The organism is Microbispora rosea, assembly GCF_044460045.1.
In the GTDB taxonomy this organism is placed as follows: domain Bacteria; phylum Actinomycetota; class Actinomycetes; order Streptosporangiales; family Streptosporangiaceae; genus Microbispora; species Microbispora rosea.
This window is the reverse complement of record NZ_JBITJO010000005.1, coordinates 337558-393802: the sequence shown is the minus strand read 5'-3', so window position 1 is coordinate 393802 and position 56245 is coordinate 337558. Positions and strand designations below refer to the sequence as shown.

51 protein-coding genes and 1 tRNA gene (2 of these 52 running past the window's edge) are annotated in these 56245 nt (G+C 71.8%); 23 read left to right on the top strand and 29 right to left on the bottom strand.

Going from position 1 to position 56245, the window contains the following annotated elements; translation table 11 throughout:
• Positions 1 to 581: the 3' portion of a class II aldolase/adducin family protein gene (locus tag ACIBK1_RS23805; protein WP_396737721.1), read on the top strand. 61 nt of this gene lie to the left of the window's left edge; 581 of the gene's 642 nt are visible here — the last part of the coding sequence; its start codon lies beyond the left edge, outside the window; the stop codon is at positions 579 to 581.
• 4 nt (positions 582 to 585) lie between these two features.
• Here ACIBK1_RS23805 and ACIBK1_RS23800 read toward each other — a convergent pair whose 3' ends face one another.
• Complete coding sequence (locus ACIBK1_RS23800; RefSeq protein WP_396737719.1) at positions 586 to 2160, bottom strand: DUF885 domain-containing protein; 1575 nt, start codon at positions 2158 to 2160, stop codon at positions 586 to 588.
• A gap of 56 nt (positions 2161 to 2216) precedes the next feature.
• On the opposite strand from ACIBK1_RS23800, the gene ACIBK1_RS23795 reads away from it, so the two are divergent.
• Complete coding sequence (locus ACIBK1_RS23795) at positions 2217 to 3443, top strand: DUF4032 domain-containing protein (protein WP_030511657.1); 1227 nt, start codon at positions 2217 to 2219, stop codon at positions 3441 to 3443.
• On the opposite strand, the gene ACIBK1_RS23790 is transcribed toward ACIBK1_RS23795, so the two are convergent.
• Positions 3418 to 3942 carry a DUF523 domain-containing protein gene (locus tag ACIBK1_RS23790; RefSeq protein WP_030511658.1) on the bottom strand — a complete coding sequence of 175 codons (525 nt, stop codon included), beginning with the start codon at positions 3940 to 3942 and terminating at the stop codon, positions 3418 to 3420. The two genes, ACIBK1_RS23795 and ACIBK1_RS23790, sit on opposite strands and share 26 nt — an antisense overlap.
• Before the next feature lie 209 nt (positions 3943 to 4151).
• On the opposite strand from ACIBK1_RS23790, the gene ACIBK1_RS23785 reads away from it, so the two are divergent.
• Genes ACIBK1_RS23785 through ACIBK1_RS23770 form a run of 4 tightly spaced genes read left to right on the top strand, consistent with a single transcriptional unit; the run spans position 4152 to position 6152 of the window.
• A complete protein-coding gene (locus tag ACIBK1_RS23785) occupies positions 4152 to 4523 on the top strand; it encodes a hypothetical protein (protein WP_030511659.1) in 372 nt (123 codons plus the stop codon).
• Between the two features lie 14 nt (positions 4524 to 4537).
• Positions 4538 to 5350, top strand: coding sequence for a DUF4388 domain-containing protein (locus ACIBK1_RS23780; protein ID WP_030511660.1), 813 nt, complete (start codon positions 4538 to 4540; stop codon positions 5348 to 5350).
• A 38-nt stretch (positions 5351 to 5388) separates the two neighbouring features.
• The gene (locus tag ACIBK1_RS23775) at positions 5389 to 5757 is read left to right on the top strand and encodes a roadblock/LC7 domain-containing protein (protein WP_030511661.1); all 369 of its coding nucleotides are present in this window, start codon (positions 5389 to 5391) and stop codon (positions 5755 to 5757) included.
• A 23-nt stretch (positions 5758 to 5780) separates the two neighbouring features.
• On the top strand, positions 5781 to 6152 hold the full coding sequence (locus tag ACIBK1_RS23770) for a hypothetical protein (protein ID WP_030511662.1): 372 nt from the start codon (positions 5781 to 5783) through the stop codon (positions 6150 to 6152).
• Between the two features lie 35 nt (positions 6153 to 6187).
• Here ACIBK1_RS23770 and ACIBK1_RS23765 read toward each other — a convergent pair whose 3' ends face one another.
• Positions 6188 to 7024: an alpha/beta fold hydrolase gene (locus ACIBK1_RS23765; protein WP_030511663.1), complete on the bottom strand. Its 837-nt coding sequence runs from the start codon at positions 7022 to 7024 to the stop codon at positions 6188 to 6190.
• Between the two features lie 81 nt (positions 7025 to 7105).
• On the opposite strand from ACIBK1_RS23765, the gene ACIBK1_RS23760 reads away from it, so the two are divergent.
• A complete protein-coding gene (locus ACIBK1_RS23760; RefSeq protein ID WP_396737714.1) occupies positions 7106 to 8491 on the top strand; it encodes an MFS transporter in 1386 nt (461 codons plus the stop codon).
• On the opposite strand, the gene modA is transcribed toward ACIBK1_RS23760, so the two are convergent.
• Positions 8472 to 9230: a molybdate ABC transporter substrate-binding protein gene (gene modA / locus ACIBK1_RS23755; protein ID WP_396737711.1), complete on the bottom strand. Its 759-nt coding sequence runs from the start codon at positions 9228 to 9230 to the stop codon at positions 8472 to 8474. The two genes, ACIBK1_RS23760 and modA, sit on opposite strands and share 20 nt — an antisense overlap.
• 116 nt (positions 9231 to 9346) lie before the next feature.
• Between modA and ACIBK1_RS23750 the strand changes: the two genes are divergently transcribed.
• Positions 9347 to 9907 (top strand): Dps family protein, encoded by a 561-nt coding sequence (locus ACIBK1_RS23750; RefSeq protein ID WP_030511666.1) that lies wholly within the window; start codon positions 9347 to 9349, stop codon positions 9905 to 9907.
• Between the two features lie 24 nt (positions 9908 to 9931).
• Here ACIBK1_RS23750 and ACIBK1_RS23745 read toward each other — a convergent pair whose 3' ends face one another.
• A complete protein-coding gene (locus ACIBK1_RS23745; protein ID WP_396737708.1) occupies positions 9932 to 11914 on the bottom strand; it encodes a phosphocholine-specific phospholipase C in 1983 nt (660 codons plus the stop codon).
• Positions 11915 to 11971: 57 nt separating this feature from the next.
• On the bottom strand, positions 11972 to 13075 hold the full coding sequence (locus tag ACIBK1_RS23740) for a helix-turn-helix domain-containing protein (RefSeq protein WP_396737705.1): 1104 nt from the start codon (positions 13073 to 13075) through the stop codon (positions 11972 to 11974).
• Positions 13076 to 13122: 47 nt separating this feature from the next.
• On the opposite strand from ACIBK1_RS23740, the gene ACIBK1_RS23735 reads away from it, so the two are divergent.
• Both ACIBK1_RS23735 and ACIBK1_RS23730 read left to right on the top strand, forming a co-directional pair.
• Positions 13123 to 14214, top strand: a complete 1092-nt coding sequence (locus ACIBK1_RS23735; protein ID WP_396737702.1) for a winged helix DNA-binding domain-containing protein — start codon at positions 13123 to 13125, stop codon at positions 14212 to 14214.
• A gap of 27 nt (positions 14215 to 14241) precedes the next feature.
• Positions 14242 to 14682 carry an SRPBCC family protein gene (locus tag ACIBK1_RS23730; RefSeq protein WP_030511670.1) on the top strand — a complete coding sequence of 147 codons (441 nt, stop codon included), beginning with the start codon at positions 14242 to 14244 and terminating at the stop codon, positions 14680 to 14682.
• Here the strand turns inward: ACIBK1_RS23730 and ACIBK1_RS23725 are convergent.
• A complete protein-coding gene (locus ACIBK1_RS23725) occupies positions 14679 to 15323 on the bottom strand; it encodes a TenA family protein (protein ID WP_030511671.1) in 645 nt (214 codons plus the stop codon). The genes ACIBK1_RS23730 and ACIBK1_RS23725 overlap by 4 nt on opposite strands.
• Positions 15324 to 15592: 269 nt before the next feature.
• Between ACIBK1_RS23725 and ACIBK1_RS23720 the strand changes: the two genes are divergently transcribed.
• On the top strand, positions 15593 to 17134 hold the full coding sequence (locus tag ACIBK1_RS23720) for a pectate lyase family protein (protein ID WP_396737699.1): 1542 nt from the start codon (positions 15593 to 15595) through the stop codon (positions 17132 to 17134).
• Positions 17135 to 17189: 55 nt separating this feature from the next.
• Here the strand turns inward: ACIBK1_RS23720 and ACIBK1_RS23715 are convergent, their stop codons facing one another.
• From ACIBK1_RS23715 to adh, 4 genes are all read right to left on the bottom strand, one after another.
• Entirely contained in the window at positions 17190 to 17561 is a 372-nt protein-coding gene (locus ACIBK1_RS23715) for a type II toxin-antitoxin system PemK/MazF family toxin (protein WP_030505873.1), read from the bottom strand.
• Positions 17558 to 18235: a hypothetical protein gene (locus ACIBK1_RS23710; protein ID WP_156080743.1), complete on the bottom strand. Its 678-nt coding sequence runs from the start codon at positions 18233 to 18235 to the stop codon at positions 17558 to 17560. The genes ACIBK1_RS23715 and ACIBK1_RS23710 overlap by 4 nt, the downstream gene beginning before the upstream one ends.
• A 90-nt stretch (positions 18236 to 18325) precedes the next feature.
• A complete protein-coding gene (locus tag ACIBK1_RS23705) occupies positions 18326 to 18706 on the bottom strand; it encodes a DUF779 domain-containing protein (protein ID WP_363418081.1) in 381 nt (126 codons plus the stop codon).
• Positions 18706 to 20229 carry an aldehyde dehydrogenase gene (adh, locus tag ACIBK1_RS23700; protein ID WP_076438820.1) on the bottom strand — a complete coding sequence of 508 codons (1524 nt, stop codon included), beginning with the start codon at positions 20227 to 20229 and terminating at the stop codon, positions 18706 to 18708. The genes ACIBK1_RS23705 and adh overlap by 1 nt, the downstream gene beginning before the upstream one ends.
• A 154-nt stretch (positions 20230 to 20383) precedes the next feature.
• On the opposite strand from adh, the gene ACIBK1_RS23695 reads away from it, so the two are divergent.
• Together ACIBK1_RS23695 and ACIBK1_RS23690 are read left to right on the top strand one after the other, a co-directional pair.
• The gene (locus ACIBK1_RS23695; RefSeq protein WP_396737695.1) at positions 20384 to 21649 is read left to right on the top strand and encodes a serine hydrolase domain-containing protein; all 1266 of its coding nucleotides are present in this window, start codon (positions 20384 to 20386) and stop codon (positions 21647 to 21649) included.
• A gap of 2 nt (positions 21650 to 21651) precedes the next feature.
• Entirely contained in the window at positions 21652 to 22806 is a 1155-nt protein-coding gene (locus ACIBK1_RS23690; protein WP_036405061.1) for an NAD(P)/FAD-dependent oxidoreductase, read from the top strand.
• Positions 22807 to 22812: 6 nt separating this feature from the next.
• On the opposite strand, the gene ACIBK1_RS23685 is transcribed toward ACIBK1_RS23690, so the two are convergent.
• The 5 genes from ACIBK1_RS23685 to ACIBK1_RS23665 all read right to left on the bottom strand — a co-directional run bounded on the left by ACIBK1_RS23685 (position 22813) and on the right by ACIBK1_RS23665 (position 29511).
• Positions 22813 to 24069, bottom strand: a complete 1257-nt coding sequence (locus ACIBK1_RS23685) for a helix-turn-helix domain-containing protein (protein WP_030505879.1) — start codon at positions 24067 to 24069, stop codon at positions 22813 to 22815.
• A 208-nt stretch (positions 24070 to 24277) separates the two neighbouring features.
• Positions 24278 to 25102, bottom strand: coding sequence for an SDR family oxidoreductase (locus ACIBK1_RS23680; RefSeq protein ID WP_051761275.1), 825 nt, complete (start codon positions 25100 to 25102; stop codon positions 24278 to 24280).
• 28 nt (positions 25103 to 25130) lie between these two features.
• Positions 25131 to 26420 (bottom strand): glycosyltransferase, encoded by a 1290-nt coding sequence (locus ACIBK1_RS23675; RefSeq protein ID WP_231513750.1) that lies wholly within the window; start codon positions 26418 to 26420, stop codon positions 25131 to 25133.
• Between the two features lie 14 nt (positions 26421 to 26434).
• The gene (locus ACIBK1_RS23670; protein ID WP_030505882.1) at positions 26435 to 28546 is read right to left on the bottom strand and encodes an HAD-IIIC family phosphatase; all 2112 of its coding nucleotides are present in this window, start codon (positions 28544 to 28546) and stop codon (positions 26435 to 26437) included.
• A gap of 38 nt (positions 28547 to 28584) precedes the next feature.
• Positions 28585 to 29511: a TauD/TfdA family dioxygenase gene (locus ACIBK1_RS23665; RefSeq protein ID WP_030505883.1), complete on the bottom strand. Its 927-nt coding sequence runs from the start codon at positions 29509 to 29511 to the stop codon at positions 28585 to 28587.
• A gap of 508 nt (positions 29512 to 30019) precedes the next feature.
• On the opposite strand from ACIBK1_RS23665, the gene ACIBK1_RS23660 reads away from it, so the two are divergent.
• Both ACIBK1_RS23660 and ACIBK1_RS23655 read left to right on the top strand, forming a co-directional pair.
• The gene (locus ACIBK1_RS23660) at positions 30020 to 35533 is read left to right on the top strand and encodes an amino acid adenylation domain-containing protein (RefSeq protein ID WP_396737690.1); all 5514 of its coding nucleotides are present in this window, start codon (positions 30020 to 30022) and stop codon (positions 35531 to 35533) included.
• 41 nt (positions 35534 to 35574) lie between these two features.
• On the top strand, positions 35575 to 35829 hold the full coding sequence (locus ACIBK1_RS23655; RefSeq protein ID WP_396737687.1) for a hypothetical protein: 255 nt from the start codon (positions 35575 to 35577) through the stop codon (positions 35827 to 35829).
• Positions 35830 to 35832: 3 nt separating this feature from the next.
• Here ACIBK1_RS23655 and ACIBK1_RS23650 read toward each other — a convergent pair whose 3' ends face one another.
• The 6 genes from ACIBK1_RS23650 to ACIBK1_RS23625 form a co-directional block, all read right to left on the bottom strand.
• Positions 35833 to 36108, bottom strand: coding sequence for a HesB/IscA family protein (locus ACIBK1_RS23650; protein ID WP_030505886.1), 276 nt, complete (start codon positions 36106 to 36108; stop codon positions 35833 to 35835).
• Between the two features lie 20 nt (positions 36109 to 36128).
• Entirely contained in the window at positions 36129 to 36713 is a 585-nt protein-coding gene (locus ACIBK1_RS23645) for an Rv1733c family protein (RefSeq protein WP_143734530.1), read from the bottom strand.
• A gap of 60 nt (positions 36714 to 36773) precedes the next feature.
• On the bottom strand, positions 36774 to 37157 hold the full coding sequence (locus ACIBK1_RS23640) for a hypothetical protein (protein WP_396737684.1): 384 nt from the start codon (positions 37155 to 37157) through the stop codon (positions 36774 to 36776).
• A 79-nt stretch (positions 37158 to 37236) separates the two neighbouring features.
• Positions 37237 to 37977: a class I SAM-dependent methyltransferase gene (locus tag ACIBK1_RS23635; RefSeq protein WP_396737680.1), complete on the bottom strand. Its 741-nt coding sequence runs from the start codon at positions 37975 to 37977 to the stop codon at positions 37237 to 37239.
• A 34-nt stretch (positions 37978 to 38011) separates the two neighbouring features.
• The gene (locus tag ACIBK1_RS23630; protein WP_396737677.1) at positions 38012 to 38983 is read right to left on the bottom strand and encodes a DUF2332 domain-containing protein; all 972 of its coding nucleotides are present in this window, start codon (positions 38981 to 38983) and stop codon (positions 38012 to 38014) included.
• 28 nt (positions 38984 to 39011) lie between these two features.
• Positions 39012 to 39515 carry a GNAT family N-acetyltransferase gene (locus tag ACIBK1_RS23625; RefSeq protein WP_396737674.1) on the bottom strand — a complete coding sequence of 168 codons (504 nt, stop codon included), beginning with the start codon at positions 39513 to 39515 and terminating at the stop codon, positions 39012 to 39014.
• 265 nt (positions 39516 to 39780) lie between these two features.
• On the opposite strand from ACIBK1_RS23625, the gene ACIBK1_RS23620 reads away from it, so the two are divergent.
• A complete protein-coding gene (locus ACIBK1_RS23620; protein WP_396737671.1) occupies positions 39781 to 41391 on the top strand; it encodes an SMI1/KNR4 family protein in 1611 nt (536 codons plus the stop codon).
• Between the two features lie 6 nt (positions 41392 to 41397).
• On the opposite strand, the gene ACIBK1_RS23615 is transcribed toward ACIBK1_RS23620, so the two are convergent.
• Positions 41398 to 42117 (bottom strand): TetR/AcrR family transcriptional regulator, encoded by a 720-nt coding sequence (locus tag ACIBK1_RS23615; protein WP_030505893.1) that lies wholly within the window; start codon positions 42115 to 42117, stop codon positions 41398 to 41400.
• A 63-nt stretch (positions 42118 to 42180) separates the two neighbouring features.
• On the opposite strand from ACIBK1_RS23615, the gene ACIBK1_RS23610 reads away from it, so the two are divergent.
• The 3 genes from ACIBK1_RS23610 (at position 42181) to ACIBK1_RS23600 (ending at position 47129) form a co-directional block, all read left to right on the top strand.
• On the top strand, positions 42181 to 43653 hold the full coding sequence (locus ACIBK1_RS23610) for a hypothetical protein (RefSeq protein WP_396737668.1): 1473 nt from the start codon (positions 42181 to 42183) through the stop codon (positions 43651 to 43653).
• A 152-nt stretch (positions 43654 to 43805) separates the two neighbouring features.
• Positions 43806 to 45731 carry a Xaa-Pro dipeptidyl-peptidase gene (locus ACIBK1_RS23605; RefSeq protein ID WP_396737665.1) on the top strand — a complete coding sequence of 642 codons (1926 nt, stop codon included), beginning with the start codon at positions 43806 to 43808 and terminating at the stop codon, positions 45729 to 45731.
• A gap of 150 nt (positions 45732 to 45881) precedes the next feature.
• Complete coding sequence (locus ACIBK1_RS23600; protein ID WP_396737662.1) at positions 45882 to 47129, top strand: endonuclease Q family protein; 1248 nt, start codon at positions 45882 to 45884, stop codon at positions 47127 to 47129.
• Positions 47130 to 47536: 407 nt separating this feature from the next.
• Here the strand turns inward: ACIBK1_RS23600 and ACIBK1_RS23595 are convergent, their stop codons facing one another.
• Entirely contained in the window at positions 47537 to 48457 is a 921-nt protein-coding gene (locus tag ACIBK1_RS23595) for an oxidoreductase (protein WP_030505897.1), read from the bottom strand.
• 101 nt (positions 48458 to 48558) lie between these two features.
• Between ACIBK1_RS23595 and ACIBK1_RS23590 the strand changes: the two genes are divergently transcribed.
• Positions 48559 to 49488 carry a helix-turn-helix transcriptional regulator gene (locus tag ACIBK1_RS23590; RefSeq protein WP_051761280.1) on the top strand — a complete coding sequence of 310 codons (930 nt, stop codon included), beginning with the start codon at positions 48559 to 48561 and terminating at the stop codon, positions 49486 to 49488.
• Between the two features lie 27 nt (positions 49489 to 49515).
• Here ACIBK1_RS23590 and ACIBK1_RS23585 read toward each other — a convergent pair whose 3' ends face one another.
• Positions 49516 to 50787 carry an alpha/beta hydrolase family protein gene (locus tag ACIBK1_RS23585; protein WP_081903247.1) on the bottom strand — a complete coding sequence of 424 codons (1272 nt, stop codon included), beginning with the start codon at positions 50785 to 50787 and terminating at the stop codon, positions 49516 to 49518.
• Positions 50788 to 50948: 161 nt separating this feature from the next.
• Positions 50949 to 51022, bottom strand: a tRNA-Lys gene (locus ACIBK1_RS23580).
• An 88-nt stretch (positions 51023 to 51110) separates the two neighbouring features.
• Between ACIBK1_RS23580 and ACIBK1_RS23575 the strand changes: the two genes are divergently transcribed.
• Both ACIBK1_RS23575 and ACIBK1_RS23570 read left to right on the top strand, forming a co-directional pair.
• Complete coding sequence (locus ACIBK1_RS23575; RefSeq protein ID WP_030505900.1) at positions 51111 to 51959, top strand: AAA family ATPase; 849 nt, start codon at positions 51111 to 51113, stop codon at positions 51957 to 51959.
• Positions 51956 to 53332: a vWA domain-containing protein gene (locus ACIBK1_RS23570; RefSeq protein WP_030505901.1), complete on the top strand. Its 1377-nt coding sequence runs from the start codon at positions 51956 to 51958 to the stop codon at positions 53330 to 53332. The genes ACIBK1_RS23575 and ACIBK1_RS23570 overlap by 4 nt, the downstream gene beginning before the upstream one ends.
• A 57-nt stretch (positions 53333 to 53389) precedes the next feature.
• Here ACIBK1_RS23570 and ACIBK1_RS23565 read toward each other — a convergent pair whose 3' ends face one another.
• Positions 53390 to 54157 carry a nuclease-related domain-containing protein gene (locus tag ACIBK1_RS23565; protein ID WP_030505902.1) on the bottom strand — a complete coding sequence of 256 codons (768 nt, stop codon included), beginning with the start codon at positions 54155 to 54157 and terminating at the stop codon, positions 53390 to 53392.
• A gap of 153 nt (positions 54158 to 54310) precedes the next feature.
• On the opposite strand from ACIBK1_RS23565, the gene ACIBK1_RS23560 reads away from it, so the two are divergent.
• Positions 54311 to 54940 carry a TetR/AcrR family transcriptional regulator gene (locus ACIBK1_RS23560; protein WP_081903248.1) on the top strand — a complete coding sequence of 210 codons (630 nt, stop codon included), beginning with the start codon at positions 54311 to 54313 and terminating at the stop codon, positions 54938 to 54940.
• Here the strand turns inward: ACIBK1_RS23560 and ACIBK1_RS23555 are convergent, their stop codons facing one another.
• Both ACIBK1_RS23555 and ACIBK1_RS23550 read right to left on the bottom strand, forming a co-directional pair.
• Positions 54941 to 56122, bottom strand: coding sequence for an acyl-CoA dehydrogenase family protein (locus ACIBK1_RS23555; RefSeq protein WP_030505904.1), 1182 nt, complete (start codon positions 56120 to 56122; stop codon positions 54941 to 54943).
• A protein-coding gene (locus tag ACIBK1_RS23550) for an acyl-CoA dehydrogenase family protein (RefSeq protein WP_030505905.1) crosses the window boundary here: on the bottom strand, positions 56119 to 56245 show its 3' portion. 1046 nt of this gene lie beyond the right edge of the window; 127 of the gene's 1173 nt are visible here — the last part of the coding sequence; the start codon falls outside the window, past its right edge; the stop codon is at positions 56119 to 56121. The genes ACIBK1_RS23555 and ACIBK1_RS23550 overlap by 4 nt, the downstream gene beginning before the upstream one ends.

Below are 56245 nucleotides of genomic sequence, written 5' to 3'. Positions count from 1 at the left end.
GGCGGGCGGCGGCCCTCGGCCTGGTGATCGGCACGTCGGGGAACCTGAGCGCCCGGGAGGGCGACCTGGTCGTCGTCACGCCCTCGGGCGTGGCGCTCGACCGGCTGCGCCCGGAGGACTGTCCCGTGGTCGACCTCGAAGGGCGGGTTGTACAGGGGGAGCGCAAGCCCTCCTCCGAGACGCCCATGCATCTCGCGCTGTATTCGGCGACGGGGGCCCGGGCGGTGGTGCACACCCACTCGGTCTTCGCGACCGTGGTCGCCTCGACCATGACCGAGCTGCCGCCGATCCACTACAACGCCCTGCTGCTCGGCGGCGCCGTCCGGGTCGCCCCTTACGCGACGTACGGCACTCCGGAGCTGGCCCGCAACGTCATCGCCGCGATCGAGAACAGGCAGGCCGCCCTGATGGCCAGCCACGGCGCGGTGACGATCGGCGGCGGCCTCGAGCAGGCGTTCGAGGCGACGCGCCTGCTCGAGTGGCTGTGCGAGGTCTACGTCCGCGCCCTCGGGGTGGGCCGGCCCGCGGTGCTCACCGAGGACCAGCTCACCGCCGTCATCGAACGCGCGTTCAGCGGCTGAGCTCTCAGCCGAGCACGACCTTCCGGGCGAGGCCGAGCGGGAGCCCGCCGGAGCCCGCGATCGTGTCGTGGAAGGTCCGCAGATCGCCCGTGTAGTCCGCCCGGATGCGCTCGATCTCCAGCGCTCCCGTGAGGTAGGAGGGCGCCTGCGTGGGCCAGGCGCAGTAGCGGCTGACCTCCCCTGCGGCGGTGCCTGGCGACAGCGACGCCTTCGTGGTCAGGAACTCCTCCGCCTGCTCGATCGACATGTCGTCGCAGTGCAGCGCGGTGTCCACCACGATCCGGGCGGCCCGCCAGATGCGGCAGTCGAGGTGGGCGAGCTCGGTCTCGGGCGTGTCGAAGTAGCCCTGCTCGTGCATGAGCTTCTCGACGTAGAGCCCCCAGCCCTCCACGAAGTAGGGCGTACGGAAGATTTTGCGGGCGCGGTGCGGGTTGCCGGCCATCCAGGACAGGTGCCAGTGGTGGCCGGGGTACCCCTCGTGCACGCTGATCGAGGGCATCTGGGGGCGGGAGTTGGTCCGCAGCCGCTGCCGCACCTGCTCCTCGGTGAAGCCGTCCGGCGTGTACGGCACGAAGAACACGCCGTCGCGCGAGGACGACAGCGGCGGCGGGGCGAGGTAGCTGGCCACGGCGATGATGGGCCGCTGGAACTCCGGCGACGGCTCGACCCGGCACACCTCCCCCTCGGGGAAGGTCACCAGCCCGCGCTCGCGGACGAACTCGCGCGCCCGCAGCGTCTCGGCCTCATACTCGGCGCGCATGGCCTCCAGGGTCGGCGGGTGGTCGTCCATGAGCGACTCCATCGCCTCCCGCCAGCCGGCGGAGCCGAGGCGGGCGGCGACCTCGGTCATCCGCGTGTCCAGCTCGGCCCAGGCCTGGCGGCCCTTCTCGTGCAGCTCGGCGGCGCCGTAGCCGAGCATCTCCTGCTCGCGCAGCAGCGCGGAGTAGAGCTCCTCGCCCATCCGCCAGGTGCCCCTGGCCTCGAAGCCCTCCAGGAACCGGACCAGTCCGTCGAACGCGTCGGCGGCCGGCTCGGCGGCCCGCGCCAGCCGCGCCCGCAGGTCCGTGTCGCCGACCAGCGCGGGCAGCGTCTCGGTCAGGAAGCGGCGTCCCGTACGGGCCTGGTCGAGGCCGCGCCTGACGAGCAGGTCGGCGGCGAGGTCGGGGTCCAGGTTGGCCTGGCAGGCGGCGAGGACGGCGGGCACCTCGGCCAGCCGTGCGACGGCGGCGTCGACCAGCTCGGCCTCCGGCTTGAGGCGCTGCTGGAACGGCGTGAACATCGACCCGAAGATGACCCCGAGGTAGGCGGCGGGCTCGCGTCGCCACTCCGGCCAGCGGGCCTGCGCGATCTGCCCGCGCAGGTGGGCGGCGACCAGGTCCCTGTCGATCCCGTCTTCGGGACTCTCGGGCGTCGACTCCGACAGCTTGCGCAGCCATTCCTCGGCCGCCCGCTCGCGCGCCGTGAAGGCGCTCGCGCTGAGATCGCCCAGCGTGCGGTCGTATCCGTCGGCCCCCAGGAGGGCCGCCCTGACCGGGTTCTCGGCCAGGTACCAGTCGATGAACTCGTCCACCAGCGTCATAGCGCTCGACTCTATCCGCGACACTTGGGTGGAAGCCCCCAGAAAAGGAGCGATTGGTGCCTCTGCAGATCACCGGCGCCCCCAGCGACCCCGACCTGATCCGGCTGCCGTGGGACGTCCCCCTCGAAGAGTGGCCCGTCCACCACCTGGTGACGCTGCCCCGCGGCATCTCCCGGCATGTGGTGCGCTTCGCCCGGCTCAGCGGCCGGGTGTACGCGATCAAGGAGATCAGCACCAGGTATGCCAAGCGGGAGTACCAGCTGCTGTGGGACCTGGCGCGGCACGACGCCCCCGCCGTCGAGCCGGTCGCCATCGTCACCGGCAGGACCGCCCCGGACGGCTCCGAGCTGGACTCCGCCCTGATCACGCGCCACCTGCAGTTCTCGCTGCCGTACCGCGCGGTGCTGTCGGGCTCGGTGCGGCCCGACACGCTGACCCGCCTGCTCGACGCGCTCGCGGTCCTGCTCGTACGGCTCCACCTGACCGGCTTCTACTGGGGCGACTGCTCGCTGTCGAACACGCTGTTCCGGCGGGACGCGGGGGCGTTCGCTGCCTACCTGGTGGACGCCGAGACCGGCGAGCTCCACCCGGCGATCAGCGAGGGCCAGCGGTCGCACGACATCGACGTGGCGCACGTCAACATCTACGGCGAGATGCTCGACCTGGAGGCGGGCGGCCTGCTCCACCCGACCATCGACCCGCTGGCCTTCGCCGAGCAGCTCGTCGAGCGCTACCAGCGGCTGTGGGACGAGCTGACCGAGGACGAGATCATCGAGGAGGTCGACTGGCACCGCGTGGACCAGCGGGTGCGCCGCCTCAACTCGCTCGGCTTCGACGTCGCCGAGATGATGGTGCGCCGCAAGGCCGGCACCTCCCGCCTGATCGTCCGGCCGAAGGTCGTGGACGCCGGGCACCACCAGCGCCGCCTGCTGCGCCTGACCGGCCTCGACGTGGAGGAGAACCAGGCCAGGCGGCTGCTCAACGACCTCGACTCGTTTCGCGTGTCCACTGGCCTGCGGCACGAGGACGAGGCGATCGTGGCCCATCGCTGGCTGGCCGAGGTGTTCCAGCCGGTGGTGAACGCGATCCCGGCCGACCTGCGGCGCAAGCTGGAGCCCGCCCAGCTCTTCCACGAGGTGCTCGACCACCGCTGGTACATGTCGGAGGCCGCCGGCAAGGACGTCGGCCTGGAGGCGGCGGTGCGGTCCTACGTGGACAACGTCCTCGTGCACAAGCCCGACGAGAAGGCCGTCATCGTCAGCCCGGATCCCCTCTCTCCGTGAACGCTGTCCCCGTGAGCGACTCCAGATAGCTGGCGGCGTCCGGGATCCGGTCCTCGCCGAAGACGCGTATGCCGTTCAGCTCCAGCAGCGCGGTCGTCACCCCCTGCCCGGGGGTGGTCCTCCCCCGGTGGCCGCCGTCGTAGATCCGCAGGGACCCGCACGACGGGCTGCCCTCCTTGAGGATCGCGACCCGTACGCCGAGGGACCGGGCGACGGCGAGGGCCTGCCGTGCCCCGGACAGGAACGCGGCGGTCACGTCGTCGCCCTCCGGCGTCAGGATCCGGGCCGCGCCCGCCAGGACGGCCGCGCCGCCCGCGCCGCCCTCGATCTCGGCGGGCGGCCGGGGAACGGGCAGCCCGCCCTCGACCTCGGGGCAGAACCGCACCAGCCGTCCCTCCGCGCGCCAGCGGGCGAGCAGGTCGTCGTCGCTGGTCTTGGCCCCGCCGTCGTACCGCACCCGGCTGCCGAGCAGGCAGGCGCTGACGAGAATCCGTTCCACGCCCCCCATTCTGGCCGCCGTACGAGGTGCACGCGCCCGTCCCGACGACATGAGGAAATTTCATGAAAATCGGGATTACCATTCCGAGAGGAAGAATTCTTATTCTTCTGGACTAATCCGTTTATCCGATCTGTTTTCGGCCCGCCAGGCCCGTCCACCTGCTCCTCTAGTGTTGGCCGCGCTGTACCGGCGAGGCGAGGAGTTACGGGTTGATCGGGATAGAGGACTGCCTTTCCGAGGCCATGTCGATCCCGGGCGCGCTCGGCGCCATTCTCGTGGACCACACCAGCGGCATGGCCGTCGCGGGAAAGGGGATCCCCGATCCGGGGCGGGCGGCCGCGGGGCTCAGCGAGGCGTACCGCGCCACGCTCGACGGGATCGCGATGGCGTCCCAGGAGACGGGCTTCCGGATCGAGGACGTGATCGTCACCACGGGCACGGCGTACCACCTGGTGCGGCCCATGGAGATGATGTTCGACGGTCCGCTGCTGCTGTGCGTGTGCCTGGACGTGGAACGGTCGAACCTCGCCCTGGCGCGGCGACGGCTGCGCACGATCACCGACGAGCTGGTCGCGTCCTGATGGGGGCCTGACCGGTGGCCGCCCCGACTCTCGACACCGTGCTCACCGGCCTCGCCCAGGACGAGGCCACCGGTTCGCTGCGGGTGGGCAAGGAGGGCACGGTCTTCTACGTCCGCGGCCGGGTGGCGTACGTGGAGTGCGCGGCGACGCCCGGCGTGGAGGAGTTGCTCGGCGCGTCGGGCCGGATCAGCGCGAACGGGGTCCGCCGCGCGCGGCAGGAGACCGGCGCCGGCGGCGACGGCGGCGCCCTGCTGGTGGACAGAGGGGTGCTCAGCCGGGGCGAGCTGGAGTTCAGCGTGCTGTCCGCCACGCTCGACGCGGCGTTCTTCCTGCTCACGTCGAGAACGGCGCGAACCAGGTTCAAGGAGGGCGACGCCCACTGGCTCGGCATCCACTGGTTCTTCGACGTCCAGGGGCTGCTGCGCGAGTGCGCGCGGCGCCGGGCCCGGCTGGAACGGGCCTGGCCCTCCGCCGAGCTGGACGCGCGTCCGGTGACGCCCCTGAGGCGGATCCCGGGCACGCACGCGCTGCTCACCCGGCTCCAGTGGGAGCTGCTGCTCGCCGCGGACTCCACCGCCACGCCGGTCGAGCTGGCCCGCCGCCTCGGGCGCCCGGCCTACTCCACGCTGCTTGCGGTACGGGAGCTCGCGGCGGCCGGGCTGGTGGTGACGGACGAGACGGCGGCGCTGCCCAAGCGCACGCCCAAGCCGCTCCCACCTCAACCGAGGGAGCCCGAGCGCTCCGCCCCGGGACTCCCGCAGGTGAACGGCGACGCGGCCGACGTGAACCTGCTGCTCAGACTGCGTGACGCGCTGGAGGCGCTGTAGTGATCGGATGGCTCAAGCGGGCCGGAAAGGGTGTCTCGGTGGATCTGCGCCACGACATACATGAGGAACTGGTCGTCCTGCGCGAACGCGCGCCCGAGATCACTGGAGCGCTCACCTGCACGATCGACGGCATGCTCGTGACGACGGACCTGGCCGCCGACACCGAGCAGACCGCGGCGCTCACGTCGGCGCTGCTGTCGCTGAGCCGGAAGATGACCGATCTCGCCAGGATCGGGCTGCTGGAGGAGACGCTGATCTCCGGCGCCCAGGGGCACACCGCGTGTTACGCCGCGGGCCCCACGCTCGTCCTCACCGTACTCGCGGGCCGGGGAGCCAATCTCGGCCTGCTCCGGATCGAGGGACGCAGGGCGGCGAACAAGATCGCCGCAATCGTCGAACGCGGATGACAACCCAGAACAGGAGAAGAGACATGGCGAACATCGACGTCTCCCTGAAGGAGATGCTGACCATCGACGGCGCGATCGGCGCGGCGGTGGCCGACTACGGGAGCGGGATGGCGCTGGGCACGCTCGGCGGCTCCAAGGACCTCGATCTCCAGGTGGCCGCCGCGGCCAACACCGAGGTGGTCAAGGCCAAGCTCCGCGCGATGGACGCGCTCAAGCTGAGCGACGCGATCGAGGACATCCTCATCACGCTGAGCACGCAGTATCACATCATCCGGCCGCTGGCCGGCCGCGGCGGCAAGGGCTTATTCCTTTACCTCGCCCTCGACCGCAACCGGGCCAACCTCGCGATGGCCCGGCACCAGCTCCGCGCGATCGAGGACAAGCTCGAGATCTGAGGCCCTGTCGACTCAGGCCTGTCGACTCAGGCCGGTCAGCCCCGCCCGGTCAGTTCGGCGATCGCCTCCGCGATGACCGGACAGAGCGGGCGGGGCAGGTCGTGGCCCATCCCCGGGAAGGTCAGCAGCTTCGCGCCGGGGATGGCGTCCGCGGTCGCGGTCCCGCCTTCGAGGGTGATCAGCGGGTCGTCCTCGCCGTGGATCACCAGCGCGGGCACAGAGAGCCCGCGCAGCCCCTCCGTACGGTCGCCGGACCTCCGGATGGCGATGAACTGCCGGGCGGTGCCCGCGGGGTCAAAGGCCCGGTCATAGGACTCCGCGGCCACCCGGGTGACGCGCTCGACGTCCATCTCGTAGCCGGGAGAGCCGATGACCCGCGCGGTCTCCAGGGCGCGGGCGAGCGCCTCGTCGCGGTCCTGCGGGGCGGGCGCCGTCAGCACGGTCATGGCCGCCTCGGTCGCCTGTCCCACCCGGGGCCCCGGCGTGGACATGATCGAGGTCAGCGTACGCACCCGGGCGGGGTGGCGGATGGCGAGGGCCTGGGCGATCATGCCGCCCATCGACGCGCCCACCACGTGGGCGCTCTCCCAGCCGAGCACGTCCATCAGGCCGGCCGTGTCGTCGGCCATGTCGTCCAGGGTGTACGAGGGGGCGGGCGCCTGGCCGTCCGCCGGGGTGAAGTGGGTGGACAGGCCCACGTCCCGGTTGTCGAACCGGACGACCCGGTGGCCGGACTCCACGAGCGGCCCGATGAGCTCCTCGGGCCAGCCGATCATCTGTGCTCCGAGCCCCATGATGAGGACGACCGGACGTCCCCCCGGCTCGCCGAACACCTCGTAGCAGATCTCGATGCCGTTCGCCGTCGCACGCATGCGAGGAGAATTTCATTCGGTTTGCCCTGCCGCAAGCGCTACCTGACCAGATCTGTACGGTTGTGTGATGTGGTGTCGCAAATGACCCGCCGACGGCGGCGACTCGTTCTTCTCATCTGCTGCATGAGCCTGCTGATCGTGTCTCTCGACAACACGATCGTCAACGTCGCCCTGCCGTCGCTCGGGCACGACCTGCGCGCGCCGATATCCGGCCTCCAGTGGACGGTGGACGCCTACACGCTGACGCTCGCGAGCCTGCTGATGCTGGCCGGCTCGACGGCCGACCGGATAGGCCGCCGCCGCACGTTCCAGACCGGGCTGGTGGTCTTCACGGCCGGGTCGCTGCTGTGCAGCCTCGCCCCGAGCCTGGGCTGGCTGGTGGCCGCCAGGATCGTCCAGGCCGTCGGCGGGTCGATGCTCAACCCGGTGGCCATGTCGATCATCACGAACACGTTCACCGACCGCAGGGAGCGGGCCCAGGCGATCGGCGTGTGGGGCGGCGTAACCGGCATCAGCATGGCGCTCGGACCGGTCGTCGGCGGCCTGCTCACCGACACGGTGAACTGGCGGGCCATCTTCTGGATCAACGTGCCCATCGGCCTGCTCGCCCTGTTCCTGACCTGGCGCTTCGTCCCGGAGTCGAAGGCGCCCTCGGCGCGGAGGCTCGACCCGGCCGGGCAGGTGCTGGTGATCGTCCTGCTCGGCACGCTCACGTACGGGATCATCGAGGGCCCGGCGGCGGGCCCCGGCGTGAGCGCCGCCTGCTTCTTCGTCGCGGCGGCGGCCCTGGCCGCGCTGGTGGTCTGGGAGCTGCGCAGGCCAGAGCCCCTCATCGACATGCGGTTCTTCCGCAGCGCGCCGTTCTCGGGCGCGGCCGTCATGGCGGTGTCGGGGTTCGCCGGCCTGGGGGCCTTCCTGTTCCTCAACACGCTCTACCTGCAGAGCCACCGCGGTCTTTCCGCCCTCGCCGCCGGGCTGTGCACGCTGCCGGTCGCGGCGATCACGACGATCGTGGGACCGCTGTCGGGCCGGCTCGTCGGCACCCGAGGCCCACGCGTGCCGTCGGTCGTCGCGGGCGTGTGCCTCGCGGTGGCCGGCGCGCTGCTGTCCCAGGTGACGCTCACCACGCCGCTTCCCCTGCTGCTCGGGATCTACGTGATCTTCGGCGTCGGATTCGGCATGCTCAACCCTCCGATCACCAACACCGCGGTCTCCGGAATGCCGCTCGCGCAGGCGGGGGTGGCCGCCGCGGTCGCCTCGACCAGCAGGCAGGTCGGCCAGTCCCTCGGCGTGGCCATCGCGGGGTCCATGGCCTCCAGCGCCGCGGCCTATCGCGTCAACGCCCTGTACGGGCTGATCGTGCTGGCGGTCGCCCTCCTGACGACCGGCCGCTGGGCCAGGGCCACGGCCGAGCGCACGGCGGCGCGGCTGACGGAAGGCCCACAGGTCACCCTGTCACAGGGGTGAAGCCGGCGGCCGCGAGGACCCTGCGGCCCTCGTCGGACAGGACGAGATCGACGAACTCCCTGGTCAGCGCGATACGCGTGGTCCCGGGGACGGTCGCGACGAGGTAGTCCTCGACCGCCTTCGCCGCCTCGGGGAAGTCCACGCCCTCCACCGCTCCCGCCGCCGCCCTGACGTCCGTACGGTAGACCAGCGCCGCGTCCGCCTTCCCGATCCTGACCTTGGCCAGCGCCCCCGCGGCGTTCTGATCGGGGCCGTTCTGATCGGGGCCGGCCGGCGTGACGGTCACCCCGGCGGCGGAGAGCGCGGCGCGGGCGCCCGCCCCGCACGGCGCCGGCTCGGCGCACAGGGCCACCCTGACGCCGGGAGCGGCCAGGTCCTTCAGGTTCGCGACGTGGGCGGGGTTCCCCTTCGGCACGGCGATCTGGAGGCGGTCACGCGCGAAGACCCGCGGGCTCGGCGCCCCCGACGCGCGCATGGTCGCCGCGCCGGCCGCGGCGAACAGGTCGGCCGGCGCTCCCTGCACGATCCGCCGCGCCAGCGCGCCGCTGCCCCCGAAGTCCAGCCGGACGGCGACGCCGGGGTGAGCGGCCTCGAACGTCTTGCCCAGCGAGCCGAAGGTCGCGGTGAGCGAGGTGTCGGCGAACACGGTGAGCGTCTGCCGCCCGCCGCCTCCGCAGCCGGTCACCGCGAGCAGCACCACCGTGAGCGCCACGCAGGTGGCCGGTGTGACATGGTTCACCTTGGGATATATGCCCCGAGAAGGCGTTTAGAGGTCATGCCTGGCGAAAGACTCACTATTGGGGATAAATCGACTGAGCGAGGAGAGACATCTTGAGCGTCAACCCTTCCTCCAGAATGCGTGAGAGCAGCCAGCCCTGGCTTCACCAGAGGGGCACCGAGATACAGTCGTTCGGGACCGTGCGCGACTTCCCGGTCGGGCTGCCGAGGGAGACCCGCGAATACTCCTGCCAGCGGCTCAACCAGATCCTGGCCGACACGCAGATCCTTTACAGCCTCTACAAGAAGCACCACTGGCTCATGCGGGGGCCGACCTTCTACCAGCTGCACCTGCTCCTCGACAAGCATGCGAGCGAGCAGCTGCCGATCATCGACGCGGTAGCCGAACGCATCCAGACCCTCGGCGGCGTCGCGGTCGGCGATCCCCGCCAGGTGGCGGAGATGACCGTGATCCCGCGGCCGCCGGACGGCGTGGAGGAGGTGCCCGCCATGCTCTCCCGGCTCCTGGAGGCGCACGAGACGATCCTGGTCGCCGCGCACGACGCCGCCTCCCGCGCGGCCGAGATGGGCGACGACGGCACCAACGACCTGCTCGTCTCCGAGGTCATCCGCACGGGCGAGCTGCAGGCGTGGTTCCTCGCCGAGCACCTCGTGGACACGCCGCTCGTCCGCACCTGACCTGCCGCGTTCCCGGCCCGGGCGTCACCCGGTGACGCTCGGGCGGCCGTTCTCGATGTGTCCCATCAGCCGCCGGGCGAACCCGTCGTGCCCCGCCACGCCGATCATCAGGTCGTACCACCCGGCGGGGGCGTGCCACTCGACGCGGGCGGTGGCGCCCGGCGCGACCAGGATCGTACGCGCCTCGCCCTCGTAGGCCAGCGGGGTGAGCGACACCTCGGCGGGGAGGGATACGGGGTTCGCCACCTCGATTACGACGGCGCGGGCCTCGGCGTCGATCGCGCCGGTCACCTCCACCGGGTCGGCCGTCCCGCCCCGGAACTCCCGGCGGAATCCGTTCGGCCCGACGAGCACCAGGTCGTACGACGGGCAGGGGAAGTAGACCACCTCCTCGGCCGCGCCGAGCACGTCGAAGTGCATCGGCGTCGCGACCTCGCCGAGGTAGCCGTAGAGGATGAAGTGGGCGGAGGCCGCGCCGGAGTTGCGCATCGCGATCTCCACGGACCGCCCGCGCACGACCGCTTCGGCGTCCGGCTGGTAGGGCAGCGCCCGGGCCGGCCTGACCCCCGGCTCCTGGACCGGCATCCGCTGCTCGGCGGGCGCCTGCGGATACCACCGGTTCCCGGCCGGGGACGGCCGCGGAGCGGCCACGGTCTCCACGGGAGGCGGCGCCATGGGCGCGGCGAAGTCGAAGGCGGAGGTGAGGTCGCCCGCCACCCGCCGCCGCCATTCGCCGATCGGAGCGGTGATCCCGAACCGGCGCTCCAGGAACCGTACGGTCGAGGTGTGGTCGAACGTCTCCGAGCAGACGTGGCCGCCCACGCTCCACGGCGACACGACGATCATGGGTACGCGGACGCCGAGGCCCATCGGCCGCCCGCCGACGAACTCCTCAGGGGTGCCGGCGGGCGGGACCGGCGGCGGCACGTGGTCGAAGAAGCCGTCGTTCTCGTCGTAGGTCACGAACAGGGCGGTACGCGCCCAGACCTCGGGATGGGACCCCAGCGCGTCGAGCAGCTGGTAGACGACCCGTCCGCCCTCCACCGCCGACGACCCCTCGGGGTGCTCGGAGTCGGCCAGCGGGGGCACGACGTACGACACCGCGGGCAGGCGGCCGGCGGCCACGTCGGCGGCGAACCACTCCCCCAGGCCGCCCGCGGGGGCGCGGCGCAGCGCCCGGTCGTAGAGGTCGCGGTCGGCGGGTTCCAGTGCGGCCACCCGCGCCTCCAGCTCGGCGAGCAACGGCGCCGGGTCCTCCGCCGCCCGGACCTTCTCGTAGAACGCGCGCATGCCGCCCAGCCCGAGCCGGTCCATCACGGCCACGAACGGCCGGAAGAACTCGAGGTTGTTGCACTCGTAGTTGTCCCACTCCTGGTACACCTGCCAGGTGTGCCCGGCCCGCGTCAGCAGTTCCGGCGCGGTGACCCAGTCGTAGCCCGGATGCCCCTCCGCCCCCTCGGAGGCCACGTTGTCCAGCGCGCGCTGCCGGGTGCCCGGCTCGTAGCCCGTGTGACCGGAGACGTGGTAGTTGCGGTTGGGCGTCGTCGAGGTCAGCAGCGAGCAGTGGTAGGCGTCGCAGATCGTGAACGTGTCGGCGAGCTCGTAGTGGAAGGGCAGGTCGAGCCGGTCGTAGTAGGCCATCGAGCCGGGCCCCTTGCTGGGCACCCAGGCGTCGTTCCAGCCCATGGCCCAGGCGTTCTGGGTGCCGAGCCAGGTGTGGTCGTGCGTGTCGAGCAGCATCGGGTCGGCCCCGGCCCGCTCCGCCGCCTCCCGTACGGAGAAGGGCAGCACGCCGTCCTGCTCGAAGATCGGCCGCCATGCCCGGGTGGACACCGCGTTGCGGTCGCCGAATCCCCGCACCCCGCGCATCCGCCCGAAGTAGTGGTCGAACGAGCGGTTCTCCAGCATCACGAAGACGACGTGCTCGACGTCGGCCAGGCTTCCCGGCGGAACCGGCCGGGCCAGCGCCCGGAGCAGGGAAGGCGGCAACGAGGATCCGGCCGACATGGACGCCCCTTCAGGAGAAATCTGGCGAAACGCCCACAACCTAACAGCGACGTCTCGTCATACCAGCACGCGGCCCAGCTCGCGAAGGGCCCGGGCGGCCCCCGCACGACGGGCCAGTGCGAGTGCCTGCCGGGCGAGGCAGGCCGCCTGGTCCCGCTCGTGCGCCTCGGCGTACGCGTGCGCTCTGCGGGCCAGCACGTACGCCGCCAGGTACGCGGGCGCGGACGGGGCCGGCTCGCCCTCCAGCATCTCGATGGCGCCGCCCGGCCGGCCGAGGTCGACCAGGCAGCCCGCGCACAGCTCCGTCCGCGTCTCGCCCGGCTCCTCCGGGCACTCCTCAAGGCAGCGGTGACACAGCTCCCCCTCACCGGCAAGCGCGTGCGCCCGGGCCTCGCGCCGCAGGGACAGCGTCCCGACCTCGGCCGGGACCCCCGAACGCTCGCGGGCGGTCACGGCCGCCTCGACGATCTCGCCAGGCTCGGCGGCGTCGACCAGCTCGGCCCGCTGGACCAGCGCGAAGACCTCGGCGAGAGGATCACCGGTCTCGCGCGCCTCACGGATCGCCCGGTCGGACCACGCCCGCGCCGCCGGCGCGTCGCCCGCCTCGTGCTCCATCCCGCTGATCAGCTCCGCGTCGCGGGCGGCGAGCGCGAGCAGCTGCCCCCGTACGGACGGCCGGGCGTCGCGGCGGAACGCCTCGACGCCCGCGAAGACGGGCCGCAGCGCCGCCGCGAGATCGGCGGGCCGCGCGTGCGGCGCGGCGCAGGCGTCGAGCATCCGCTCGAAGTAGCCGGCCGTGCCGGCGTCGGCGCGCCAGGGACGCTCGACGGCCCGGCCGACCCGTTCCTCCTCCTCTTCGGGGAACAGGCCCGGCATCAACGGAATCCCGGTCAGGTGGTGCCACAGGACGGTGCCCGACGACGGTCCGACGAACAGGTCCCCCTCGTTCACGCCGAACACGCGGCACAGCAGCTCCGCGTGGCCGGGGTCCGGCCGCCGCTCCCCCGCCTCCCAGGCGCGCACCGCGTCCGCGGGCAGACCGGGCTCGGTTTCCCCGGAGGCTTCGGTCAGCCGTTCTTCCAGGTCCCGGCGGCTCCACAGCCGGCCGCGGCGCAGGGCTCGCAGCCGGGCGGCCCAGAGCGGGACGTCGATAGCGATCATCAGCGGCACCCCCCGGTTCTGTCGGTGCCGGTCGTTATGTTTGCGGTGTGCTGACCCGACGCATGCTCAACCGCGCGCTGCTCGATCGCCAGATGCTGCTCCGTCGTCACGACGTCAAGGCCTTGGCCGCGATCGAGCATCTGGTGGGCATGCAGTCGCAGGCTCCTCTCTCAGCCTACGTCGGCCTGTGGACCCGCCTGCCGGACTTCCGGCACGAGGACCTGGCCGGGCTGCTCACCGACCGCACAGCCGTACGGATCGCGCTGATGCGCGGCACCATCCACCTCGTCAGCGCCGACGACTGCCTCGCCCTGCGCCCGGTCGTGCAGCCGCTCCTCGACCGCGTGCTGCGCACGTCGTACGGCAGGCGGCTGGACGGGGTGGATCTCGGCGAGGTGGTGAGCGTCGCCCGCGCCCTGATGGACGAGCGGCCGCTGAGCTTCGCGGAGCTTGAGGAACTGCTCGCCGAGCGGTGGCCGGGCCGCGAGGCGCTGGCCCAGGCCGTACGCGCGGTCGTGCCGCTGGTGCAGGTGCCGCCGCGGGGCGTGTGGGGCGCCTCGGCGCAGGCACGGCATGTCCCCGCCGAGTCGTGGCTGGGCCGTCCGCTCGGCGACGGCTCGGCCGCCGGCGACATGGTGCTGCGTTACCTGCGCGCCTTCGGGCCGGCGTCGGTCAAGGACATGCAGGTCTGGTCGGGCCTGACCGGGCTGCGCGCCGTCGTGAGAAACCTCGACCTGGTCGCGTATCGGGACGAGAACGGGGTGGAGCTGTTCGATCTGCCCGGGGCGCCGCTGCCCGGCCCGGACGCCGAGGCGCCGGCGCGGTTCCTGCCCGAGTTCGACAACCTGCTGCTCTCGCACGCCGACCGGACGCGGGTGATGGCGGAGCAGCACCGCACGCGGGTCTTCACGGTCAACGGGATCATCCGCGCGACGATCCTGGTCGACGGTTTCGTCGCCGGGTTGTGGCGGATCGAGCGGAGAGGGACCCAGCGCACCGGGGAGACCGCCGTCCTGGAGATCGAGCCGTTCGAGCCGCTGGGCGCCGCCACTCGTGACGCGCTGGCGGCCGAGGGTGAGCGCCTGCTGGAGTTCGCGGCCGGCGACGCTCCCGCGCGCGACATCCGCTTCCTGGGGTAGGTCGCTTTCCTGGGTAGGACCCTCGGCGTGGAGACCCTCTCGGTGGCGGTGGACGCGCAGGCGAGCCCGGATCGGGTGTTCGCCGTGCTCACCGACTGGCCCCGGCACCACGAGTGGATGCTGCTGACCCGCGCGTGGGTGGTGGCCGGTGACGGGCGCAGCAGGGGCAGCAGGCTCGCCGCGGCCACCGGCGTCGGCCCGCTGTCGTTCGTGGACACGATGGACGTCACCGGCTGGCGTCCGCCGCACGAGGTGGAGGTCCGCCACACCGGCCGGGTCGTGCGCGGAGTCGGGCGATTCCACGTGCTGCCCCGCCCGGACGGCGGGAGCAGGATCATCTGGGAGGAGAACCTCCACGTGCCCTTCGGCCTGGCCGGGCGGATCGGCTGGCGGATCGCCGGGCCGGTGAGCGCGGTCTTCCTGCGCGTGTCCCTGCGCCGCCTCGCCGCCCTCGCCCTGCGCGCCTAACCGAGCGCCATGTCGAAGAAGCGGCGCTCCAGCGTGGTCGCCCGCCGGAAGACGTCGAGCACCTTGGCCCGGCCGTCCTCGTCGAGCCCGGGGCCGAGCCGGTCGAGCTCGCCGCGCAGGAAGCCCACCCACGCCTCGAACTCCGGCCCGCTGTGCAGCTCGATCCACTCCCGGTGGACGAAGCCGTCCGGGAGTTCGACGATCCGGGAGGCCCAGCCGAGGTAGGCCCATTCGGCCACGCACAGCACCGCCAGGATCAGCGGATAGTCCTGGCCGCGGCGCACCTCGTCCATCAGGTCCCGGAACTCGACCGTCACCGGCTCCAGCGTGGGCGGGGCCGGCTCACCGCCGACCTCGGCGAGCGCGCGGTGGAAATAGCCCCGCTCGGTGTCGGCGACGGTCAGCCCGAGGAAGCGGCCGACGGCCACCCGCGACTCGAAGGTGTCGGCGGCGGCGACCGCGGCGCCGAGCAGCGCCGTGAAGGCGTCCACGAACTGGAAGTCCTGCTCCAGATAGCGGCGCATGCCGGCGGTGCCCCTCCCAATCGCCTCCGCGAAGGGGTGCGTGACCACCGCCGTCCAGTCGGGCTCGCTCTGCGACCGCAACCACGCGCTGAACGGCGTCCTCGATTCCTCGGTCATCCCGGCATCTCTCCCCGTGTCCCGGCGTGAACGTTTCACGATGATCTCAAAGGACTTCCGTCCGTCTCCACCTGCCCCACCGGGGTGAACGCCCGTGCGGCCTGCGGACCAGGGCGGGCGAAGTCGTTGACCGATGGTCAACAGGTCCGTAATTTGATGCGTGTTGTTCCTCCTCATGAATGCCGTTCTCATTCATGAACATCCCCTCGCGGGACCAGGAGTTCGCCCCCTCGGTCAGGGGTCCTGCACGACCTGCAAGGAGCTCGGCTTTGAGAACCAGAACAAGAACCGGAGTCGGGGTGATCGGCACCGTGATCGGCACCGTGGCCGGGGTCGCCGCCCTGGTCGGCGGTGTCTTCGTCGGCGTCTCCAGCGCGGCACCCAGCGCGGGACCCAGTGCCGGCGCCTACCGGATCGTGAACGGCGCCAGCGGCCTGTGCCTCACCGTCCCGGGCGGCAGCACCTCCGACGGCGTCCAGCTCACCGTTTCCAGCTGCAACGGCGCGAGCAACCAGACCTGGAACCTGTCGGCCCAGGGCAGCGGCTTCCGCCTGGCCGCCGCCAACAGCGGCAAATGCGCCGGCGTGAAGGACGCATCCACCTCCGCCGGCAAGGCCGTCCAGCAGGAGCCGTGCACCGGCTCCTCCTCCCAGACCTGGGAGCCGACCGCTTCCGGCTCCAGCTACCGCCTCGTCAACGCCAACAGCGACAAGTGCCTCAACACCAAGGACAACTCCACCTCCTCCGGCGCACCGGCACAGCAGAACTCCTGCGACTCGGTGTCCACCAAACAGTGGTCGCTCCAGCCGGCCGGCTCCCAGCCCTCGTCCACCCCCAGCGCCACACCGACCAGGAGCCCGTCGCCCACACCGAGCACCACGCCCACGGGCGGCCCGACCACCCCGCCCACCACCGGGCTGGTCGGCTGGGCGACCCAGGGCGGCGGCACGACAGGCGGCGCGGGCGGCGCCACGACGACGGTCACCTCCCTGACCGCACTCACCAGCGCCGTGCAGGGCGACTCGGCGAAGGTCGTCCAGGTGAACGGCAACTTCACCTGCTCGGAGGACGTGCGGGTGGGCGGCAACACCACCATCCTCGGCGTAGGCGCGAACTCCGGGCTGACCGGCTGCGGCCTGAACATCCGTGACGTCGGCAACGTCATCGTGCGCAACATGAAGATCTCGAAGGTCCAGGCCGGCAATGGCAACGGCGACGCGATCCACCTCGACAACGCCAGGCGCGTGTGGCTCGACCACAACGACCTGTCGAGCGACACCGGCCACGGCACCGACTACTACGACGGCCTGCTGGACATCACGCACGGCTCCGACTACGTCACCGTCTCCTGGAACAAGCTGCACGACCACGTCAAGTGCTCGCTCGTGGGCCACAGCGACAACAACGGCTCCGAGGACACCGGGCACCTGCGCGTGACGTACCACCACAACGCGTTCCAGACCTGCGCCCAGCGCAACCCGCGGGTGCGCTTCGGCAACCCGGTGCACGTGTTCAACAACTACTACTACAAGGACCCGTCCTACACCGACTACAGCTACGGCATCGCCTCCACCTGCGGCGCCGGGGTGCTCGTCGAGGGCAACTACTTCGAGAACATCGCCGAGCCCACCCACACCGCCGAAGGCTCCTCGCCGGGCGGGTCGATCGTGGCCCGCAACAACTACTTCGTGAACTCCGGCACGCCGCAGACCTCCGGCAGCGTCGCCTCCATCCCGTACTCGTACACGGTGGACAACCCCAGCGGCGTCAAGGCGAACGTCCTCGCCAACGCGGGCACCGGCAAGATCTGAGTCCAGGTGCAGTCCCGGAGGTCGCGGCACCCCCGCCGCGGCCTCCGCTCGCCTGTCAGTCCACCAGGCCGAGGTACGCGAACAGATTGTCCTCGATCAGGGCCACCAGCTGCGGTGGAAGTTGCCCCAGGTAGTCGCCGAGTTCTTCCTTGAGAAAGGGCTGCGCGCAGACAGTGCGCACCCAGCATTTGCTGGGCAGATTGGCCACCCCCTGCGCGAGCTTGACGCAATACTCCGTTTTGAGCGTCGTTGCGGTCGACAAGGGCGCGACGTAAAGCAAATCCCAGTCCGGCTGCTGGTTCTTCGCGTCGCCGCTCAGGACGACGACCGGTCGCCGAGGGTGAAGATTGCGCTGGTCGTTGGGCGGCATCGTCAGCGATCGGTCGGAGACGTAGTAGACGCCGCCCTTGCGAATGAACGCTTTCACCGATCGTCCAGGGCCTTCGCGTTAGCGCGCCGCAGAGCGTCTCTCGCCTGCAGAAACTCCTGCTTGAGGATCGCCCCGACACCGTCGTCGTCACGCTCGGGAGGCACGGACGCACGCCGCGCCCTCGCTCGCGTGAGCAGCGCCGCGGCCTGCCTGCGCCGCCGTGCCCGGCTGAGGTCGAGCAGAACGCCGGACTCTCCGCCCGCCTGCGCCTCGACCATAGGCACGGTGCCGTCCACCACGCTCCGAAGAGCGACTGTGTCCTTTCCGCCATGCAGAGCCACGACAGTACGGACGAAGTTCATGGCCTCAGGATCGAGAGGGTCGTCCACATCCATGGTCAAGGACAGAACGCCCGCCTCCGCGTCGGACGACTCTTCGTCGCCGCGCTCCGCGAGTTCGCTGTCCACCACATAGTCCTGGGCCCGCGTGAGGGCGGGGTCGTAGGGGCCGCGGCGCCCGAGGCGCCAGGTGGCCCCGGTGATCGCCGGGTGTCCCGCCTCGACGGCGGCGACGTCGGTGAGATAAAGGAGCCCCACCAGGTGAGTCTCGGTCACTGACAGGCTTAGCTCCCGTGCCGCCACGAGTATGGACAGCACGGACCCTGCCAGAGGATTTGGCGTATCGACGGGCATGCTGATGACCGCTCCTCCCCGGATCAGCCGCATGCTCACCGTACCCCTCCCGGTCCATCCGCCACCGCACACAACCACAGCGGAGACATTACTTACCGTTACATTTCGGCGTCAACGAGTAATGAGCGTTCAGCCGTCGAGGGCGGCGCGTTCCGCCTCGGTGAGCAGGCGGGAACGGATCAGGAAACGCACGCCCTCGGGCGCCTCCAGGGAGAAGCCGCTGCCCCGGCCGGGGACGACGTCCACGGTCAGGTGGGTGTGCCGCCAGCGCTCGAACTGGCTCGACGACATCCAGAACGTGACCGGCTCGCCGACGCCCTCGACAGTCAGCGAGGCGAGCAGCACGTCCGAGGAGCCGGTGCGGAACTCGCCCTCCAGGTAGCACATCGGGGCACTGCCGTCGCAGCAGCCGCCGGACTGGTGGAACATCAGCGGGCCGTGGGCCGCCCGCAGCCGCCGGATGAGGTCGGCGGCCGCGGGGGTGAGGTCCACGCGGGACACCTCGGGCATCAGAAGAAGCCGAGCTTCGAGGGCGAGTAGCTGACCAGCAGGTTCTTGGTCTGCTGGTAGTGGTCGAGCATCATCTTGTGCGTCTCCCTGCCGATGCCCGACTGCTTGTAGCCGCCGAAGGCGGCGTGGGCGGGATACGCGTGGTAGCAGTTCGTCCAGACCCGCCCGGCCTGGATGGCCCGGCCGGCCCGGTACGCCTTGTTGACGTCCCTGGTCCACACGCCCGCCCCGAGGCCGTACAACGTGTCGTTGGCGATCTTTATGGCGTCGTCGAAGTCGGTGAACGAGGTCACCGACACGACCGGCCCGAAGATCTCCTCCTGGAACACCCGCATGTGGTTGGCGCCCTCGAAGATCGTCGGCTCGACGTAGTAGCCGCCCGACAGCTCGCCGCCGAGGTCGGCGCGGTGCCCGCCGGTGAGCACCTTGGCGCCCTCCTGCCGGCCGATGTCGAGGTAGGACAGGATCTTCTCCAGCTGGTCGTTGGACGCCTGGGCGCCGACCATCGTGGCCAGGTCGAGCGGGTGACCGCGGACGATCTTCTCCGTACGCTCGACCGCGGCCTCCAGGAACCTCCGGTAGTGGCCCTGCTGGATGAGCGCCCTGGAGGGACAGGTGCACACCTCCCCCTGGTTGAGCGCGAACATCGTGAAGCCCTCCAGCGCCTTGTCGAAGAACTCGTCGTCGGCGGAGGACACGTCGTCGAAGAAGACGTTGGGGCTCTTGCCGCCGAGCTCAAGCGTGACCGGCTTGATGTTCTCGCTGGCGTACTGCATGATCAGCCGCCCGGTGGTGGTCTCCCCGGTGAACGCGACCTTCGCGACCCGCGCGCTGGAGGCCAGCGGCTTGCCCGCCTCCACGCCGAACCCGTTGACGATGTTGAGGACACCCGGCGGGAGGAGGTCGGCGACCAGGCTCATCCAGTAGTGGATCGACGCCGGGGTCTGCTCGGCCGGCTTGAGGACCACGGCGTTGCCGGCGGCCAGCGCCGGCGCGAGCTTCCAGGCGGCCATCAGGATCGGGAAGTTCCACGGGATGATCTGCGCGACGACGCCGAGCGGCTCGTGGAAGTGGTAGGCGACGGTGTCCGCGTCGATCTCCGACAGGCTGCCCTCCTGGGCCCTGATCGCTCCCGCGAAGTAGCGGAAGTGGTCGATGGCCAGCGGGATGTCGGCGGCCAGCGTCTCCCGGATCGGCTTGCCGTTCTCCCAGGTCTCGGCGACGGCGAGCCGCTCCAGGTTCTGCTCCATGCGGTCGGCGATCCGGTTGAGGATGTTCGCCCGCTCGGCCGCGGGCGTACGTCCCCAGGCCGGGGCGGCGCCGTGCGCGGCGTCCAGCGCGCGCTCGACGTCCTCGGCCGTGCCGCGCGCGATCTCGGTGAAGGTCTGACCGGTCACCGGCGTGGGGTTCTCGAAGTACTGCCCCCGCTGCGGCGGGACGTACTCCCCGCCGATCCAGTGGTCGTAACGCTGCTCGTACGCCATGAGGGCGTCCGGCTGTCCCGGCGCGGCGTAGCGGGTCATGGGATGGACCTCCCGGACAGGGTGTTGGTCTGACGCCCCGGACGTTAGTCGCGGGCACGTTGCCGACATGTTGCGTCCTTCCGCACACAGCCTCCGGTCCGTGTAGTCAGAAATGCGGTTATGGACGGTCAAATCTCCCCTAAGATCGGCCGTCATGATTCCGGAAACGTTTTCCGTCTCCCGCAGGAGCGCCCTGCGCCTGCTGACGGGCGGCGCGGCGGCGGGACTCGCCGCCGGGCTGCCCGCGTCACCGGCGAGCGCGGCGGCCCGCGCGTGGAGTGTCACCGGCAGCAGCGCGACGTCGCTCAAGCCCTTCGACGACACGCTCAAGCGCTTCATGCAGGCGCGGGCGATCCCGCACACGTCCCTGGCCGTGGTCCGCAAGGGCAAGCTGGTGCTCGCCCGGGGTTACAACTGGACGGCGGACACCTCGTTCGCGGCGGGCCCCACCTCGCTGTTCCGCATCGCGAGCCTCAGCAAGCCGGTCACTGCCGCCACGGTGCTGAAGCTGGCGCAGGACGGCAAGCTCAGCTTGTCGGCCAAGGTCGCGCCGCTGCTCGGGCTGAGCACGGCCGCCGACCCGCGCCTCGCCTCCGTCACCGTGACCCACCTGCTGCAGCACCTCGGCGGGTGGGATTCCGAGGTATCGGGCGACCCGATGTTCAAGGACCGGGTCATCGCCTCGACACTCGGCGTCCCGCTGCCGATCACGCAGGCGCACATCGTCAAGCACACGTCCGGCCTCAAGCTCGACCACGCGCCGGGCACGACGTACGCGTACTCGAACTACGGATACCTTCTCCTGCAGAAGGTCATCGAGAAGGCGAGCGGGGTCTCCTACGCCAGCTACGTCCAGAGCAAGATCCTGACGCCCCTCAAGATCAAGCGGATGGCGCTCGGCAGGACGGCGAAGGGTCTCCGCAAGTCGGGCGAGGTGCCGTACTTCTCGCAGTACACGGGCAAGAGCGTGATCGACACCTCCGGCTCCGTGATGCCCTTCCCCTACGGCGGGTTCAACCTGGAGAACATGGCCGCCCACGGCGGGTGGCTCGCCACGGCCGTCGATCTGGCGAAGTTCACCACCCTCTTCGACGCGGCCGGCGTGCTGACCTCGGCCTCGATCTCCAAGGCGTTCGCCAAGCCGTCGATCGGCGTCAACTCCGACGGCTGGTACTACGGCCTCGGCTGGCAGGTCCGCCCGGTCACCGGGGGCCGCAACACCTGGCACACGGGGTCGCTGGCCGGCACCTCCACGCTCATGGTCCGGCGCTATGACGGGCTGAGCTGGGTGGTCCTGTTCGACCAGCGCGACGACGCCTCGGGGCTGACCTACGGGGACATCGACCCCCTTCTCCACACCGCCGCCAACTCGGTGAAGTCCTGGCCCACCACCAACCTCTTCTCCACGTACGGTCTGTAAATGTGGAGGACGTCTGGGACCTGGTGGTCGTCGGCGCCGGGCCGGCGGGCTCGGCCGCCGCGCTGCGGGCCAGGCAGCTCGACCCCGGCTGCCGGGTGCTGCTGCTCGACCGGGCGGCCTTCCCGCGCGACAAGGCCTGCGGCGACGGTATCGCGGCGCACGCACGGCAGGAGCTCGCGCTGCTCGGACTGCCCGGCCTGCTCGACGACCACCGGCCGACGCCGCGCCTGTCGGTGACGTCGCCCGGCGGAGCCCACGTCTCGGCCGTCGTCGCGCGGCCCAACCACGTGGTGCCCCGCCGGGTCTTCGACGCCCGGCTGGTGGAGGCGGCGCGGGCGCGCGGCGTGGAGGTGCGCCGCCACCGGGTGCGTACGCTGACCGCCCTCGGCGAGCACGTCGTGGTCGACGGCCACCTGGTCGCCCGGGCGGTCGTCGCCGCCGACGGCGCCAACTCGGCCGTACGGCGGCTGATCGGCGTGCCGCCGAGCCCGGACCGGCACACCGCCATCGCGGTGCGCGGGTACGCCGACGTGCCGCCGGACGACGACGTGCAGGTCATCGTCATGCGGAGCGAGGCGTGGCCGGCCTACGGCTGGTCGTTCCCCGTGGGCGACGGCACGGCCAACGTCGGCTACGGCCTGCTGCTGCCCCGCATGCGCGAGATCGGGCTGCCGGGCCGCGAGATCCTGCACGGGCGGCTGGCCCGGCTCCTCCCTCTGCTGGGGGAGATCAGCTCGCCCGTCCGCGACCTGCGGGCGCATCACCTGCCGCTGTCGAGCGGGCGGCCGGTGCCGGGGGCAGGCCGGGTGCTGCTGGCCGGCGACGCGGCGAGCCTCGTGAACCCGCTGACCGGCGAGGGCATCTACTACGCGCTGCTGTCGGGGCGGCTCGCCGCCGAGGCGGCGATCGGGTCGCCGGACGACCCGCTGCGGGCCTACCGGCGCGGGCTGCGCCGGGCGCTCGGACGGCACCTGCGCACCACCGACGTGCTCGCCCTGGCCGCCCGCTCCCCCGGTTTCATCGACGCGGCGATCGACGTCGCCGCCCGCCGCACCGAGGTGTTCGATTTGCTCGTCGACGTCGGGCTCGGGGCAGGCACCGTGCCGCCCCGCCTGGCGGCGGCCGTCGCCCTCCGCTGGTTCAAGAACCTCGCCTGAGCCTCCTCACAGGACCGGCAGGCCGTACTCCGCGTCGAGGTCCCGCACCCGCCGGGCGGCCCGCGCCCGGGCCGGGGACCCGGTGGGCAGCGCGGCCAGCAGCGCCTGCCAGGCGACGATGTCGTCCCTCCCCCACGGCGCGCGCGTCCACCGTTCGAGCAGCGCGGGGTCGCGCCGGGCCACCAGCAGGTCGCGTACGCCGTCGTCCAGCAGGCGGCGCTGCCAGACGACGCCGGGCGCGTCCGAGCCGGGCAGGAGCGGCCCCCGGTAGGACCGCAGCGCGGCGTCGGCGTCCGCGGCGGCCAGGTGCTCGGCGAGCGCCTGGAAGTCGGCCCGCACCGGCACCCGCAGCCGGTACGGACGGGAGTCGAGCAGCGGACCGAGCCGGTGCCGCAGCCGGGACAGCTCCGCGCGGAGCGTGACGGGGTTCAGCATGCGGTCGCCGTACAGCTCCGCACTGAGCTGGTCGCTGCTCAGTCCCTCGGGGTGGCAGGCAAGCAGCACGACGATCTCGCTGTGCCGGGGGCCGAGCCTGATGCGGCGCGGGCCCTCGCCGAGCACGGCGTCGTCCCGGCCCAGGGCCGTGAGCGTCGCCCCGTGGTCGGCGGCGAGGTGGGCCTCGGCGGCGCGGGCCGCCGCCTGCACGAGGGCCAGGCTGTACGGGCTGGCCAGATTGTCGCCGCCGGTGACGTCGACAGCGCCGAGCAGGCGGCCGGTGTGCGGGTCGTGGATCGGCGCGGCGGCGCAGGTCCACGGCTGCACCGGCACGGCGAAGTGCTCGGCCGCGAAGATCTGCACCGGATGGTCGACCGTGATCGCGACGCCGGGGGCGTTGGTGCCCGCGTGCGACTCGTCCCACCGGGCCCCGGCGACGAAGTTCATCCGCTCGGCCCGCGCCCGCGCCCCGCGATGGCCCTCGACCCACAGCAGCCGGCCGGCCGCGTCGCACACCGCGAGCAGGTGCCGCCCGTCGTCGGCGATGCCGCCCAGCAGGTCGCGGAACAGCGGCAGCACCCGGGCCAGCGGGTGCGCCTCGCGATACTCCTCCAACTCGGCGTCGGTGAGCTCCAGCGGCGCGAGCGCGTCTGGATCCACCGCCCGCGCCGACCGCCGCCACGAGTCGGCGACCACCGCCCGCACCGGACCGTCGATCGGGCCGTCGATCGTTCCGGCCGACAGGTAGCGCTCATGGGCGCGGCGCAGCTCACCGGTGCGCTCCGCCGCGTCGGCCCCGGACTCAAGCGCGAGCCATGGATTGGTCACGGCGCCTCACTCTCCGCGTCTTCAGGCGCCATCGTCACCCACGCCGCGTCGCGCGACAAGGGCCCGTCAGCCGAGCCACGGCGTCAACGGATCCGCGGGCGGCTCGCCCGCCGGCCGCACCGCGCCGACCAGAACGAGCGGCTCTTCGCGTCCGGCCTGCGGCAGGTGCTCGACGGCCTGGCCGCCGCGCTCCCCGGCGGGTGACGGGTCAGGCGGAGGCCCAGACGTCCGTGCCGATGTCGCCCGCGGCCTGCGGGCCCATCAGGCCGAGCCCGCCGTCCACGAACAGCGACGCGCCGGTGACGTACGACGCGGTGGGTCCGGCCAGGAAGGCGATCACCGCGGCGACCTCGCGGGCGTCGCCGGGACGGCCGAGCGGGTAGCCGGGCCGGCTGTCCGGCCGGGGCGGCCGGTCCTCCTGCCCGGTCATGGGAGTCGCGATCTCCCCGGGAGCCACGGTGTTGACCGTGATGCCGTGCCTGCCCAGCTCCAGCGCCAGCGTGCGGCTGAGCATGCGCAGGCCGCCCTTGGCCGCGCAGTAGGGCCCGGCCCCGAGGCGGGGATAGTCCTCGTGCACGCTGGTCACGTTGACGATCCGGCCGCCGGCGCCGCGCTCGATCATGCGGCGGGCCGCCCGCTGCGAGCAGAGGAACGGCCCGTCGAGGTCGACCGCGAGGACCGACCGCCATCGGTCATAGCCGATCTCCAGCAGCGGCTCGGTCGTGCCGGTGCCCGCGTTGTTCACCAGCACGCCGAGGCCCCCCAGCTCGTCGGCGAGCTCGTCGACCACGGCCGCCGCGGCCACCGGATCGGTCAGGTCGTGCTGCCGCACGGCGGCCCGGCGCCCCTGATCCACGACCTGGCGGGCCGTCTCCCGCGCGCCCTGCTCATCCCGGTGATAGGTGACGCCGACGTCGAAGCCGTGCGCGGCGAGCATCACCGCGGTCGCCCGCCCGATCCCCGAGTCGGCCCCGGTGACGATCGCCACCTTGTCGTAGTCGAAGCGCGAGATCGGCGCCGTCGTGTCCGCCATGGGCCCGGCGTACCCGGAAGACCCCCCTCTACACGCCGCGCCGGGCGCGCGCCATGGCGGCCAGTCGCGTGCGCTGCTCCGGGGTGAGGCGCGCCAGCCGCTCACGCGGATCCGGCCGCGTCATGACCGCGTCGGTGCCGATCAGCGCCTCGGCGTGGTCGGCCGCGACACGCACGGAGTCCTCCGACGCGGCGTCGGCCGCGAGCGGCGCGATCCGCTCCCGGTATCCGCCGTCCTCCCCGCCGGCCTCCCCGCCGTCCTCCAGGGCCCGGGCCAGCAGGTCGGCCGCCCGGTCCTCGGTCCAGTGCGTCACGGGCAGCCAGGTCGCCACCCCGGCGCGCTCCAGCCGCTCGGCGTTGTCCGGACGGTCGACGCCGTGCGCCAGCAGCACCTGCGGGGTCGCCGACGACAGCGCCCGGGCGAGCGTGCCGATCCCGCCGTGGTGGACGACCGCGGCGACATGGGGCATGACCGTGGCGAACGGCGCCGAGGGCATCCACTCGATCCCGTCGGGCAGCGACTCCGGCTGGAACGCCGGGTGCCGGTTCACCAGCAGGGCCTTCCTCCCGATCCGCCGGCATGCCCGCGCCGCCACGTCGTAGAACCGATCGTGCAGCACCTGCCCGGTGCCGCCGGTGATCAGCACGGGCGGCTCGGCCCAGTCCGGCACCGGCCCCTGCGCCGTGTCGCCGAGCACGAACCCGCAGCGGACGACGCCCGCCGGCGCCGGCTGGCCCGCGGCGTCGAACCATTCCGGCCACAGCGCGAGCTGGGTCTTGGCGCTCGTCAGGTAGGAGTTCCAGTCGCGGACCGGCCGCAGGCCGAACTCCTGGAAGACTTCGTCGTATCCCTGCCCGAGCACGCGCCGGAAGAGGTTCGCGAGCACCGGCAGCGAGACGTACTGGTGGGGCGTGACGGACACCAGCGCCACCGGCACCCCGCGACGCTCGGCGGCCATCAGCGCGGCGATGCCCGACGTGTGCCGGGCGACCACCACGGTCTCCCCCGGCCGGTAGTGGGCCTCGATCATGCGGACCTCGTCCGCGAGCAACTCGAACAGGCCGTTGCGCCGGTAGAGCGCCAGCACGCCTTCGGGGTCCTTGAGGGGATCGAGCATGTAGCGCCGGGCGTCGTCCAGGTGCCGGTCGTAGCCCTCCGCCGTGTCGATCGGCACGTGCCGAAGACCCGCGGCCGCGAGCCGGTCGGCGAACCAGGAGTGCGTCATCACGACGACGTCGTGGCCCCGCTCCGCCAGCTCGCGCCCGATCCGTACGAACGGGAGCACGTCGCCGTTGGTGCCGTGGGTGCTCAGCAGCATCGTGGCCACGCGGATCAGCCGTTCCCCGAGTCGAGCAGGGCGTCGATCTCCTCGTCCGACAGGCCCGCGAGCTCGTCGAGCAGCCCGGCCAGCTCCTCGTCGTCGGCGTCGGCCAGCTGCCGCTCCTCGATCGCCTTGGCGACCTCGGCGACGGTGAACGAGGTGGTGTAGAGCGTGTCGAAGGGCAGCTCGACGCCGAACTCGGCACGCACCCGCGCCATGAACTGCACCAGCCGCAGCGAGTGGCCGCCGAGTTGGAAGAAGCCGTCGCTCACCGAGGTCGGCGCCACGTCGAGCAGCTCGGCCCACATGCGCATGACGGTCGCCTCGACGGGGCTCGCTCCCGCCACCTCCGTCACGGGACGGGCGGCCCGCATGGCGTCGAGGATCACGTCGGCGCCGGTCAGCCGGGTCGCGATCCGTTCGACGGCCGCCCATCCCGCGGAGGCGGCGGCGTCGACGGATCCGGCGGGTCCGGTGGTGCCGGCGGGCCCCGCTGCCCTCTCCTCAGCAGGGCCCGGCGTGTGGACGACGGCGGCCGCGTCGGCCGCGTCGAGGACATACCAGGCCGCCTCCTCGCCGTCGTACGGCTCCACCGTCGCCGGCAGAGCGGCGAGGAAGTCCCTGGCCGGCTGGTTGCGCTCGGTCGCCCGGAACGCCAGGGCCACCCGGGCCAGGCCGCGCTCACGCGCGAGCGCCCCCAGGTGCGCGAGCATGCGGTGCTCCACCCCGCGCCCGAGCGCCCGGCAGCTGAGCAGGAAGGCGCCGGCGCGCAGCGTGTTCCCCTCCGTACGCACGTCGGTGAGGCCGACGACGCCGTAGTCCCCGAAACGGTCGCTCACGTCCACGACGAACTTCTCGTCGCCGTCCAGGCGACGCGCCCCGGAGAGGTTGAACTGGTTGGTCCGCTCCGCGAGCTGGGCGGCCCGGGCCTCGTGCTCGGGACCGGCCGGGGTGATGGTCACCCGCAGGTCGAGCGTGGCGAAGAAGTCGGCGAGGGACATCTCGCCCCTGGCCTGCTCTCGCTGCCGTTCCTCCTGGTAGCGCCGGGTGCGCTCGCGGTCGGCCTCGGTGACCGCGAGCAGGTCGAGAGGCCAGCAGTGCCGCAGGAAGGCCGCCGCCTCCGCGGCGTCCGCCGGGAGCCTGAGGGTCAGCACCTCGGGGCAGCCGGCCCGGACCTCGGCGCACTCGACCGGGCTGTCGTCGAGGAAGACGAAGGAGTCGAGCCCCAGGTCGAGCTCGGCGGCGAGCGAGCGCAGCGCCTGCGACTTGGCCTCCCACCCGACGCGCATCGCCGCGACGTCGTCCAGGCCGACCGGCAGCTCCGGGTGCCGGGCGAACACCTCGCGGACGTCCTTCTCCTCGTTCTTGCTGCACAGGCACAGCAGCCTGCCGGCGGCGACCTGGCGGGCCAGCTCCCGCCAGATCTCCATCCGCTCCGGGCCGATGACCACGCCGTCGGGGCCGTCCTCGCCGACCACGCCGTCCCAGAGCGTGCCGTCGCAGTCCACGGCGACGACCTTGGGACGGGGGGTGGTCATGGCGTGCAGGCGGCGGACGGCCGCGGCGGCCAGCGCGGCGAAGTAGCGGTCGGTGTAGGGCACGTTGCCGGTCCGGTCGGCGAAGGCGTCGTGGACGGCCTCCGGCGCGGGCTCGTACGGCTCGGCGGAGGTGAGCACGGAGACGGCCCGGTCGCCCTCGAACGCCCGGGCCAGTTTGGAGGCGAGGCGCGCGTGCGCCTCGGGCGAGCCGTGCTCGGGTGAGGGAGGGCAGACGACGAGCACGTGCGGCGTGCCGGACGCGCGCGCAGAGGTGCGCAAGGCGGCGGCGAGGTCGGTGGCGACGGCCTCCACCTCGTCGAGCCCGTCCTGCCCGGCGACCATGTTCCCAGCGACCATGTTCCCGGCGACCATGTCCTCCGCCCGGACCAGCACGACGGCGGCGCCGGCCCGGCCGAGCACGCTGCCCGAGTCGAGGAGCGAGGGGAAGACCTGGTCGTACGGAGCGAAGGCGACGGCCTCCTCGGCGTCTCCCTCGACGTCGAGTTCGGCGAGCCAGAACCGCAGGGCGTCCCCGAGCGGCTCGGCGGTGAAGGTCGCGGCGACCCCAACCCCGATCTTGTTCACTGCGGTGTCCTTTCGAGAGCGCGGTCAGTGGGACGCGGTCAGTCGGACATGGCGACGAGGATGCGGCGGGAGCCGGTGAAGGGCCTGCGGCCGTGCCCGACCAGCACGTTGTCGATCAACAGCAGGTCGCCCTCCCGCCAGTCGACGTCCACCGCGTTGTCCAGACCCCGGTCGCGCACCTGGATCACGTACTCGCCGGGGATCGGGGCACCGTCGGGGAACGCCACCGACTGGGGCAACTCCTCCGGCGGCATGAGTTCGGCGAGCATGGCGGCGGCCTCGTCGCCGATCGAGGCGGGGTGCCACTGGTCGGCCTGGTTGAACCACACCTCGGCACCGGTCACGGGATGCCGGGTGGTGGCCGGCCTGACCTGGGAGATCCGCACGCCGCCGTCGGGCCGCCACTGCCAGTCCGCGCCGATGCCGTCGAGGAATCCGGCCACCTCGTCGCGGTCCTCGGTCTCGAAGGTCTCCTGCCAGCTCTTGCCGAGCCCCCGGCCGGCGTGCAGGTTCTGGGTGTAGCGCACGCCCTTGGCGAAGGCCTCCCTGACCTCGTCGTCGAGCGACTCCAGCCAGCGCACGCCGTCCACCACGGGGGTGGCCCCGCCGGTCTCGGCCGCCTTCTCGCAGTAGAACAGCAGCCGGGAGGGCCAGGTGGCGGAGTACGACAGCTCGTTGTGCATGGAGATCGTGTACTCGGGCGGATACTCGGTCGAGGTGTAGACGTTGCCGCCGACCTTGGTGCGGGGCGAGTTGCCGTGGACGTACGCCAGGCGGCTGGGCAGCAGCATGTCCATGACGGGATCGAGGGTCTCGGGCGTGACGCCGAACCCCCGGAAGACGAGCGCCTTCTCGCGGACCAGCAGGTCGCCCACGGGCAGTTCGCGCAGCCGTTCCATCAGCCCCTCAGGCGTGGCGGCAGAGCCGTCCGGGGCTATTTCCAGGGGCTTCCAGAAGTCGTCCATGCGTCCTCCTTCTGCGCGGGATCCGGCCGCGGCCGAGCACGGGGAAAAGGTCGAATTAAGGAGGCAGGCGGGCCCTCGAATAAGCAGCGCCCCTGCGGATAGAGATTCCGGCGGCCAACATAGAACCCGGATCGGGTTACGCGCAAGAAACATGTTTCATCGGTTCGCTCGACGACGTCAGTCAAATTCTCCGACATTGATCTGTGTCTGCCGGCAATGCCGACGGCTACTCACGTATCGCCACCCGGAAGCGATGACGGAAGGTCGATTTCCCAATACCCAGCGCAATTGATCGCAGGTGGAAGTGAGGCTTGCGTTACCCAGCGTGCGTCCCGTATCGTAAAATAATCACTTTCGTGGGAGCGCTCCCACGCATCTCGGCTCGAAACGCGGCGAGATACGCGGCGACGTCCTGCGGAATCGACGATCAAGCGTTTTCTGGTTCAACCACTTTTCTACGTGGTCAGCTGGTCCTGCGCATTGTTTGGCGCAGAGAGGAGAACGCTCGGTGACGATAACGCCGACGACTGAGAACGAGCATCTAATAGCTTCGCTTTCCCCACGCAGGCAGGAGGCCCTGCGCCGGCTCCTGGCCGCCAAGGCCGCCAGGGCCGCCGCCGCGACCGCGATCGCCCCGCGCGGCGGAGGGCCCGCCCCCTGCTCCTACGAGCAGACCCAGATGTGGCTCGGGGCGCGGTTCGCCGAGGGCGCACCCGCGCCCAACGCCACGATCGGCCTGCGGCTCACCGGCCCGCTCGACGTCCGGGCCCTGACCGTCGCCCTGGACAGCCTGGTCGAACGCCACGAGATCCTGCGCACGGTCTACGAGGGCGACGGGCACGAGCCCCGGCAGATCGTCCTCGACCCCGGGCCCGCGCCGCTCGACGTCGTCGACCTGCGGGAGCTGCCGGAGGCCGAGCGGGAGGCCCGGGCTCGGGAGATCACGTCCAGGGCCGCCGTCGAACGCTTCGACCTGGAGGCCGGGCCGGTCCACCGTACGACGCTGGTCCGGCTGGCCGACGAGGACCACGTGCTGATGTTCGTCTGCCACCACATCGCGTGCGACGGGTGGTCGGTCGGCATCATCGTGGACGAGCTGACCAGCGTGTACGCGACCGCCCACGAGGGACGGCCCGCCGAGGTGGCCAGGCCCCCGCTCCAGTACGCCGACTACGCGGCCTGGTCGCGGCGTGAGCTGACCGGCGAGCAGCGCGAGCGGCGGCTCGACTACTGGCGCGGCCGGCTCGACGGCGCGAGCGCGGTGGAGCTGCCCATCGCGCGGGACGGCCAGGCCGCCACCGAGGGCAACCGGAGCGACTGCCACCTGTTCACGCTGCCGGACGAGGTCCTGCGGGCGCTGCAGGAGGCCGGCGGCCCCGGAACCACCCCGTTCGTGGCCCTGCTCACGGTCTTCTCGATGCTGCTCGCGCGCTACACCGGGCAGGGCGACCTGACGATCGCCACGGTGAACGGCGGGCGCCGCCGGGTGGAGCTGGAGCCCGTGCTGGGCTGCTTCGTCAACGCCCTGCCGCTGCGCGCCGACCTGTCCGGCGACCCTTCGTTCCGGCAGGCGGCGGCCGGGGTCCGGCGCAGGCTCGGCGAGGCGCTCGCCAACCACCTGCCGTTCTCGGAGCTGGCCGGGGCGCTGAGCGACCGGGACGCCCGCAACTTCTCGCTGTCGACCGTCGGCTTCTCGCTGCGCGTCTTCCGCGACCAGCGCGGGAGCTGGCCCGAGCTGGAGGCGTCGGTCTGGGAGCACGAGGTCGACGACTTCACCTACGACCTCGCGCTGCTGGTGCACCTGAACGGCGCCGGCGACCCCGAGCTCTACCTGACCTACCAGAAGGACCGGTTCGACGCGGACGCCGTCGCCAGGATGGCCGGGCACTACCGGGCGCTGGCCGAGCGGATCGCCGCCGCCCCGGACACCCCGCTGGCCGGCCTGGAGCTGCTCACCGACGCCGAGCGCGACCTCGTCCTCGGAACGTGGAACGACTCCGCGCGGCCGTACCCGGACGCGGCCCTGCCCGAGCTGCTGGAGCGCCACGCGGACTCCGACGCGGTCGCGGTCTCCTTCGAGGGCCGCACGACCACGTACGCCGAGCTGCACGCCCGCGCCAACCAGGTCGCCCACCTGCTGCGCGAGCGGGGCATCGGCCCGGAGGACACGGTCGGCGTGCTGCTCGACCGGAGCCCGGATCTCATCGCCTGCCTGCTGGGCGTGTGGAAGGCGGGCGCGGCCTACCTGCCGATGGATCCCAAGTTCCCCGCGCAGCGCGTCCGCGACATGCTGTCGATCGCCGCGACCCCGCTGGTCCTGACCTCGGCGGGCTACACGCATCTGTTCGACGGCGCCGACGCGCTGGACGACGTCGTGGACGTGGAGAGCGGCGTGCTCGACGACCGGCCGCGCGACCCGGTGGGCGTGCCGTACGACATCGACCGGCTGGCCTACGTGATCTTCACGTCGGGGTCGACCGGCAAGCCGAAGGGCGTGCAGGTCACCCACCGCGGGCTGGTGAACCACGTGTGGTGGGCCGTCGAGGACCTGGCCTCCCAGGGCGACGGCGGCGCGCCGCTGTTCGGCTCGGTGGCGTTCGACCTCGTGGTGCCCAACCTCTGGGCGCCGCTCGTCACCGGTCAGCGGGTCACCGTGCTGCCGCAGGACTTCGACATGGGCGAGCTGGGCGCGCTGCTCGTGGCGGGCGGGCCGTACGGCTTCATCAAGTGCACCCCCGGGCACCTGGAGGTGCTCGGTCACCAGATCGACGCCCGGCAGGCCGCCGCGCTCGCCGGCAAGATCGTCGTCGCGGGTGAGGCGCTGCCCGGTTCCATGGCCAACCGGTGGCTGGAGATGCTCGGGCCGGGCCGGCTGATCAACGAGTACGGCCCCACCGAGGCGTCGGTCGGCACCTGCATCTATCCCGTGCGGGACGCCCAGCTCGTGGAGGTCGTCCCGATCGGGCGCCCGCTGCCCAACATGAAGATGTACGTCCTGGACGCCAACCGGCGGCTGCAGCCGGTCGGCGTGCCGGGCGAGCTGTACGTCGGCGGCGTGGGCGTCACCCGTGGTTACATGAACCGGCCGGACCTCACCGAGGAGCGGTTCCTGCCGGATTCTTTCAATCCCGGGGGCCGGATGTACCGCACCGGCGACCGGGTGACCTGGACCCGCGACGGGATCGTGGCCTTCCTCGGCCGGTTCGACGACCAGGTGAAGATCCGCGGCTACCGCATCGAGCTGGACGAGGTGCGCGCGGCCGTCCTCGATCACCCCGGTGTGCGCGACGCGGTCGTCACCGTGCACGCGTTCACCCCCGAGGACAAGCGGCTCGTCGCCTACTACGTCCCCACCGGTCCCGAGTTGTCCGAGCTGGCGGACCACTGCGCGGAACGGCTGCCGGAATACATGGTCCCGTCGGTGTTCGTACCGCTGGAGACCATCCCGCTCAACGCCAACGGCAAGGTGGACCGCAAGGCGCTGCCCGATCCGGTCGTACGGGTGGGCGACGACCTCGCCGAGCCGACGACCGAGACCGAGATCGTGGTGGCCGGGGTCTGGCGGGAGGTCCTCGGCATCGAGGCCGTCTCGATCGACAGCGACTTCAACGCGCTCGGCGGCCACTCGCTGCTGCTCATCCGCATGGTCGCCAAGCTGCGCCAGGCGCTGCCCGCCGACGGCTACCAGGTGACCGTGCTCGACGCGATCGCCAACCGCACCGTGCGGGAGCTGGCCGCGCTGATCGACGCCGCCGGGCAGGCGCCGGAGGAAAGCGACGACGGCGGCTCGCGCGGCCTGCTGGTCGAGCTCACCCGGCCGGTCAAGACGCCGACGCTGTCCCTCGTCTGCATCCCGTACGGCGGGGCCAGCGCGATGGTCTACCAGCCGCTGGCCGACGTGCTGCCGGACGGTCACTCGCTGTTCGCGGTCGCCCTGCCCGGCCACGAGCTGGGCGTCGAGGAGAGCACCATCCCGTTCCACGAGGCCGCCCAGCGGGTCTGCGACGAGGTGGTCGAGCGGGTGCGCGGCCCGGTCGCGTTGTACGGCCACTGCGTCGGCAGCGCGCTGACCGCCGAGATCGCGCGGCGGCTTGAGGCGGCCGGGCGGCGCGTCGAGGCCGTCTACACGGGCGGCAGCTTCCCGTTCGCCACGCCGAGCAAGGGCTTCAACGGCCTGCTCGGGCGGATCTTCCGCAGCAAGGCGCTGGACAACGCCAACGCGCACGCCAACTGGCTGCGCGCGATGGGCGCCGACCTGCAGGACCTCGACCCCGAGCAGGTCGACCACATCATCCGCACCATGCGGGTGGACGCACGGGCCGGTGAGGACTACTTCAGCGAGCTCGTGGAGCGGCAGAGCCCGCAGCTGCGCGCCCCGGTGATCTCGATCGTCGGCGACCGCGACGCGCTCACCGACTTCTACCAGGAGCGCTACCGCGACTGGCACTGCGTCTCCGAGACCACGGCGCTGGTCGTGATGGCCGAGGCCGGCCACTACTTCCTCCGGTATCGCACCGAGGAACTGGCCGCGATCGTCACGACCGCCCACACCTCCGTCGACCGTCCCGAGGAGTGGCGGCCACGCCCGCCCGAGGACCCGGCGACGTGGTGGCGGCAGGCGCTGTCCACCGACCGGCGGGCCGACGTCGCCGGGCCGCAGCCCAGCCTGGGCCGGTTCTTCACGGTGGCGACCGGTCAGATCGTCTCCATGATCGGCGCCGTGATGACCGAGTTCGCCGTGCCGATCTGGGCGTACCTGAAGAGCGGCTCACTGGTGCAGTTCGGCCTGTTCGCCATCATCGGGCTGGTGCCGGGGCTCGTCCTCGCGCCGTTGATCGGCGCGCTCGTCGACCGGTACGACCGCAAGCGGGCGATGCTGGCGGCAGACGGCTTGTCGCTGGCCGTGCAGGCCGCGCTGCTCGCCCTGATGGCGGGCGACGTGCTGAACATGCCCCTGCTGTACGGCCTGCTGGTGGTGCTGTCGATATCGGTGACCCTGCAACGGGTGGCCTGGCAGTCGGCCGGTCCACAGCTCGCGCCCAAGCACTATCTGCATCACGTCGGCGGCGTCGTCCAGCTCGGCAACGCGGTGGCCCAGCTCATGGTCCCGCTGTTCTCCGTCGCCGTGCTGGCGCTGATCGGCATCGAGGGCATCCTGACCGCCAACGTGGTCTGCTACGCGATCGCGTTCGCCGTGACCCTGCTCGTGCGCTTCCCGGCCACGATGGCCTGGCGGCGCCGCGAGACGGTCTCCGCCGAGATCCGCAACGGCTTCCGCTACCTGCTTCGGCGGCGGGGCCTGCGGGCCATGGCCTTCACGATGTTCATCGTGAACTTCTTCCTGTTCACCGGGTTCATCATGATCTCGCCGCTGGTGCTGTCGGTCGGCGAGCTGGCCGACACCGGTCGGGTGGCGCTGCTCGCCGGGATCGGGGCGGTGTGCGGCGGCCTGATCATCACGCTGTGGGGCGGCCCGCGTGACCGCCGGATGTTCGGCATGCTGGCGGCCGCCGGCGTGCTCGGGATCTTCTGCGCGATCGCCGGTCTGCGCCCGTCGCTCATCCTCATCACGGTCGGCGCCTTCGGCATGTCGCTGATGATGACGATCAGCGACGGCATCTGGCTGACGATCATCCACTCGAAGGTGCCCCAGCGCTACCACGCCCGGGTCATCGCGATCAACCGGATGCTCGCGCTGTCGACCCAGCCGGTCGGCCTCGCCGTACAGGCCTGGCTGGTGGGGCTGGTCTTCGAGCCGCTGATGCGGCCGGACGGCCCGCTGGCCGGCACGGTCGGGAGGGTGATCGGGGTCGGCGAGGGCCGCGGCATCGGACTGCTGTACATCGTGTGCGGCCTGGCCATCGCGCTCACGATCACGCTGGCCCTGCGGCACCCGGCACTGGCGAGGTTCGACCAGGAGACCCCGGACGCCGAGCCGGACGACCTGGTCGGGCTGGAGGCGCTGCGCAGCCGTCAGGAGCAGCGGCACGTCCCGCCGCAGCGGGTTCCGTCCGAGCTGTGAGCAGGTGAATGGCATACGGGCCGCCGGGTAAGGCGGCCCGTATGGACGAGAAGAAGATGAACCCGAAGCAGCTCGCCGAGGAGCTGGCGACCAACGCGCAGGACGACCCGCGGTTCAAGAACCGGACGCCCGGCATCCGGGCCACCCGGCGGGGGTCGGTGGAGCAGGCGGACCAGGACGCCGCCGGCATCGTCGGCGGCAACGGGATCTCGGGCGGTGGCGCGTCCGGAGGGGAAACCCTCGGGCAGCCGCCCACCGGACGACTCGACGACGAGGAGGACGAGGGCGACCAGTAGGCCTCAGCTCAGACGGAAGGTCGGGCGGCCACCGGGACCGGTCTCGGCGTCCAGCGTCTTGCCGCCGACGGTCTCGGCGACCTCCGGTTCGAGGAAGACGCGCACGTCCGCTCTCTCGATCACCTCGTCGCCCGAGAACGGCGCGCTCACCAGCGAGAGCTCCAGTGAGGCGGGCTCGCCCGGCTTGGCCGCGATGCGCAGGCCCGCCTCCTCGGGAAGGTACTCCCCCACCATCAGATCGCGGATCGCCCGAACGGCGTGGTCGGTGACTGTCAGCACGACGCGCCTCCTGTGTCTGCTCACGCGTCCTTGGGCTTGCGCCGCCGGTTCATCGCGAGCCACCCGGCGTCCCAGGCGGCGTACCTGCGGTGGTCGAGACGGCGGCGGACGAGGGCGAGACACGCGAGCAGGGCCGTCAGCGACAGCGCCGCCGTGGCCGTTCCGGACGCGACGCCGTCCGCGACCGTGTCGATCCGGCTCCGCGGGCCGTCGCCGGGCCTGCCCTCGCGGTCCAGCCAGATCCGCACGGGCGAGCCGGCCTTGGCCGCCGAGGGAACCGGCGCCTGCCCCGTCACCGTACGGCCGTCGGCGGTCGTCCAGGCGACGCCCGTGCGCAGCCGCGCGGCGGTGCCCTCCACCGCGACCCAGGTGGCCGCCGGCGCGTCCCGCGTGACGGTGGCCGTCACCCACCGCCCGGAATGCTCCTCGGCCAGGCCGGCGCGATAGACGGCGGCGCCCACGGCGAACGCCGCGCCCAGGCTCAGCACGGCAAAGATCAGGAAGGCCAGGACGGCCACGGACTCGACGCGGTCGGTGCCGCGCCGTAACGGATTGCCGTCGGGCAGGTAGCGCCGCACCCGCATCGTCACCGGGCCAGATCGCATGGCGTCACCCCTCCTCCTTCTCGTGCGCCTGGTCGTGCGCCTTCTGGTGCGGGGGGCGTCTCACTCGCCCGGCTCCCGGAACCGCGGCGCGTCCGGCGGAGGGCCGGAGGACTCCTGGATCAGCGCGTTCAACGTGGTGTCGTCGGCGATGGCGTGCTCTGCCTCGGCCGTGTCCTCCAGCGCGACGATCCGCTCGGGTCGCCGCGCCTCCCGCTCCGCCTCTTCCCGGTCCCGGACGGCCCTCTCGATGGCCTCCAGCATCTCCTGCCGGCCGTAGGAGCCCTCGGCGATCTCGTTCAGGAGGGCGAGGGTCTCGGCCGGCACGTGGATGTCCGCCGCGGCGGCGGAGTAAAGGTCGCGGCGCGTCACGCGAAGACGGTCGTGGAAGAGCTCGTCCACGACCTGGCGCAGTCGCTCCGTCTCCGTCTCCGCAGGGTCAGGCATGCCTTCTCCTTCCGGTCTGTCCTTACCCCCCGCGGTGCGGATCCCACGCCCCGGCTCACAGATCGGCTCACAGATCGGCTCATAGATCGGCGACGAGAAGCCGGTATCCGGCGTCGTACTCCTCCAGGCCGAGCAGGTCGCGGTGGCGCTCGTGCCATCGGCCCGACTCCAGGTCGGCCGCGAGCCGGTCCAGGGCCGGCCGTACGACCGACTTATCGAGCTGGGCGAGCACGGACATGCCGGCCTGGACCACGGGATCGAGATAGCCCTCGGGTCTGCGCCAATAGGCGGCGCCGAACCCGTCGGTGCAGTCGTGCGGGATGGGGACCGGCTCGACCCGAGCGCCGCCGAGCAGCCGGACGAGATCGGCGATCGGGACGGCGCGGGCGTCGTCCAGCGCCGCGCCCTCGGGCAGATACTCCCTGAAAAACCAGTAGTCACGGGTGCGCTCCTGGTCCCAGGTCAGGATCACCACGCGGCGCCGCGCGACCCTGCGCAACTCGGCGATCCCGGCCCCGAGGTCCGTCCAGTAGTGCACGGTCAGGATCGCCATCGCGGCGTCGGCCACGCCGTCGGCGAGGGGAAGGGCCTCGGCCTGGGCGCGCACCACGGGCGCCGACCCCGGCGGCCGCTGGGCGATCATCACCGTGCTCGGCTCGACCGCGATCAGGGTGGCCGGGGGTTCGTACGATCCCGTGCCCGCCCCCACGTTGACGACCGTCGCGGCGTCCCCGAGCGCGACGGTGATCTGGTCGTCGAGCCTCGGATCGGGCCTGCGCGCGGCGCGGTAGGTCCTGCCGATCTGGTCGTAAACGGTCATGCCGCCAGTATCCGCCGCGCCGCTTGGGGGCTGCTCAGGCGAGCCAGTCCAGCCACTCGCCGTGCGGCCCGGCCATCGCGAGCGGTTCGCCGTCGAGCGCGGGCAGGAACGCCAGCCGCCTCTCCGGCAGGTCGGTCGTCAGCTTCGGAAGAAGGAAGGGCAGCCGGGGCGAGCCCTCGTTGGAGATCCACCGCACGGGCAGTCCGCCTGCTCGGAGACCGCGTACGAGTGCGACGAAGCGGTCCCGCGCCTCGGCGTCCAGGTAGGGCATGACCGCGCTGTGGAAGACGACGACCGTCGCCCCGGCGGGCGCGGCGGCGACGAGATCGGGCAGGGCCGCCGCGGCGTCCCCGCGCACCAGGCGCGGCGGGTCCTGCCGCGCCATCCGCACCGCACCGCGCAGCCGCGCGAGCCGGTCCGTCTGTTCCGGCCACACCAGGCACTCCAGCCAGCGCACCGCCTCGTCGTCGCGTACGTCGATCGGGTTGAGGTCCAGTCCGGCCCGCCACACGACCTCGGGGAGGCGCTCCGGCACCGGCACCTTCCCGTTCGTACGGCAGGTGAGCAGGACCGGGCTTCCGGCCGGCCCGATCTCGGGCCCGTCGTCGTAGCGGTAGCGGTAGCGGTCGGGGTAGAGGCACAGCCCCGCTGACGCGCCCACCTCCACCAGGGCCAGCGGCTGCGGCAGCGCCGCCAGCACCGGCAGCAGGCTCGCGCACCGGCCCGCCTCGTTGGTCTGCGTCCGCCGGGCGAGCATCGTCTCCCGTACCTCGGCCCAGTGGCTCACGGTCCACTCCCGGAAGCGGCCGAACTCGTCGTACGGCCCGCCGAGGAAGCGTACGGCGGCCAGCAGCAGGTTCGGCTGCCGCTTCGGCTCCGGCAGGCCGTCGATCAGTTCGAGCAGCCCCGGGTCGGCCGCGATCCCGAGAGCGAGCGCCTCGTAGGCCGCGCTGTGCCCCCTGACCTCCCGCTCCGCGAAGTATCTGTACCACTCCGCCGTCTCCATGCCGCCTCCTTGAGGAACGCCGAAGACTTCATGGAACCAGGCGGTCCCAGGTCCACAGGCGCTCGCCGTCCTCGATGCGGTCGGTGGGCAGGAGGCCGATCCGGCCGGCCACCGCCATGGACGCGTGGTGATCGGGATGGATGTGGGCCTCGATGCGGGCGACGCCGCGCGCACGCAGCCACCCGGCGAGGGCCGCCGCCGCCTCCGAGGCGTAGCCCCGGCCCTGCCAGGCGGTCCCCACGACCCATGCGACCTCGGCCCGCCGCCCCTCGTCCACCACGGTCGCCTGCACGTAGCCGACCGCCCTGCCGTCGGTGTCGCGGCGGATGATCCAGTTGAGCCACTCCTGCCGTCCGTCCGGAGAGCGGCGGGCTTCGAGCGCGGCGTACCGGGCGCGGAGTTCCGGCAGGGTGGGCGCGGCTCCGCCGATGAAGGCGTACAGCTCCTCCCCCGCCAGCACCTCCGCCATCTCGTCCGCGTCCTGCGCGGTCAGCGGCCGGAGTGTGAGCCGCGCCGCCGAGATGGTCTCCATATGCCGAAGTCTCCCCCGTCCCGGCCTGTACACCCAACTGCTTAAACCGATCGATTCCCGGCGGGCACGGCGGACATCATGGCTGGCATCAAGCACCGCACGGCGTCCTGCACCCGTGCGGTCGTCGAGGCGGCCTGCAGTACGGCGGGGCTCGATCCGGAGAAGTCGGGCTGGACGGCGCCGGTTCGAGCCCGGCCGGCGAGGACCTCCAAGAACGGATCATCTGGCACCTGCGGCTGACCAGCAAGATCGATACAGTGCGCCGGTGATCAGATCACGGTGGGCACGTGTCTTATGGCCGGCGCTCGTGGGCGCGCTCCTGATGGCCGGGCTAGCGGGCGAACCGGACCTCGTGGAGGAGACGGTGATGTGCTTCTCCATGTCCATGGTCAACACCGTGTCGCTGTCCTGTGACGACCCCGAGTTCGAAGCCGAGATGAAGGCCAACGCCCTCACCCCCGAGGAGGCGAAGAGCATCGGGTGCCCGCCGGTGCAGTGGGACGACGAGGCCGAGCTCGGCCCCGATATGGGGCAGGACCCGAGCCTCGTGAGCGCCGAACCCACCTACATCCCGCGTACGCCCGATCCGGCGACCGCCGCGCGGGTGAACCAGGCGTGGGACCGGATCGAACGCTGGCTGGGCGCGCACGCCTCGGCCACGCTGCGGAAGCTCAAGTTCGGCGCCGACCCGCAGAACCTCGCCGGATGGGAGACGGACAACGGCCGCCGCCTTCCCGACGACCTGTACGTCTCCTATCTCCGGCATGACGGCGCCGACGGCAACCTGGGTGCGGGGTTCCAGCTCCCGCCCTCGTACGGCCTGCTCGGTCTTTTCGAGATCGACTCCATCAACTGGGGGTACTGCCAGGAGCTGGTGATGGAGGGCGACCTGGACGCGGCCGACCCCGAGAACGGGACATGGCACGGCAGCTTCCTGGCCGTCGGCAGCGACGGCACCGGGCGGGAGCTGTTCGTCGAGCCGCGGACGGGCCGCGTCGGCGAGGCCAGGGCGCGGGAGAAGGTGAAGTACGACGGCCCGATGGGCTGGCCGTCGCATCTGACGATGCTGGAGGCGCTGGCCGGCGCGCTGGAGCGGGGCAAGGCGCTGCGGGACTGGTACCCGGTCGTCACCGCGGGCTGCGAGCTGCGCTGGGCCGAGGAGCCCGCGCCCCTGCGGCAAGGCTGCGCCGGCGGCCCCCGGCCGTCCCCCACCCCGACGCCGACGGAGGAGCCGACCCCGGAGAAGCCGACGGCCGAGGAATTGCGGGCCGGCGGGTGCCTGCCGTCCCGCCGTACGCCCGGCCGTACGACCCGGGCGCGCGTGCCGGGGCCGCGCGTCACCGCCGAGGTGAACGCGGTGTGGCGGCGCATCGAGCGGTGGCTGGCCCGGAAGGCGCCCGTCACATACAAGAGTCTGCTGCCGCCGGCCCGCCCCCTGGACATCGCCAGGTCGGAAGCGGCGATGGGGCTGCGCTTCCCCGACGACCTGCGCGCCTCGCTGCTGCGGCACGACGGCGCCGGCTCGTGGGGGTTCGGCCCCGCCCCCTTCTACGAGCTGATGTCCGCCAAGGACATCCGCAGCGAGTGGAAGATGCTCTGCGACATCGGTCTCGACGACTCCTGGTGGCATGGCCGTCTGATCCCCTTCGCCCACGCGAACGACGGCGGCAACTTCTTCATCGACACGCGTACCGGGAAGACGGGCGAGTTCTTCAACGAGGAGGGCCTCACCCTGGAGGGCGACGTCGTGTGGCCGTCCTACCTGGCGCTGCTGAAGGCGACCACGAGGTCGCTGGAGACCGGCAGGCCGATCCGCGGCTGGCGGCCGAAGGTCGTCAAGGGCGAACTGAGGTGGGAGAGCACCACCCGGCGGTAGCCGCGATCAGGCCAGCCGGGCGGCGATGCCGTCGAGGACGAAGTCGAGCCCGATCGCGAAGCGTTCCTCCGGCGTGGGACCCGCCGGATGGGTGAGCCATTCCGTGAAATGGGGCAGGCCGCCGTCGGCGGCGGCCAGCTCGCGCAGCGCCGCGATGGCGGCGTAGAGCCGGGCGTCGTCGTCCAGGCCCTGGCGCCGCTCCTGACGGGCCTCCTCGCTGTCCTGCAGGGCGCTGCCGAGAATGTGCCGATCGACCAGGGCCGCGTAGGTCATGGCCTCGCCGACGGTCGCCCCTTGCCGTACGAGGACGGTGAGCATGAACTCCAGCCTGCGCATCATGTGCGGGCCGGCCGGAGGGCGGGCGTGGACCAGCACGGCGAACCAGGGATGCCTCGACGTCATCCGCCGGGTTTCCAGGGCGAGCGTGCGCAGGTCGTCACGCCAGTCGCCGCCGGGCTCCCCGGGCAGCGGGATCTCGGCCGTGGCCGCGTCGAGCATGAGGTCGAACAGGCCCTCCTTGCTGTGCACGTGCCGATAGAGAGCCATCGGCGAGTACGGCCCGAGGCGGGCGGCGACCGCCTTCATCGTCAGGCCGTCCAGTCCGGCCTCGTCGGCCACGCCGATCGCCGCCGCCACGACCTTCTCCCGGTCCAGCACACGCCTGCGCGTCTGCGTCTGCGGCTGCGTCCAGATCAGCGGGAACTCGTTCGTCTCTCCCTCTCCCATGCCGTAAGTTTACGGCATACACTCCTTGTGTACGTCATAAACTTACTGACACCGGAGGCACCGATGGCGCAGGCAACGACCGACGCGTACGAACCGCGGGGGATCCGGCTGGGCGTCGTGAGGGGCGTCAGCTACGGCCTGTTCGGCCCGCCCGGCACGTTCATCCCTCAGGCCCGATCGCTGGGCGCCGGGATCGTCCGGGCGTACGTGTACTGGAGCCAGGTCGAGCCCGAGCCGGGCCGCTACCGCTGGGACGTGGTCGACGCGCTGCTCGGCCAGCTCGACGGCGACGAGGAGGTGTGGATCACGCTGTGCTCCAGCTCCCCCTGGGCGACCCGGACGCCGACCGACTTCCTGCCGCCCTCCCCCGCGCACGACCTGGACGCCTACGCCGAGTTCGTCCGCCGGGTGGTGCGCCGCTGCGCCGGGCGGGTGCACTACTGGCAGTGCGACAACGAGCCGAGCAACACCGACCTGCTGTGGGCGGGGACCGCCGACGAGTACGTCGCGCAGCTGAGGGTCATGTACGCCGCGGTGAAGGAGGCCGACCCCGCGGCCGCCGTGGTGCTCGGCGGGTGCGGCTACGACGTGCTCGGCAGCGAGGCGGGCAGCGAGCCCTGGCGCTTCTTCGAGCAGGTGCTGTCCGGCGGCCGGGACGCCTTCGACCTGTTCGACGTGCACCTGTACGGCGACGCCGCCGCGGTCCCCGCCCATATCGAGGCCGTGCGAGAACTGATGCGGGCGCACGGCTGTCTCAGGCCGGTGGTGGTGGGCGAGTACGCCGCGCCCGTGCCGTTCGAGTTCCCCGAGGCTCAGGCCGTCATGTACGAGGTGTTCGCCGAGGCCTTCGCCGGCGAAGCACCGGTGCAGAGCACCGAAGAACTGGCCGCCAGGGCGCGGCAGGACACCCCCGAGCGGCGGGCCATGGCCGCGTTGTACGCGCGGATGCCGCAGCTGCCGCCCCGGCTGCTGATGTTCATGGAGGGGTGCCCGCCGGAGCTGGAGGCCGGACGCCACCGGATCAACTGCCGCCAGCTCGTCGCGTGCACCCTGCAGGCGCTCGCCGCCGGGGTCCGCCGCACCCTCTACTGGAACCTCGCGCCCGAGGTGCCCGGCCCGGCCGACCCGCTGCAGATCATGCATCTGATGTTCGGCAAGCTCGCCATGCTCGGCTACCGGGACGGCGAACTCGCCGCCCGCCATCCGGCGGCGGACACCTTCGCCCTGCTCGCCGCGCAGCTCGCGGGGGCCCGCCGGGTGACCCGCGTCCAGTCCGCCGACCTGTCCGGCCTGTACGCGTTCGAGGTCGAGCGCGCCGGACGGGGGCCGCTACTCGTGCTGTGGAACCGGAGCGACACGGCGGGCGACACGGCCGGCGGGGAGGACCGGCCGCCCGTCGCCGTCTCCTGGCCCTGGCCGGCGTCCGCCGCGACCGCCGTGGACGCCTTCGGCGAGCCGCACGCAGTCGAGGTCCGCGACCGGATGCTGCGCCTGGCCGTCTCCGACACGCCGGTGTTCGTCAGCCCGGAGAGCTGAGCACAGCTTCACAACGCTCTTCGACCCCTCGTGAACCACTTCTGTCACACAGCAGGATCAAGGTGATGTCGATCACATAAAGGGATCTTGTCGGCATACCGGCATGCATGGAACTTTGCGGAGGATTTCCACACCCCTTCTGGAGGCTCTCCGTGCTGTTACGAGCAGCCATCGCCGCGGTCGCCCTGACCGCCATCGGCGCGGTCCCGGCCCACGCGGCCGACGGTCCGGCCATCACCGTCGACCAGGGACGCACCCAACCGGTCTTCTCCTACGCCGACGCCGTTCGCGAGCACGTCTACGTCGAGTCGAGCGTCGACAGCGACTCCGACGGCCGCCTCGACCGGGTCAGGGTCGACATCATCAGGCCCAGGGAGTCGGGGCCCGGGCTCAAGGTGCCGACGATCATCGACGAGAGCCCCTACTACGACAACTCCGGGCGCGGCAACGAGTCCGAGCGCAAGACGTACGACGCGGCGGGCGAGCCCCTCAAGTTCCCGCTGTTCTACGACAACTACTTCGTGCCGCGCGGCTACGCCGTCCTCAACGTCGACATGGTCGGCACCACGAAGTCCGACGGCTGCCCCGACGTGGGCGGCAAGGCCGACGTGCTGGGCGGCAAGGCGGTCGTCGACTGGCTGAACGGCCGCGCCCCCGCCTACCACGACGACGGCTCCCCCGCGGTGGCCGACTGGAGCACCGGCAAGGCCGGCATGATCGGCAAGTCGTACGACGGCACGCTGGCCAACGCGGTCGCGGCGACCGGGGTCGAGGGCCTGGAGACGATCGTCCCGATCTCCGCCATCAGCTCCTGGTACAAGTACCAGCGCTCCAACGGCGTCATCTACAACTACAACTACATGTCGTACCTGTCCCGGGCCGTCGACACCGACCCGGCCGCCAAGTGCGCGGCGAAGCGGGCTCAGCTGGACGTCGACGCCGACGACACCACGGGGAACTACAACGGCTTCTGGGCCGAGCGCGACTACGTCGCCGGGTCGCTCGGCGACGCGTCGAAGGTGCACGCCAGCGTCTTCGTCGTGCACACGGTCAACGACCTCAACGTCAAGCCCGACAACTTCTCGGTGTGGTGGCAGGCGCTCGCCGACCGGAACGTGCCGCGCAAGATCTGGGTCGGCCAGTATCAGCACGTGGACCCCTTCGACTTCGAGGGGCGTCGTGACCTGTGGGTCGACACGCTGCACCGCTGGTTCGACCGCTGGCTGCTCGGCGTGGACAACGGGATCATGCAGGAGCCGCGCGCCGACGTGCAGGTCGGCCCGGCCGAGTGGGTCACCCAGAGCGACTGGCCGACGCCTGCCGCCTCGACCCACTTCTTCCGTCCGTCGGCCGACGGTTCGCTGAACCTCAAGCCCGGCAAGAACGGCGAGACCGCGAGCTTCACCGACGTCCGCCAGTCGGAGGACGCGATGGTCGCCGACGCCGGCACGGCCAAGCCCGGACGGATCGCCTTCACCACCGGTGAGCTGCCGCGCGACCTGCGCATGTCGGGCACGCCCGAGGTGGACCTGCGGGTCTCGCTCGACAAGCCGACCTCGAACCTGACCGCGCTTCTCGTCGACTTCGGCGAGGACACCCGGGTCGACTGGCGCCGTGGGCAGGGCGTCACCACCCTCGCCGAGGAGGACTGCCACGGCGACAGCACCGCCGCCGACGACGCCTGCTACAAGAAGGTCGTCACCAACCTGGCCACGCGTCCGCTGGAGATCGTGGCGCGCGGCTGGATCGACGCGCAGAACCGCGACTCGCTCTCCGAGTCGTCGCCGCTGACCCCCGGCTCGTACGCGCAGGTCAAGTGGAAGACGCTGCCGCAGGAGTACGTCTTCAAGAAGGGCCACAGGATCGGGCTGGTGATCGCCGGCACCGACTCGAACTACAGCGGCGAGCGGGCCACCGGCACGACCGTCACCGTCGACCTGCACAAGAGCCGGGTGGAGATTCCGCTCGTGCTCGGCATCGGCCACGCGCTGAACGGCGACGACATCGTCAAGGACAAGGGCACCTGGCACGGTCCCCAGCAGATCGACCTGCCGGTGCCGGACAACAAGCTCTACTGATCCCCTGACCCTCCTCTGACGCCGGCGCCGGGACCCGCGTCCCGGCGCCGCGTCCGAGCGATCCGGACGGGAGGAGGACTTGCGGGCGTTTGGACCTCTCCTGATCGGCAAACTGGTAGATCCACGGTCACGCCGACGGGAGAGGTCACCGTGCGTTTCCACGCCGACCTGCACATGCACTCCAGGTACGCCTACGCGTGCAGCAAGAACAGCGACCTGGAGCAGTTGACCTGGTGGGCCCGGCGCAAGGGCGTCACGCTCATGGGCACGGGCGACTTCACCCACCCGGCCTGGCTGGACCGGCTCCGTACGGCTCTCGTGCCGGCCGAGCCCGGACTGTTCCGGCTGCGCGACGACCTCGACCGCGAGGTCGCGGCGACCCTGCCGGGCAGCGTGGCCACCGCACCCGTGCGGTACATGCTGTCGGTGGAGATCTCCACCGTCTACTCCCAGGGCGGCCGCTCCCGGAAGATCCACCACCTCGTCTACCTGCCGGGATTCGAGCAGGTCGAGGAGTTCGACCGAGGGCTCGCCAAGGTCGCCGACCTCGGCGTGGACGGCCGGCCCACCGTACGCATGAGCTCCCGCGACCTGCTGGAGGCCGTCCTGGCCTGCGGCGAGGGCGCCTATCTGGTGCCGGCGCACGTCTGGACGCCGTGGTTCGGCGTGCTCGGCTCGAAATCGGGATTCGACAGCATCGAGGAGTGCTTCGGCGACCTCACCGAGCACGTCTTCGCGCTGGAGACCGGGCTGTCCGCCGACCCCGCCATGATGTGGCAGGTCTCCGGCCTCGACGGATATCGGCTGGTCAGCTACTCGGACGCGCACTCGCCGCCCATCGTCGGCCGCGAGACCACCGTCTTCGAGACCGACCTGGACTACTTCGCGATCGAGCGGGCCCTGCGCACCGGCGCCGGCCTGCGCGGCACGACCGAGTTCTTCCCCGAGGCGGGCAAGTACCACGTCGACGGCCACCGCAAGTGCGGCGTGCGGCTCGACCCTGAGGAGACGCGCAAGCTCGGCGGCCTCTGCCCGATATGCGGCAGGAAGCTCACGGTCGGCGTGCTGAGCAGGGTCGAGGACCTCGCGGACCGCCCGGCGGGCAGAAGCCCGCGCGGCGCGGCGGGCTTCCGCAACCTCGTCCCGCTCCCGGATCTCGTGGCCGAGACCCTGGGGGTGGGCCCGAAGAGCAAGAAGGTGAGCGCGGAGACCGACAGGCTCGTGGCCGCGCTCGGGCCCGAGCTCGCGATACTCGGCGACCTCCCTCTCGACGCCATCGCCGATTGCTCACCGCGGCTCGCCGAGGCGATCGGCCGCCTGCGGAACGGCGACGTGGCCAAGGACCCCGGATACGACGGCGAGTTCGGCCGGATCCGCACCCTCAGCGCCCCCGCCTGAAACGCCGCCCATCCCACACACGCGGAGCCCGCGAAGGTGCTATGTCAGGCGGCGTGGGCCTCGAACCACAGCGAGCCCACGTCGTGACCGGGGGTCAGCCGGACGTCGGCGTCGAGAGCGGCGGCCAGAAGCCGGAGCAGCGGCACCGTCGGCGCCGTACCGCCCTCCTCGATGCACTCGATGTCGTCCTCGCCATCCCCGCGCGTTCGGCCAGTTGCGCCACGCTCAGGCCGAGTGCGGTACGCCTGTCGTACAAGGCCTTGCCGAAGGCCAGCGCCTCGCGGATGGCGATGCGCTCCGGATCCTCAGCCGGCGCCTCCGGTCGCACCCAGCGGGTGTGGTAGCCGACCATCACACCTGCCTCTCATAGGTCTCGGACACCGACCGAGCCTAGCCAGGCCGCAGGGTCAGAGGTAGGTGACGCCGGTCAGGGCCTGGGCGGCGGTCCAGAGGCGTCGCCCGACACTCGGGTCGGCCGCCTCCGCGCTGGGGCGGACCTCCACGACCGGGCCGCGCGTCTCCCATAGGCGGGCCGGTCCGAAGAACTGGCCGCCGCGCACGCCGGGCGCGGTCGCGGCGAAGAGCTGGGGCAGCGCCCCGCGCTCGGGCGACTGCGTCACCAGCAGCCCGAGCCGGGCGAAGATCCGCCCGGTCCGAGGGCGGTACCCCCAGGCCCGGGGGGTGAGATTGCTCCTGGACAGCCCGGGGTGCGCGACGACGCTGACGACCGGTGAGCCCGCTGCGCGCAGGCGGCGGTCGAGTTCGAGGCCGAAGACGGTGGTGGCGAGCTTGGACCGGCCGTACGCGCGGCTCGCGTTGAAGTCCCGCCGTGACATCAGGTCGTCAAAGTCGAGGTTGGCGTTCTTGTGGGTGATCGAGCTGAGGCTGACCACCCGTGCCGCCTCCGCCCGGCCGAGACTGCCGAGCAGCAGGCCGGTGAGGGCGAAGTGCCCGAGCATGTTGGTGCCCAACTGAAGCTCGAACCCGTCGGCCGTCGTGCGGGCGGGGCCGAGGAGGACCACGCCGGCGTTGTTGACCAGCAGGTCGATCGCCGGGAAGGCGGCGGCCAGATCCTTCGCGAACGCGTGCACCGACGCGAGCGAGGCCAGGTCGAGCTCACGCACCTCGATCTCGGCCCGCGGCGCGGAGCGCCGGATCGTCTCGGCCGCCCGCTCGGCGGCGACGGTGTCGCGCACGGCCATCACGACGTGTGCCCCGTGCCGGGCGAGTTCGGTCGCGGTGACCAGGCCGAGCCCCGAGTTCGCGCCGGTGACGACGGCGACCCGGCGGTGCTGGTCCGGGATGTGACTGGCGTTCCAATCGCTCATGGCGGCGACGCTAGGACGAGATCGCCGGGATTCGGTCGTACGCGTCTGCCTGGGAACCGCAGACCTACCTTCGGCGCGGACCGCACCGGCAGACTGTCGGCATGGCTGTCGACCACCCGTACGCCCGTGAGCTCGGCGACTTCCTGCGTGCCCGGCGCGGCCGGTTGCGCCCGCAGGACGTCGGCCTGGAGCCGGGACCCCGGCGCAAGGTGGCCGGCCTGCGGCGCGAGGAGGTCGCGCTGCTGGCCGGGCTCAGCACCGATTACTACCAGCGCATGGAGCAGGGCCGTGAGGTGCGGCCCTCGGACGAGGTGCTCGACGCCATCGCCTCCGCGCTGGACCTCGGCGACGAGGAACGCCGCCACCTGTTCACCCTCGCCCGGGCGGCACGGCGGCCGGCGGCCGTCCGCACGCGCCGCGCCCCGGAACGCGTGCCGGACAGCACGCGGCGCCTGCTGCACGTCATGAACACTCCCGCGGTCGTGCTCGGGCGGCACCTCGACGTGCTCGCGTGGAACACGCTCGCCGAGGCGCTGCTCGGCGATCCGGACACCCTGCCGCCGGGGCGGCGGAACATGCTCATGGCGCTGTTCGAGGATCCCGGGACCCGGGTGCGCTGCCCCGACTGGGAGACCACCGCCCTGCAGTACATCGGCATGCTGCGGGCCGCCGTCGCGACGGACCCGAGTCACCCGCGCGCCACGACGATCATCGGTGAGCTGAGCATCCGCAGCGCGGACTTCCGCCGGCTCTGGGCCCGGCACGAGGTGCGTGAGACGGTCCACGGGACGAAGCTGTTCCGGCACCCGCAGGCCGGCGACCTCACCCTCGACTGGGACGTCTATCCCCTGCCCGGCAATCCCGGGCCGGTCCTGCTCGTCTACACGGCCGAGCCCGGCACCGCGGACGCCGAGCGCCTCCAGCTGCTCGCGTCCCTGCGCGCCACCCGCGTAACGCGGGAAGCCCAGGCCGAACGGCCTGGGCTTCCCGGTGTGGTGCGCCGCCAGGGACTCGAACCCCGGAGCCGTTGATCGACGACTCCTGTAACCCAGCCGTCTCTATGTGCAGGTCTTCGTCTCCGGCGAGCAGAACCCGACCTCCGGGTAGCGCACCGAGGGCCTGTCCAGCAGGGGCTGGGGCTTACCGCCCAGATGCAGGTCGAAGAAGGCTCGGACGTACCTGCGGGTGATGTCCACCGAGCGGCTTCCAGCGAGCTCACTGCCGAGGTCGACGCCGATCTGCTGGGCCAGCAGGTCGTAATCGCTGAAGGACGGGTGCACCGCTCCGGCCACCACCAGCCAGCGCTTCCAACCGGTCAGGTGTGCCCAGTCACGGTCCCATGTGGCGTCCTCGCCACCCGGTCGATGTAGCGGCTGGCCCAGGAACAGGAACGGGCGCGCCACCCCGCTCGCGGGGATCGGGGCGAACATGAGGCCGTCCATGTTGATTCCGGCGCGAACCCGGGAGTCCTTCAGCATCGTCTCTGCGACGCTCGCGCCTCCGAGGGACGTGCCCGCCATCGCGATCCGGGACGCGTCGATCAGGGAGGTGCCCTTCCACCTGGCACGCGGACCGGTCAGCCGATCGATCACGAAGGAGACGTCGACCGCCCGGTTCTCCACCGCCTTCTCACCGAAGTCGTCGACGCCTTCGAGTTCGCATGCGGCGCAGGTGGCAAGCCGCCCGTCGGGGAACGTGGTGGCGAAGGTCTCGTACGTGTGGTCGATGCCGGCCACCACGTAGCCTCTGCTCGCGAGTTCCTCGGCCAGGGCGGTGAGCGAGCTTCGGGGGTCGGTGAAGCCGGGAGAGAGCACGACAAGAGGCAGGGTGTGTGCACGTCCCGCCGGTTCGGCGCCGCTGAACGCGTGGGTCCGCGTTCTGCTCAGCACGTCGGACGGCACGCCCGTCACCCCTTTGCCCTTCAGGATGAGCTCCGACTCCTTGGGCGTGACGTAGGGCGCACGCCGTCCGCTCCCGGACCTCGCCGGATACCAGAGGGAGACCATGAGCTCCCTCGACTTGGCCGAAGGGACCCAGGGGTCGGGGCGCGAGGTGTCCTTCAGCCACAGGGACGTCGTGCCGACCGGATGGGGACCGGTCGGCTCAGGCAGATACGGTGTGCTGCTCGACGTGACCGAAGAGCCGGCGGAGGCGTATCCGGGAGAGGCGGACACCGGCGTCCAGGAGGCGGGGACCGTCAGGGTGAGCAGTCCTGCGACCGCGGCCAGGCCGGCCCGCAGGATTGGAGTCCGGAGCGTCGGCTTTCCACTGCTCCGACGGCTGGTGAGGGCCCCGGCTCTCGGCGCGGCATGCGGATTTCTGTATGGCATGGTTCGATCCTGCGAGGCCCGGGCCTGGCGCGGCATCAGCCGAAAGTGCGGTCGGCGCCGCTCGAGTAGCACTTTCGGCCGGTTCGGAGCGCCGACCGCCGCCGGCACGATCGGCGAATGACGAAAGCCCAGGCCGGATGTACCGGCCTGGGCTTCGACAGTGCGCCGCCAGGGACTCGAACCCCGGACCCGCTGATTAAGAGTCAGCTGCTCTAACCAACTGAGCTAGCGGCGCGAAAGCTCTTAGAGGTTACCGCAGCGGCCAGATCAGACAAAATCCGGCTAGAGTAGAACAACATTCGGTTCTGCGGTTGGGAGCGCACATGTGGTTCGCCTCGCCTGACGAGGTCCGGGGGCGGCTGACGGCCGTCGACTACCTTGCCGACGACGGCATCGCGACATCGGTGTTCCTGGCCGGGGCGCTGGGCAAGCCGCTGCTGGCCGAAGGACCGGCGGGGGTGGGCAAGACCCAGCTCGCCAAGGCCGTGGCGGAGGCCACCGGAGCGCGGCTCATCCGCCTGCAGTGCTACGAGGGCCTGGACGAGGCGCGGGCGCTGTACGAGTGGAACTACAAGAAGCAACTGCTGCGCATCCAGGCCGACGACGGCGCCTGGGACGACATCTTCTCCGAGGAGTTCCTGCTGGAGCGCCCCCTCCTGAGGGCGATCAGGAGCGACGAGCCCACCGTGCTGCTCATCGACGAGACCGACAAGGCCGACGTCGAGGTCGAGGGGCTGCTGCTGGAGATCCTGTCCGACTACCAGATCACGATCCCCGAGCTGGGCACGATCACCGCCACGCGCCGGCCGTACGTCGTGCTGACCTCGAACGCGACCCGGGAGCTGTCGGAGGCGCTCAAACGGCGCTGCCTGTATCTCCACCTCGGCTACCCCACCCCGGAGCGGGAGCGCGACATCCTGCTCGCGCAGGTGCCCGGGCTGCCCGCGAGCATCGCCGACCAGCTCGCCCGTACGGTGGCCACGCTGCGCGCGCTGGAGCTGAAGAAGTCTCCGTCGATCGCGGAGACCGTCGACTGGGCGCACACCCTGCTCGCCCTCGGCCGTACGGAGCTGGACGAGGCGCTGATCGGCGAGACGCTGGGCGTGGTGCTCAAGCACAACTCCGACCAGGTGCGGGCCGCCAAGGAGCTCGGCCTGCCGTCCCGGTCATGACGACTCCGGGGTCCCTCGTGGACCGGCATGTGGGGTTCGTCCACGCCCTGCGGGAGGCCGGGCTGCCGGTCTCCCCGGCCGAGGGGCTGGACGCGGCCCACGCGCTCATGGTCATCGACCTGGCCGAGCGGGAGACGCTGCGCGAGGCGTACGCCGCGACGCTGGTGAAGCGGCCCGCCCACCGGCCGGGGTTCGACCTGCTCTTCGACCTGTGGTTCCCGCCGGTGATCACCGGCACCCAAGGCACCGCCGTCGCCAAGGACGCCAAGGACGCCAAGGACGCCGAACTGCCGGAGCTGCGCGAGCGGCTGGCGGAGCTGCTCATGGGGGATCCTGCCGATCCCACGTTCCGGGAGTTCGCCCGGGCGATGGTCGGGCGGTTCGGGCAGGTCCAGGCCGCCCCCGGCAGGCAGTCGTGGTTCTCCTTCCCGGTGCTGCGCGCGCTGTCGCCGGAGACGCTGGTGGCCCGGATGCTGGCGGCCATGCTCGACGAGCGCGGCGGCCTGCCGGAGAAGGTCGCCAGGCGGCACATCGCGCGGACGACCGAGGCGTTCACCGAGGCGGTGGCCTCCGACGTACGCCGCAGGATCGCCGAGGAGTCGGGCGTCGAGAAGATCGCCAGGTCGGCGGTCCGGCCCCCGATCGACCGGGTCGACTTCCTGCGCGCGACCAAGGAGGAGCTGGCCCGGCTGCGCCGGGAGGTCTACCCCCTCGCCCGCCGCCTGGCCACCCGGCTGTCGATCAGGCAGAAGCGGGGGCGGCGCGGACGGCTCGACTTCCGGCGCACCGTGCGGGCCTCGCTGTCCACGGGCGGGGTGCCGCTCACCACCCACCTGCGCCCGCCCCGCCCGCACCGGCCCGAGCTGGTCGTGTTGTGCGACGCCAGCGACTCGGTCTCCACGTTCTCGCACTTCACGCTGTTGCTGACGTTCGCGCTCCGGGAGCAGTTCACCAAGGTGCGGGCGTTCGCGTTCGTGGACACCGTGGACGAGATCACGGACCTGTTCGCCCCTGGCGCGGACGTGCTGGACGCCATCGGCCGCCTCGCCGACGAGGCCGACATCGTCAGGTTCGGCCGCACCGACTACGGCCACGTCTTCGAGCGCTTCGCCGAACGCTTCCCCGACGCCGTGGGCCCCCGGACGTCGCTGCTGATCCTGGGCGACGCCAGGTCCAACTACCAGGTCCCGGCGCTGGGCACGCTGAAGCGGCTGGCCGGGCAGGCCAGGCACGCCTACTGGCTCAATCCCGAGCCCCGGGCCCAGTGGGACACCGGGGACTCCCTCGCCACGTCGTACGGCTCGGTCGTCCCCATGCACGAGTGCCGCAACGTCGCCCAGCTCGCCGCGTTCGTCGAGACGCTGGCTTCATAGACACCGGCCTGAATCGAGACCCTTCGCCCGAATCGATTCCGGCCCGCGCCGGCGTGCTCAGCTCATGCGGCGCAGGATGCGGGCCGCCGTACGGGCCAGCAGTTCGATCTGGTCCTCGGTGAACCGAGCGGAACCGTTGGCACGGATCCAGCGGGCCACCCTGCCCGGGTAGGCGACGGTCAGCCCCTCCCCGTGCAGCACGCCTCCCCTGGCCTTGATCTTCCCGCCGTGCACGGCGAGCACCGGGGCGATGGAGACCTCGATGCCGGTCTCCTTGGTCAGCAGCGCGGCCATCGACCCGGCGGCGGAGATGAGGCCCTTGGCGACCGAGGTGCCGAACTTCTCGTCGAAGAACAGCCGCTCGCCGTAGCGCGCGATCAGGGTGTCGGGCGACCACGCCTCGTTGTCCACGATCCAGACGCCGCCCGGCCCGATGACGAGGTGGTCGATCGACGCCTCGCCGGGCACCGCCCGGCCGTTCATCACCCGGTAGCCGTGCCGGCGCAGCAAGAAACGCAGCAGCCGTCCGGTGCGCACCTCGCCGCGGCGCTTGCCCCGCCACACCGCCGTACGCTCGTGCAGGCGCCAGGCGATGAACAGGTCGGTGCCGCCCGCGAGGGCGGCCAGGCCGACACCGGCGGCGAACATGTTCAGCCCGAGTCGCGGACCCACCAGGTTGCCGATGACGAACCCCGCGAAGGCGATGGCGGCCCGCATCCGGATGCGGTTCTTGCGTCCGGCGAACCAGAACGTCTCGTACAGGTTCTGCGGCGAGGCGCCGGTGAACTTCTCATCCCTCGGGACGTAAATGGACCCACTGGGCACGCGAACCCCCCACACTAGGCATGCGGCTTTCTCCGGGGATACCCGAGCGGGAATCCCAACCCTCCTAAGGTGAGGGAAGTAGCGCAATTACGCCAGTGCCGACACTTGACCGACCAGTCGGTATGCTTGACGCGAGAGACGAAGGAGGTCGGCATGGCCCGCCGCGCAGCTGGAGAGCACCGCTTAACGGGGGATCGCGTGAACGGGTCCCTGGAGGAGCCCGTACGGCAGCGCCTGCTCGCCGAGGCCACCCGGCTGTTCGCCCAGCGGGGGTTCGAGAGCACGTCGGTGCAGGAGATCGTCGCGGCGGCCGGCGTCACCAAGGGCGCCATGTACCACTACTTCGATTCCAAGGACGACCTGCTCCACGAGATCTACGCCCGGGTGCTGCGCCTGCAGATGGAGCGCCTCAACCGGTTCGCCGACGCGCAGGGCCCGGTGGCCGACCGGCTGCACGGCGCCGCGATGGACGTGGTGGTGACCACGGTCGACAACCTGGACGACTCCAAGATCTTCTTCAGGTCGATGCACCAGCTCGCGCCGGAGACGTACAAGAACGTGCGGGCCGAGCGGCGGCGCTACCACGAGCGGTTCCGCGCCCTCGTCGTCGAGGGGCAGCGCGACGGCGTCTTCCGCGGCGACATCCCCGCCGAGATGGTGGTCGACTTCTTCTTCGGCTCGGTCCACCACCTCGGCACCTGGTATCACCCGGACGGCCCGCTGAACGGCCAGGAGGTCGGCCGTCACTTCGCCGACCTCCTGCTCAACTCGTTGCGTCCGTAGTCACAGCGGCGCGGGGAGGCCGGCCGGGCCGGCCAGCGCGTCACGGTGGTCGCCCGGCGTGCCCAGCGCGATCTGATCGGCCTTGGCCCGCTTGAGATAGAGGTGCGCGGGGTGCTCCCAGGTCATCCCGATGCCGCCGTGGAGCTGCACGCACTCCTCGGCAGCGTGCACCGCCACCGCTCCGCAGTGGGCCTGCGCCACCGCGACGGCCACCGCCGCATCGTCGCCGAGCGGTCCCGCCGCGGGCGCCTCGGCCAGCCGGGCGGCCGCGTTGCGAGCCGCCGCCCTGGCCCCCACGACCTCCAGCCACAGGTCGGCCAGCCGGTGCTTGACCGCCTGGAACGACCCCACAGGCCGGGCGAACTGCCTGCGTTCCTTGACGTACGCGACCGTCGTGGTGAGGCACCACTCGGCGACGCCGAGCTGTTCCGAGGCGAGCAGCCCGGCGCCGCGCACCAGGGCCTCCCACACCCACGGCAGCTCCAGCCCCTCCGCTCTCGCGACGATCCGCGCCGGCGCCGACGCGAAGGACACGGTCGCGACAGGCCGGGTCAGGTCGAGCGAGGCGACCGTCGCCACCCGGACGGCCCCCTGGGCGGTTGAGGGCGCCTCGACCGCGCACAGCCCCACGCCCTGGGAAAGGCGCACCGGGACGATCAGGACGTCGGCGGCCTCCGCTCCGATCACCCCGGTGACCGTGCCGGTCACTGTGCCGGTCACTGCGCCGTCCTCGCCGAGGATCGCCACCGGGGCCGGCGGCGCGTACGGCGAGGCGGCGAACGACACGGCGAGCGCGGCCGTCGCCTCCCCGGCGGCCAGGCGTCCCAGCAGTTCGCCGGCCACCTCTCCCCCTGCCACCAGCAGGGCCTGGGTGGCGAGGACGGCGCTGCTGAGGAACGGCACGGGAGCCATGGCGCGGCCCAGCTCCTCCAGCACGACGGCGGCCTCGCGGGCCGAGGCGCCCTCGTGGGAGGCGGAGCCGCCGAGCTCCTCGGGGATCAGCAGCCCGGCCACGCCGATGTCGCGGGCCAGCGCCTTCCACAGCTCCGCGTCGTACGGAGTGCCGCCCGCGGCGGCGGAGTCGGCACGGTCGAGCACGGCGGACGGCGAGGCCTTGTCGGCGAGCAGGTCGCGCACGGCGGCCCGCAGCTCCTCCTCCACCTCCGTGTACAGCAGCGTCATCGGGGGAGGTCCTTCCAGGCGACGTCCTTGTCGGCGCGCGGCTCGGCGGGCAGGCCGAGGACGCGTTCGGCGATGATGTTGCGCAGGATCTCGGAGGTGCCGCCCTCGATCGAGTTGCCCTTC

Excerpts from the sequence above, each read along its gene's own strand:
- ACIBK1_RS23800 (WP_396737719.1), bottom strand. The coding sequence starts at position 2,160 with ATGACGCTGGTGGACGAGTTCATCGACTGGTACCTGGCCGAGAACCCG.
- ACIBK1_RS23770 (WP_030511662.1), top strand. The coding sequence starts at position 5,781 with ATGGCGAACATCGACGTCTCCCTGAAGGAGATGCTGACCATCGACGGC.
- ACIBK1_RS23765 (WP_030511663.1), bottom strand. The coding sequence starts at position 7,024 with ATGCGTGCGACGGCGAACGGCATCGAGATCTGCTACGAGGTGTTCGGC.
- ACIBK1_RS23760 (WP_396737714.1), top strand. The coding sequence starts at position 7,106 with ATGACCCGCCGACGGCGGCGACTCGTTCTTCTCATCTGCTGCATGAGC.
- ACIBK1_RS23750 (WP_030511666.1), top strand. The coding sequence starts at position 9,347 with ATGCGTGAGAGCAGCCAGCCCTGGCTTCACCAGAGGGGCACCGAGATA.
- ACIBK1_RS23745 (WP_396737708.1), bottom strand. The coding sequence starts at position 11,914 with ATGTCGGCCGGATCCTCGTTGCCGCCTTCCCTGCTCCGGGCGCTGGCC.
- ACIBK1_RS23740 (WP_396737705.1), bottom strand. The coding sequence starts at position 13,075 with ATGATCGCTATCGACGTCCCGCTCTGGGCCGCCCGGCTGCGAGCCCTG.
- ACIBK1_RS23725 (WP_030511671.1), bottom strand. The coding sequence starts at position 15,323 with ATGACCGAGGAATCGAGGACGCCGTTCAGCGCGTGGTTGCGGTCGCAG.
- ACIBK1_RS23705 (WP_363418081.1), bottom strand. The coding sequence starts at position 18,706 with ATGCCCGAGGTGTCCCGCGTGGACCTCACCCCCGCGGCCGCCGACCTC.
- adh (WP_076438820.1), bottom strand. The coding sequence starts at position 20,229 with ATGACCCGCTACGCCGCGCCGGGACAGCCGGACGCCCTCATGGCGTAC.
- ACIBK1_RS23695 (WP_396737695.1), top strand. The coding sequence starts at position 20,384 with ATGATTCCGGAAACGTTTTCCGTCTCCCGCAGGAGCGCCCTGCGCCTG.
- ACIBK1_RS23680 (WP_051761275.1), bottom strand. The coding sequence starts at position 25,102 with ATGGCGGACACGACGGCGCCGATCTCGCGCTTCGACTACGACAAGGTG.
- ACIBK1_RS23675 (WP_231513750.1), bottom strand. The coding sequence starts at position 26,420 with ATGCTGCTGAGCACCCACGGCACCAACGGCGACGTGCTCCCGTTCGTA.
- ACIBK1_RS23665 (WP_030505883.1), bottom strand. The coding sequence starts at position 29,511 with ATGGACGACTTCTGGAAGCCCCTGGAAATAGCCCCGGACGGCTCTGCC.
- ACIBK1_RS23655 (WP_396737687.1), top strand. The coding sequence starts at position 35,575 with ATGGACGAGAAGAAGATGAACCCGAAGCAGCTCGCCGAGGAGCTGGCG.
- ACIBK1_RS23645 (WP_143734530.1), bottom strand. The coding sequence starts at position 36,713 with ATGCGATCTGGCCCGGTGACGATGCGGGTGCGGCGCTACCTGCCCGAC.
- ACIBK1_RS23640 (WP_396737684.1), bottom strand. The coding sequence starts at position 37,157 with ATGCCTGACCCTGCGGAGACGGAGACGGAGCGACTGCGCCAGGTCGTG.
- ACIBK1_RS23635 (WP_396737680.1), bottom strand. The coding sequence starts at position 37,977 with ATGACCGTTTACGACCAGATCGGCAGGACCTACCGCGCCGCGCGCAGG.
- ACIBK1_RS23630 (WP_396737677.1), bottom strand. The coding sequence starts at position 38,983 with ATGGAGACGGCGGAGTGGTACAGATACTTCGCGGAGCGGGAGGTCAGG.
- ACIBK1_RS23625 (WP_396737674.1), bottom strand. The coding sequence starts at position 39,515 with ATGGAGACCATCTCGGCGGCGCGGCTCACACTCCGGCCGCTGACCGCG.
- ACIBK1_RS23615 (WP_030505893.1), bottom strand. The coding sequence starts at position 42,117 with ATGGGAGAGGGAGAGACGAACGAGTTCCCGCTGATCTGGACGCAGCCG.
- ACIBK1_RS23610 (WP_396737668.1), top strand. The coding sequence starts at position 42,181 with ATGGCGCAGGCAACGACCGACGCGTACGAACCGCGGGGGATCCGGCTG.
- ACIBK1_RS23595 (WP_030505897.1), bottom strand. The coding sequence starts at position 48,457 with ATGAGCGATTGGAACGCCAGTCACATCCCGGACCAGCACCGCCGGGTC.
- ACIBK1_RS23590 (WP_051761280.1), top strand. The coding sequence starts at position 48,559 with ATGGCTGTCGACCACCCGTACGCCCGTGAGCTCGGCGACTTCCTGCGT.
- ACIBK1_RS23585 (WP_081903247.1), bottom strand. The coding sequence starts at position 50,787 with ATGCCATACAGAAATCCGCATGCCGCGCCGAGAGCCGGGGCCCTCACC.
- ACIBK1_RS23575 (WP_030505900.1), top strand. The coding sequence starts at position 51,111 with ATGTGGTTCGCCTCGCCTGACGAGGTCCGGGGGCGGCTGACGGCCGTC.
- ACIBK1_RS23570 (WP_030505901.1), top strand. The coding sequence starts at position 51,956 with ATGACGACTCCGGGGTCCCTCGTGGACCGGCATGTGGGGTTCGTCCAC.
- ACIBK1_RS23560 (WP_081903248.1), top strand. The coding sequence starts at position 54,311 with ATGGCCCGCCGCGCAGCTGGAGAGCACCGCTTAACGGGGGATCGCGTG.
- ACIBK1_RS23555 (WP_030505904.1), bottom strand. The coding sequence starts at position 56,122 with ATGACGCTGCTGTACACGGAGGTGGAGGAGGAGCTGCGGGCCGCCGTG.